Origin of the sequence: Paraburkholderia oxyphila NBRC 105797, from assembly GCF_000685075.1 — a bacterium.
Lineage (GTDB): Bacteria > Pseudomonadota > Gammaproteobacteria > Burkholderiales > Burkholderiaceae > Paraburkholderia > Paraburkholderia oxyphila.
This window is the reverse complement of record NZ_BAYD01000050.1, coordinates 1-55,414: the sequence shown is the minus strand read 5'-3', so window position 1 is coordinate 55,414 and position 55,414 is coordinate 1. Positions and strand designations below refer to the sequence as shown.

Annotated in this window: 58 protein-coding genes (1 of these 58 cut by a window edge); 18 read left to right on the top strand and 40 right to left on the bottom strand. The window is 64.2% G+C overall.

Annotated elements, in window-relative coordinates; genetic code table 11:
* The 6 genes from BO1_RS27550 to BO1_RS56525 all read left to right on the top strand — a co-directional run.
* A protein-coding gene (locus BO1_RS27550; RefSeq protein WP_028220314.1) for an aldehyde dehydrogenase family protein crosses the window boundary here: on the top strand, positions 1-1,165 show its 3' portion. It extends 305 nt beyond the left edge of the window; only the last 1,165 of its 1,470 coding nucleotides appear in the window; its start codon lies off the left edge, out of view; its stop codon occupies positions 1,163-1,165.
* A gap of 78 nt (positions 1,166-1,243) precedes the next feature.
* The gene (locus BO1_RS52950) at positions 1,244-2,491 is read left to right on the top strand and encodes an MFS transporter (RefSeq protein WP_052409611.1); all 1,248 of its coding nucleotides are present in this window, start codon (positions 1,244-1,246) and stop codon (positions 2,489-2,491) included.
* A 156-nt stretch (positions 2,492-2,647) separates the two neighbouring features.
* Positions 2,648-3,112 carry a (2Fe-2S)-binding protein gene (locus tag BO1_RS27540; RefSeq protein ID WP_028220313.1) on the top strand — a complete coding sequence of 155 codons (465 nt, stop codon included), beginning with the start codon at positions 2,648-2,650 and terminating at the stop codon, positions 3,110-3,112.
* Positions 3,109-5,337 (top strand): xanthine dehydrogenase family protein molybdopterin-binding subunit, encoded by a 2,229-nt coding sequence (locus BO1_RS27535; protein WP_028220312.1) that lies wholly within the window; start codon positions 3,109-3,111, stop codon positions 5,335-5,337. The genes BO1_RS27540 and BO1_RS27535 overlap by 4 nt, the downstream gene beginning before the upstream one ends.
* Positions 5,338-5,505: 168 nt before the next feature.
* Positions 5,506-6,573 carry a porin gene (locus BO1_RS27530; RefSeq protein WP_028220311.1) on the top strand — a complete coding sequence of 356 codons (1,068 nt, stop codon included), beginning with the start codon at positions 5,506-5,508 and terminating at the stop codon, positions 6,571-6,573.
* Between the two features lie 74 nt (positions 6,574-6,647).
* Positions 6,648-7,010 carry a BON domain-containing protein gene (locus BO1_RS56525; RefSeq protein ID WP_028220310.1) on the top strand — a complete coding sequence of 121 codons (363 nt, stop codon included), beginning with the start codon at positions 6,648-6,650 and terminating at the stop codon, positions 7,008-7,010.
* A gap of 68 nt (positions 7,011-7,078) precedes the next feature.
* Here the strand turns inward: BO1_RS56525 and catA are convergent, their stop codons facing one another.
* The 7 genes from catA to BO1_RS61345 all read right to left on the bottom strand — a co-directional run bounded on the left by catA (position 7,079) and on the right by BO1_RS61345 (position 12,825).
* Positions 7,079-7,981 (bottom strand): catechol 1,2-dioxygenase, encoded by a 903-nt coding sequence (gene catA, locus BO1_RS27520; RefSeq protein ID WP_028220309.1) that lies wholly within the window; start codon positions 7,979-7,981, stop codon positions 7,079-7,081.
* 36 nt (positions 7,982-8,017) lie between these two features.
* The gene (locus BO1_RS27515) at positions 8,018-9,091 is read right to left on the bottom strand and encodes an NADH:ubiquinone reductase (Na(+)-transporting) subunit F (protein ID WP_028220308.1); all 1,074 of its coding nucleotides are present in this window, start codon (positions 9,089-9,091) and stop codon (positions 8,018-8,020) included.
* A 30-nt stretch (positions 9,092-9,121) separates the two neighbouring features.
* Positions 9,122-9,484 carry a phenol hydroxylase subunit P4 gene (locus BO1_RS27510; RefSeq protein ID WP_028220307.1) on the bottom strand — a complete coding sequence of 121 codons (363 nt, stop codon included), beginning with the start codon at positions 9,482-9,484 and terminating at the stop codon, positions 9,122-9,124.
* Between the two features lie 58 nt (positions 9,485-9,542).
* Positions 9,543-11,123, bottom strand: coding sequence for an aromatic/alkene/methane monooxygenase hydroxylase/oxygenase subunit alpha (locus BO1_RS27505; protein ID WP_245643912.1), 1,581 nt, complete (start codon positions 11,121-11,123; stop codon positions 9,543-9,545).
* Positions 11,124-11,173: 50 nt separating this feature from the next.
* Positions 11,174-11,446, bottom strand: coding sequence for an MmoB/DmpM family protein (locus BO1_RS27500; RefSeq protein ID WP_028220305.1), 273 nt, complete (start codon positions 11,444-11,446; stop codon positions 11,174-11,176).
* The gene (locus tag BO1_RS52940) at positions 11,439-12,497 is read right to left on the bottom strand and encodes an aromatic/alkene monooxygenase hydroxylase subunit beta (RefSeq protein ID WP_043286716.1); all 1,059 of its coding nucleotides are present in this window, start codon (positions 12,495-12,497) and stop codon (positions 11,439-11,441) included. Before BO1_RS52940 ends, BO1_RS27500 begins: the two co-directional genes overlap by 8 nt.
* 61 nt (positions 12,498-12,558) lie before the next feature.
* Positions 12,559-12,825: a phenol hydroxylase subunit gene (locus BO1_RS61345; protein ID WP_028220304.1), complete on the bottom strand. Its 267-nt coding sequence runs from the start codon at positions 12,823-12,825 to the stop codon at positions 12,559-12,561.
* Positions 12,826-13,424: 599 nt separating this feature from the next.
* On the opposite strand from BO1_RS61345, the gene BO1_RS27485 reads away from it, so the two are divergent.
* Positions 13,425-13,697 carry a hypothetical protein gene (locus BO1_RS27485; protein ID WP_028220303.1) on the top strand — a complete coding sequence of 91 codons (273 nt, stop codon included), beginning with the start codon at positions 13,425-13,427 and terminating at the stop codon, positions 13,695-13,697.
* A 47-nt stretch (positions 13,698-13,744) separates the two neighbouring features.
* Here the strand turns inward: BO1_RS27485 and BO1_RS27480 are convergent, their stop codons facing one another.
* Positions 13,745-15,523 (bottom strand): sigma-54-dependent Fis family transcriptional regulator, encoded by a 1,779-nt coding sequence (locus BO1_RS27480; RefSeq protein WP_043286713.1) that lies wholly within the window; start codon positions 15,521-15,523, stop codon positions 13,745-13,747.
* Between the two features lie 311 nt (positions 15,524-15,834).
* Positions 15,835-16,659, bottom strand: coding sequence for a phosphate/phosphite/phosphonate ABC transporter substrate-binding protein (locus BO1_RS27475; protein WP_028220301.1), 825 nt, complete (start codon positions 16,657-16,659; stop codon positions 15,835-15,837).
* A 60-nt stretch (positions 16,660-16,719) separates the two neighbouring features.
* Here BO1_RS27475 and BO1_RS27470 point away from each other — a divergent pair, with 60 nt between their 5' ends.
* From BO1_RS27470 to BO1_RS27460, 3 genes are all read left to right on the top strand, one after another.
* The gene (locus tag BO1_RS27470; RefSeq protein ID WP_028220300.1) at positions 16,720-17,733 is read left to right on the top strand and encodes a fatty acid desaturase; all 1,014 of its coding nucleotides are present in this window, start codon (positions 16,720-16,722) and stop codon (positions 17,731-17,733) included.
* Between the two features lie 175 nt (positions 17,734-17,908).
* The gene (locus BO1_RS27465; protein WP_028220299.1) at positions 17,909-18,958 is read left to right on the top strand and encodes a patatin-like phospholipase family protein; all 1,050 of its coding nucleotides are present in this window, start codon (positions 17,909-17,911) and stop codon (positions 18,956-18,958) included.
* A 49-nt stretch (positions 18,959-19,007) separates the two neighbouring features.
* Positions 19,008-19,622 (top strand): HD domain-containing protein, encoded by a 615-nt coding sequence (locus tag BO1_RS27460; protein WP_028220298.1) that lies wholly within the window; start codon positions 19,008-19,010, stop codon positions 19,620-19,622.
* A 61-nt stretch (positions 19,623-19,683) separates the two neighbouring features.
* Here the strand turns inward: BO1_RS27460 and BO1_RS52935 are convergent, their stop codons facing one another.
* The 10 genes from BO1_RS52935 to BO1_RS52915 all read right to left on the bottom strand — a co-directional run bounded on the left by BO1_RS52935 (position 19,684) and on the right by BO1_RS52915 (position 29,753).
* Positions 19,684-20,436, bottom strand: coding sequence for a cytochrome c oxidase assembly protein (locus BO1_RS52935; RefSeq protein ID WP_043286709.1), 753 nt, complete (start codon positions 20,434-20,436; stop codon positions 19,684-19,686).
* Positions 20,433-21,065, bottom strand: coding sequence for an SCO family protein (locus BO1_RS52930; RefSeq protein ID WP_167338395.1), 633 nt, complete (start codon positions 21,063-21,065; stop codon positions 20,433-20,435). Before BO1_RS52930 ends, BO1_RS52935 begins: the two co-directional genes overlap by 4 nt.
* A gap of 6 nt (positions 21,066-21,071) precedes the next feature.
* Positions 21,072-22,835, bottom strand: a complete 1,764-nt coding sequence (locus BO1_RS27445; protein WP_028220297.1) for a cbb3-type cytochrome c oxidase subunit I — start codon at positions 22,833-22,835, stop codon at positions 21,072-21,074.
* On the bottom strand, positions 22,832-23,356 hold the full coding sequence (locus tag BO1_RS27440) for a cytochrome c oxidase subunit II (protein WP_028220296.1): 525 nt from the start codon (positions 23,354-23,356) through the stop codon (positions 22,832-22,834). Before BO1_RS27440 ends, BO1_RS27445 begins: the two co-directional genes overlap by 4 nt.
* Before the next feature lie 13 nt (positions 23,357-23,369).
* Complete coding sequence (locus BO1_RS59460) at positions 23,370-23,531, bottom strand: hypothetical protein (protein WP_156992419.1); 162 nt, start codon at positions 23,529-23,531, stop codon at positions 23,370-23,372.
* Positions 23,518-24,519, bottom strand: coding sequence for a c-type cytochrome (locus BO1_RS52925; RefSeq protein WP_063744718.1), 1,002 nt, complete (start codon positions 24,517-24,519; stop codon positions 23,518-23,520). Before BO1_RS52925 ends, BO1_RS59460 begins: the two co-directional genes overlap by 14 nt.
* A complete protein-coding gene (locus BO1_RS52920; protein ID WP_156992418.1) occupies positions 24,516-25,277 on the bottom strand; it encodes a c-type cytochrome in 762 nt (253 codons plus the stop codon). Before BO1_RS52920 ends, BO1_RS52925 begins: the two co-directional genes overlap by 4 nt.
* A 2-nt stretch (positions 25,278-25,279) precedes the next feature.
* The gene (locus BO1_RS27420; protein ID WP_052409608.1) at positions 25,280-26,464 is read right to left on the bottom strand and encodes an NRAMP family divalent metal transporter; all 1,185 of its coding nucleotides are present in this window, start codon (positions 26,462-26,464) and stop codon (positions 25,280-25,282) included.
* Positions 26,465-26,651: 187 nt separating this feature from the next.
* The gene (locus BO1_RS27415; protein WP_028220294.1) at positions 26,652-28,142 is read right to left on the bottom strand and encodes an arylsulfatase; all 1,491 of its coding nucleotides are present in this window, start codon (positions 28,140-28,142) and stop codon (positions 26,652-26,654) included.
* 195 nt (positions 28,143-28,337) lie between these two features.
* Complete coding sequence (locus BO1_RS52915; protein WP_245643911.1) at positions 28,338-29,753, bottom strand: anaerobic sulfatase maturase; 1,416 nt, start codon at positions 29,751-29,753, stop codon at positions 28,338-28,340.
* Positions 29,754-30,053: 300 nt separating this feature from the next.
* Here BO1_RS52915 and BO1_RS27405 point away from each other — a divergent pair, with 300 nt between their 5' ends.
* Both BO1_RS27405 and BO1_RS27400 read left to right on the top strand, forming a co-directional pair.
* Positions 30,054-30,458 carry a YidH family protein gene (locus BO1_RS27405; RefSeq protein ID WP_218002829.1) on the top strand — a complete coding sequence of 135 codons (405 nt, stop codon included), beginning with the start codon at positions 30,054-30,056 and terminating at the stop codon, positions 30,456-30,458.
* Between the two features lie 60 nt (positions 30,459-30,518).
* Positions 30,519-30,896: a hypothetical protein gene (locus BO1_RS27400; protein ID WP_028220292.1), complete on the top strand. Its 378-nt coding sequence runs from the start codon at positions 30,519-30,521 to the stop codon at positions 30,894-30,896.
* Positions 30,897-31,357: 461 nt separating this feature from the next.
* Here BO1_RS27400 and BO1_RS27395 read toward each other — a convergent pair whose 3' ends face one another.
* Both BO1_RS27395 and BO1_RS27390 read right to left on the bottom strand, forming a co-directional pair.
* Positions 31,358-32,113, bottom strand: coding sequence for an SDR family oxidoreductase (locus tag BO1_RS27395; RefSeq protein WP_028220291.1), 756 nt, complete (start codon positions 32,111-32,113; stop codon positions 31,358-31,360).
* A 53-nt stretch (positions 32,114-32,166) separates the two neighbouring features.
* Positions 32,167-32,583 carry a nuclear transport factor 2 family protein gene (locus BO1_RS27390; RefSeq protein WP_028220290.1) on the bottom strand — a complete coding sequence of 139 codons (417 nt, stop codon included), beginning with the start codon at positions 32,581-32,583 and terminating at the stop codon, positions 32,167-32,169.
* A gap of 230 nt (positions 32,584-32,813) precedes the next feature.
* On the opposite strand from BO1_RS27390, the gene BO1_RS52910 reads away from it, so the two are divergent.
* On the top strand, positions 32,814-33,500 hold the full coding sequence (locus tag BO1_RS52910; RefSeq protein WP_043286745.1) for a TetR/AcrR family transcriptional regulator: 687 nt from the start codon (positions 32,814-32,816) through the stop codon (positions 33,498-33,500).
* 134 nt (positions 33,501-33,634) lie between these two features.
* Here the strand turns inward: BO1_RS52910 and BO1_RS27380 are convergent, their stop codons facing one another.
* Positions 33,635-33,922 (bottom strand): H-NS histone family protein, encoded by a 288-nt coding sequence (locus tag BO1_RS27380; protein ID WP_028220289.1) that lies wholly within the window; start codon positions 33,920-33,922, stop codon positions 33,635-33,637.
* A gap of 105 nt (positions 33,923-34,027) precedes the next feature.
* Positions 34,028-34,231 (bottom strand): hypothetical protein, encoded by a 204-nt coding sequence (locus BO1_RS27375; protein WP_028220288.1) that lies wholly within the window; start codon positions 34,229-34,231, stop codon positions 34,028-34,030.
* 315 nt (positions 34,232-34,546) lie between these two features.
* Here BO1_RS27375 and BO1_RS27370 point away from each other — a divergent pair, with 315 nt between their 5' ends.
* The gene (locus BO1_RS27370; protein ID WP_028220287.1) at positions 34,547-36,139 is read left to right on the top strand and encodes an aspartate:alanine exchanger family transporter; all 1,593 of its coding nucleotides are present in this window, start codon (positions 34,547-34,549) and stop codon (positions 36,137-36,139) included.
* 76 nt (positions 36,140-36,215) lie between these two features.
* Positions 36,216-37,211: a 2-hydroxyacid dehydrogenase gene (locus tag BO1_RS27365; RefSeq protein ID WP_028220286.1), complete on the top strand. Its 996-nt coding sequence runs from the start codon at positions 36,216-36,218 to the stop codon at positions 37,209-37,211.
* Positions 37,212-37,504: 293 nt separating this feature from the next.
* Here the strand turns inward: BO1_RS27365 and BO1_RS27360 are convergent, their stop codons facing one another.
* Complete coding sequence (locus tag BO1_RS27360) at positions 37,505-37,915, bottom strand: host attachment protein (protein ID WP_028220285.1); 411 nt, start codon at positions 37,913-37,915, stop codon at positions 37,505-37,507.
* 326 nt (positions 37,916-38,241) lie between these two features.
* Between BO1_RS27360 and era the strand changes: the two genes are divergently transcribed.
* Positions 38,242-39,153 carry a GTPase Era gene (gene era, locus BO1_RS27355; protein WP_028220284.1) on the top strand — a complete coding sequence of 304 codons (912 nt, stop codon included), beginning with the start codon at positions 38,242-38,244 and terminating at the stop codon, positions 39,151-39,153.
* A 194-nt stretch (positions 39,154-39,347) separates the two neighbouring features.
* On the opposite strand, the gene BO1_RS27350 is transcribed toward era, so the two are convergent.
* From BO1_RS27350 to BO1_RS59455, 14 genes are all read right to left on the bottom strand, one after another.
* The gene (locus BO1_RS27350) at positions 39,348-40,988 is read right to left on the bottom strand and encodes a pilus assembly protein TadG-related protein (protein WP_156992417.1); all 1,641 of its coding nucleotides are present in this window, start codon (positions 40,986-40,988) and stop codon (positions 39,348-39,350) included.
* Positions 40,989-41,098: 110 nt separating this feature from the next.
* Positions 41,099-41,689: a TadE/TadG family type IV pilus assembly protein gene (locus tag BO1_RS27345; RefSeq protein ID WP_028220282.1), complete on the bottom strand. Its 591-nt coding sequence runs from the start codon at positions 41,687-41,689 to the stop codon at positions 41,099-41,101.
* Entirely contained in the window at positions 41,689-42,237 is a 549-nt protein-coding gene (locus tag BO1_RS56520) for a TadE/TadG family type IV pilus assembly protein (RefSeq protein WP_052409607.1), read from the bottom strand. Before BO1_RS56520 ends, BO1_RS27345 begins: the two co-directional genes overlap by 1 nt.
* 27 nt (positions 42,238-42,264) lie before the next feature.
* Entirely contained in the window at positions 42,265-43,257 is a 993-nt protein-coding gene (locus BO1_RS52900) for a tetratricopeptide repeat protein (RefSeq protein WP_084688216.1), read from the bottom strand.
* Positions 43,254-44,213: a type II secretion system F family protein gene (locus tag BO1_RS27330; protein ID WP_028220281.1), complete on the bottom strand. Its 960-nt coding sequence runs from the start codon at positions 44,211-44,213 to the stop codon at positions 43,254-43,256. The genes BO1_RS52900 and BO1_RS27330 overlap by 4 nt, the downstream gene beginning before the upstream one ends.
* Positions 44,210-45,181: a type II secretion system F family protein gene (locus tag BO1_RS27325; protein WP_028220280.1), complete on the bottom strand. Its 972-nt coding sequence runs from the start codon at positions 45,179-45,181 to the stop codon at positions 44,210-44,212. The genes BO1_RS27330 and BO1_RS27325 overlap by 4 nt, the downstream gene beginning before the upstream one ends.
* Positions 45,178-46,590, bottom strand: coding sequence for a CpaF family protein (locus BO1_RS52895; RefSeq protein WP_084688215.1), 1,413 nt, complete (start codon positions 46,588-46,590; stop codon positions 45,178-45,180). Before BO1_RS52895 ends, BO1_RS27325 begins: the two co-directional genes overlap by 4 nt.
* The gene (locus tag BO1_RS27315; protein WP_043286699.1) at positions 46,587-47,810 is read right to left on the bottom strand and encodes an AAA family ATPase; all 1,224 of its coding nucleotides are present in this window, start codon (positions 47,808-47,810) and stop codon (positions 46,587-46,589) included. The genes BO1_RS52895 and BO1_RS27315 overlap by 4 nt, the downstream gene beginning before the upstream one ends.
* A 23-nt stretch (positions 47,811-47,833) precedes the next feature.
* Positions 47,834-48,238, bottom strand: a complete 405-nt coding sequence (locus tag BO1_RS27310; RefSeq protein WP_063744716.1) for a CpaD family pilus assembly lipoprotein — start codon at positions 48,236-48,238, stop codon at positions 47,834-47,836.
* Between the two features lie 10 nt (positions 48,239-48,248).
* Positions 48,249-49,619 (bottom strand): type II and III secretion system protein family protein, encoded by a 1,371-nt coding sequence (locus tag BO1_RS27305; protein ID WP_052409613.1) that lies wholly within the window; start codon positions 49,617-49,619, stop codon positions 48,249-48,251.
* 149 nt (positions 49,620-49,768) lie between these two features.
* Entirely contained in the window at positions 49,769-50,782 is a 1,014-nt protein-coding gene (gene cpaB / locus BO1_RS52890; protein ID WP_043286696.1) for a Flp pilus assembly protein CpaB, read from the bottom strand.
* A 22-nt stretch (positions 50,783-50,804) separates the two neighbouring features.
* Entirely contained in the window at positions 50,805-51,305 is a 501-nt protein-coding gene (locus BO1_RS27295; protein WP_028220276.1) for an A24 family peptidase, read from the bottom strand.
* 119 nt (positions 51,306-51,424) lie between these two features.
* Positions 51,425-51,607 carry a Flp family type IVb pilin gene (locus tag BO1_RS27290; protein WP_028220275.1) on the bottom strand — a complete coding sequence of 61 codons (183 nt, stop codon included), beginning with the start codon at positions 51,605-51,607 and terminating at the stop codon, positions 51,425-51,427.
* A gap of 107 nt (positions 51,608-51,714) precedes the next feature.
* A complete protein-coding gene (locus BO1_RS59455) occupies positions 51,715-51,972 on the bottom strand; it encodes a hypothetical protein (protein ID WP_156992416.1) in 258 nt (85 codons plus the stop codon).
* 566 nt (positions 51,973-52,538) lie between these two features.
* Between BO1_RS59455 and BO1_RS52885 the strand changes: the two genes are divergently transcribed.
* Both BO1_RS52885 and BO1_RS27280 read left to right on the top strand, forming a co-directional pair.
* Positions 52,539-53,186 (top strand): phosphatase PAP2 family protein, encoded by a 648-nt coding sequence (locus tag BO1_RS52885; RefSeq protein WP_167338394.1) that lies wholly within the window; start codon positions 52,539-52,541, stop codon positions 53,184-53,186.
* A gap of 108 nt (positions 53,187-53,294) precedes the next feature.
* Positions 53,295-53,600: a hypothetical protein gene (locus BO1_RS27280; RefSeq protein ID WP_028220274.1), complete on the top strand. Its 306-nt coding sequence runs from the start codon at positions 53,295-53,297 to the stop codon at positions 53,598-53,600.
* Positions 53,601-53,689: 89 nt separating this feature from the next.
* Here BO1_RS27280 and gcvA read toward each other — a convergent pair whose 3' ends face one another.
* Positions 53,690-54,565 carry a transcriptional regulator GcvA gene (gene gcvA / locus BO1_RS27275; RefSeq protein WP_028220273.1) on the bottom strand — a complete coding sequence of 292 codons (876 nt, stop codon included), beginning with the start codon at positions 54,563-54,565 and terminating at the stop codon, positions 53,690-53,692.
* Positions 54,566-54,605: 40 nt separating this feature from the next.
* Entirely contained in the window at positions 54,606-55,331 is a 726-nt protein-coding gene (locus tag BO1_RS27270) for an amino acid ABC transporter ATP-binding protein (protein ID WP_028220272.1), read from the bottom strand.
* Positions 55,332-55,414: the final 83 nt, after the last annotated feature.

The window sequence follows — 55,414 nt, the reverse complement described above, 5'->3', positions numbered from 1 at the left end:
TACCGCTCCCGGGACGTTGCGGCACAACGCGGGTCTCGCGCTCGCTCAGCGGGGCGGTGCATCGGAGATCCTGCCGGGCGTCTTCGGCATCTCGACCCACGAGCCGATCGGGGTGGCTGGACTGATCATCCCGTGGAACGCGCCGTTGGCGCTATGCGTACGCGCGCTGGGGCCGGCTCTCGCGGCGGGATGCACGGTCGTCATCAAGATGCCGGCCCAGACCGCGCTCACCAACGCCTTGATCGCCGAAGCCCTGGCCTCGACGACGAGTCTCCCGCGAGGCGTGGTGAATCTGATCACGGAGAGCGGCAGCGATTGTGCGACGCTCCTCGTCGAGTCGCCGCTTGTCGACGCCATCAACTTCACGGGCAGCACCAGGACGGGCAAGCTCATCGCCGCCAGGGCCGCCGAGAGTTTGAAACGCGTGAGCCTGGAGCTGGGGGGCAAAACGCCGCTCGTGGTCTTCGAAGACGCGGACATCGAGGCGGTGGCGCCGGTGGTGGTCGCTGCCATCACGATGTTCTCGGGGCAGTTCTGCATGGCGGGCTCGCGTGTGCTGGTTCAGCGCAGCGTCGCCGATGCATGGCGTACCCGGCTCGCGGCCATGCTCGAGGCCGTCGTGCTGGGACCCGCGGACGATCCCTCCAGCCAGATGGGACCGCTGATCGACAAGGCCAACGTGGCGCGCGTGGACGCGTTCGTGCGCGATGCGGCCGGGTATGGCCGCGTGCTGGTCCGCGGCGGTCCGGTTCTCGAGGGGCCCCTGGCCGAGGGCGCGTTCTTTCGACCGGCGATGATCGAGCCGTCTCATGTCGACGTTCCGCTGGTTCAGCAGGAGATTTTTGGCCCGGTGCTGAGCTTCGAGACTTTCGCGGACGAGGACGATGCCGTGCGTCTGGCCAACGCCACGCACTATGGTCTTGCGGCGTCGGTTTTCACCCGCGATCTCGATCGTGCACAGCGCGTGGTGCGCGCCATCAAGGCAGGCACGGTATGGGTGAACGGATGGGCCACCTTGTCCGACAGCTACGAGGAAGGCGGGTTCAAGCAGAGCGGCCTGGGCCGGGCCCGCGGCTCTGCAAGCCTCGAGGAATTCCAGGAGACCAAGACCACGATCCAGGTCGCCGCGTCTCACGGGCATGGCGCACGCGCCGGCGGGCATTGACCGGTAAATAGTCTGGATGCCTGAGGGATAGCTGCCTTCGATCCGATCAAGCTTCAGTAATCAAGTAGGGAGAGACAGGTGAAACAAACGGAACACGGTTGGCCGGGCGAGACCGACAGCTTCGGGGAGAACTGGTTGATACCGGTGGGCGGCACGCTCGGGTTGATCGTCGGAAATGGGCCGATCAGCGTGTTTGCGTTTGGTGTCTTCATGGGCCCGCTGCAGATGGCGTTCTGCTGGAGCCGCGCGTCGCTGGGTTTCGCGTCGGCGCTGTGCGCGCTGCTATCGGCACTGTCTCTTCCCTTCGTTGGCTTGCTGATGGACAAGTTCGGCGTGCGGCGCATCCAGGCGCTGGCGATCTGCCTGTTCGGCCTCAATGTCGCGCTGATTGGCCGGACCTCCACGCTGCCATGGTTCATCGCGCTCACGGCGTTGACAGGCGTGACGGGCGCCGCCCAGAGTCCGATCGGCTATGTGAAGTCGATCGCCAGTTACTTCGACCGGCGCCGCGGCTTGGCCATTGGCGTCGCGATGAGCGGCATCGGCCTGGGTACGGCGCTGATCCCGCAGTATGTTCAGTGGCTCATCGGCGCCTTCGGTTGGCGTGCAGGGTATCTGGGCCTCGGAGCGGCGATCGTGGTGGTGGCGTTGCCGGCCGTGGCGTTGCTGCTGCGGGAACCGCGCGTCAGCCATCAACGCGGCTCGGGCTCGCTCGGCCCCGGGCTGGGTCTTCGCGAGGCCGTTGCGCTTCGCTCATTCTGGTGCATTGCGATTGCCGTGCTGCTGGTCTCGACGGCTGTCAACGGCGCCCTCGTTCATGTGGTCCCGTTGCTCGTCGATTCAGGCTGGACGCCGGGCTCGGCGGCGCGCGTCCTGGCGGCCGCCGGCGCCGCGGGGCTGGCCGGAAGATTGCTGGCGGGCTACCTGATGGATCGGGTGTTCGCGGCCTATGTCGCCTCGACCTTCTTCGCGCTCGCCATCGCCGGTCTCTATCTGCTCGGAAGCCATGCCAATCCGGTGCTGGGCATGGTGGCGATCGGACTCGCCGCGGGTGCGGAAGTCGACATGGTGGGCTTTTTCGTTTCGCGCTATTTCGGCCTGAAGCGCTTCGGGCAGATGTATGGCGTGTTCTTTTCCATCTTTACTGTCGGGGCCGGCCTCGGCCCGTGGCTGCTGGGGGTGACGTTTACGCGCTTCCATAGCTATGACACCGGTTTTGCCGGATGCGGCCTGGCGCTCGCCGTGGCCAGCGTTTGCATCCTGGCCGTGGGTCCCTATTCCTACGGTTTGCCCGGGGATGCCAGCGCGAGCACCGGTGCGGCATAACCCTGCAAGATCGAGGAGATCGTCATGGAGCGTTACACGTTTTGCACAGGCGGCCAGGACCACGCGTTCAGCCGTTCTGCACAAGTCATTCGGACGGATCTGATCGCCGTACCCGGCACCCTGACATTTTATGTCTCACAGACATAGGGATTCGATATGAGCGTTTCGATCACGGTAAATGGAAAACATCACGTTCTGAATGTGGCTTCAGATACGCCGCTGCTCTACGTGCTGCGTAACGACCTCCAGTTGAACGGCCCGAAGTTTGGCTGTGGCGAGGCGCAATGCGGGGCGTGCAGGGTACTGGTTGGCCACGATGCAACGTACTCCTGCGTATTTCCCGTCGGCGCAGTGGGCGCGGCTCGGGTGACAACGGTCGAAGGCCTGGGCCAGGGCAAGCCGCTGCACCTGTTGCAGGAGGCCTTTCTGGCCGAGCAGGCCGCGCAGTGCGGCTATTGCTCGAGTGGGATGTTGATCGCCGCGCAAGCCCTGCTGGAGCGCAATGCCGATCCCGACCCGGAGACGATACGGCGCGAGCTGGCCGGCCAGAAATGCCGGTGCGGGACGCACAATCGGATTGTCCGCGCGATCCAGCGCGCCGCGAAGGAGTTGCGCGCATGAATACGGTTCGTCTTTCCCGACGCGCGTTCGGCAAATTGGCTGGGGCGGTGCTCGTGACATTTTCGCTTGCGCCGCTGTCGGCGTTTGCTCAAGCGGCTTCGGACCTGCCCTTCGATCTTCGCGCCAATCGCAAGCTGGACGGCTGGATTCGCGTCGATGTCGAAGGCACGGTGACCATTTTCACGGGCAAGGCTGAGCTGGGGCAAGGCATTCTCACGGCGCTCGCCCAGATCGCTGCCGACGAACTCGACGTGGATATGGCACGCATCCACATGATATCGGCGGATACGTCCCGCAGCCCGAACGAGACTTATACGTACGGCAGCCAATCGATCGAGCAGGGCGGCGCGGCATTGCGTGCCGCTGCCGCCGAGGCGCGGGCCGTGCTGCTCGAAGCGGCTGCGCAGCGGCTCGGCGTGGCGGAGTCGGACCTACATGTCGAAAACGGTGTCATTCAGGCCGCCGACGGCCGGCGCACGACGTACGCGGACATCGTGAAGAACAATCCGGACCTGCTGACGCGCGAGGTGACGGCAGGCTTCACGCCGAAACGCCCGGCGGCGTACAAGTTCGTCGGTCAATCGGTGCCGCGCATCGACCTGCCCGCGAAGTTCACGGGCGGGGCGGCGTTCGTCCAGGACATGCGCCTGCCCAACATGCTGTTCGGCCGTATCGTGCGGCCCCCGCGCTATGGCGCGAAGCTCGTTTCGGTGAATGAAGACGCCGTCATGCGCTTGCCGGGCGTCGTCTCCGTGGTCCGCAATGGAGACTTCCTCGGTGTGATCGCCGAGCGGGAAGAGCAGGCAATCGCGGCGCGCAGTGCGTTGATCGAGGGGGCGAAATCGAGCGCCGATTTCGTCGCACTGCCGGATGTCGATCAGCTTCAAACGGCGCTGCTTCAATGGCGCAGCAGAGATAAAGTCATCAGCGAAGGCGGCCAGGATACGCCGGTGCCCGATTCCGCGCGGCACCTGGAGGCGAGCTACTCTCGCCCCTACCTGTCGCACGCGTCGATGGGCCCCTCGTGTTCCGTCGCCTTGCTCCAGAACGGACACATGACGGTCTGGTCCCACACGCAGGGCGCGTTTCCACTGCGCGGCGATCTCGCCACGGCGCTCGGCATGCCCGCGAGCGCTGTCGATGTCGTGCACGTTCCCGGCTCGGGCTGTTACGGGCATAACGGCGCCGACGATGTCGCGCTCGACGCGGCGCTGCTGGCGCGCGCAGCCGCGGGGCGTCCCGTCAAAGTCCAATGGATGCGCGACGACGAATTCGCGTGGTCGCCGATCAGCCCGGCGATGGTCATGCGCGTGAAAGCGGCCTTGTCGAGCGACGGCCGGATTACCGACTGGAACTATGACGTGTGGAGCAATTCGCACGCGCAGCGGCCGGGCCAACCCGGCGGCGTGAATCTGCTGGCTGCCTGGCATCTCGCCACGCCGTTCCAGCCGTCGCCAGCGCCGGACGTTCCGCAGCCCTATGGCAACGGCGATCGCAATGCGGTGCCGCTCTATGATTTGCCGCGCAGGAAGGTGACCAACCATCTGCTGCTGGACGCCCCTATCCGCAATAGCTCGCTGCGCTCGCTGGGCGCATTCGGCAATGTGTTTGCGATCGAGTCGTTCATGGACGAGCTGGCGCTCGCGGCAAACGCCGATCCCGTCGAATTCCGCTTGTCACACCTCAGCGATCCGCGTGCCATCGCCGTGATTCGGGAAGCGGCGAGCCGCTCCGGATGGCAGACCGGCGCGAAAGGCGACGGGCGGCGTGGACGGGGCTTCGCCTATGCACGGTACAAGAACATCGGGGCCTACGCCGCGATCGTCGTCGATGTACAGATCGAGCGCACCACGGGCGTTGTCAACGTCACGAACGTGACCGCAGCGATTGATGTGGGCCGCGTGATCAATCCCGACGGCGTGAAGAATCAGATCGAGGGGGGGATCATCCAGTCACTGAGCTGGACGCTCAAGGAACGTGTCACGTTCAGCCGGACCGAGATCACGACGCGCACGTGGCAGGACTATCCGATCCTGTCCTTTGCGGAGGTGCCGCCGATCGAAATCGGGCTGCTCGAACGGACCGAGGAAGCGTCGCTGGGCGCAGGCGAGTGCTCTATCGGTCCCACGGGCGCTGCGCTGGCCAATGCCGTGGCGAATGCGACGGGCGCCCGCATGCGCGATTTGCCTTTGTCGCCAGGAAAAATTCTGCAACGTCTGGTCTGACGCTTCGCCTGCACAGACGCGGGAGCACGCACGGGTGACGACAAGGTCATCCGGGAGGATATCGATCTTTATTAATAATAAGGTATGCGAATTAATGGCGTGATTAAAGCGATGCATAAGTAGTGATCTGTTTCTGAAATAACTATACAAAATAGATGGAGACGTGAAATGCGAATTGCAACTTTGTGCGCGGTTGGATTGGTCTCGGCGGTGGTGGCGGGCGAAGCATTGGCGCAGAGCTCAGTGACTTTGTACGGGGCGCTGGACGTAGGGCTCTTCTATGCGACGAAATCTCCGGGAGGAAAAGGTCAGGATCTGCAACTGATGGATAGTGGTCTGTCGCCTTCCCGATTCGGGATCAAGGGGGATGAGGATATAGGCGGCGGCACGCACGTTGGCTTTGCGCTCGAAGACGGTTTCAGCGTGACTTCCGGGAAGTTTTCGAATTCGAACGGCAACCTGTTTGGCCGCCGCGCGTTCGTCGAGGTTGAAAACGACGACTATGGACGTCTCCGCGCGGGCTTGCAATTCTCGCCATTTGTGATTGCCGAGATCCGGTCTGATCCACGGTCCTCGTCGCCTTATGAAACGTCCTTTACGGGAAGCATGGCTGTTCCGTATATTCAGCTGATCAAGATCAATGGGCTGTTCGATAGCAACGCCATTACCTATCTCACGCCGACCATTGCGGGTCTGGATGCGCAATTCGAATATGCACCTGGTGGCGTGGCGGGCAGTTTCGACGCCGGTCGACGCCTGTCGGCGGCGCTCAACTATAACCACTATGGCGTGTCGGCGGACCTCGCATACTACGAAGCAAGAGATCCGGTGCTCAGCGAAGTGACAACAAGAGCCTGGACGGCTGGCGTGGGCTACACGCTCGGGTCCACGACATTGCGCGCCGCATTCAGTAACTTCAGAAACCCTTCAATCGACACTGCGCTGTCTAACGTGAGTGTCTACAGCATTGGCGGGCGCGCGAACCTGAGCCCATTCTGGGTGGTCAGCGCAGGCGTGTATGCATTATTCGACCGGAATGTAACGGCCAATAAGTCCTTGCTGTTTGGCGCCGGGGTCGAGTACAACCTCTCGATTCGAACGACGCTGTACGGTCAGGTCGCGGTTGTCAACAACAAGGGGAACATGGGTACCGGTCTGTCGATCACCTCGGGCGTGAGCGGGCTGCCGGCGGGAACCGCGACCGGCGTTGGTGTCGGGATCAGGCATTACTTTTAAAAGCGCGTGAGAGCTTATTCAAGGGCGAATGTGAACCAATAGCCGTGGAGCTTTCAGGCTCCTCGAAATGGGGAATGGAAATGATTAAAAATATCACGCTTCAGTCGATTGTTTGTGCGGTCTCTCTTTGGTCCTGTTTCGCCGCGGCGCAGACGATGCCCGATCAGGGATCGTCCGAGGCGAGCGTTTCCACGCGACGCCAATATGCCCATCCAAGCGCCGATGACAAAGCCCTGGCGAAACAGATACGTAAGCAACTTGTGCATACCAAAGGGATTGACGCGTCCGAAGTGATGGTGGGCGTGAAGGATGGTGCCGTGCTCCTGCGAGGCAGACTGGAAAATGCGGAGCAAAGATCGCGAGTCGAATCCGTGGTAAGGGCGGTGCCGGGAGTCAAATCCGTGGAGAACCAGTTGACGTTGCAGCAGACGAACTAAGTCGCGAGGCGGGCCACGCGGGGTTCAGCGTCGTGCGGTCCGCCTTGCTGATGCGTTTATCTGGCTTGTCAGGCCGCTGCGCGGGCGCGTGCGACTTCGCTGGCAGGCGCTTCGGCGTGCTCGCGAGTCAGCTTGAAGTCGAAGTCGATCAGCGCGAACTGGCCGTCGATGCCCAAGGCCGTGCCGTCGCCCGCGCCCTGGCGCTGCACTTCGGGCACGAGGCCGTCGCGCGTGGCGAAAGCGAAGTCGTCCCACAGATGCGGGTCGCCGTCGATGTTGATTTGCGTGGTGAGCGTGCGATGGCCGGGCGCGCGAACGAAGAAGTGGATATGCGCGGGGCGGTGGCCGTGGCGCCCGAGCGCGTCCAGCAACTGCTGAGTCTTGCCTGCGGGCGGCACGCTGTAGCCCACGGGCACGATGCTCTGGAAGCTGTAGCTGCCGTCGGCCCCGGTGCGGATCGAGGCACGCAGATGGAACGGCGGCTGCGAGGCGTCGAAGTGCGAGTAGTTGCCGAGATGATTCGCGTGCCACACCTCGACGAGCGCACCGGCAACCGGTGCGCCATCCTCGCCCAGCACGCGGCCGCGCATGAGCAGCGTTTCGCCGGGGCTCGTGCCGTTGTCGATGCGCGCGTGCCCGGCTGCTTCTGGCGCACCCGCCACGTAGAGCGGCCCTTCGATCGTGCGCGGCGTGCCGCCTTCGAGCCCGAGCTTCGCTTCGGCTTCATCGAGCCGTACGTCGAGAAAATGCTCGAAGCCGAGGCCCGCCGCAATGAGGCCCAGCTCCGGCCCCGCCGCGGCGAGATAGTTGAGGGCGGTCCAGAATTCGTCGGGCGTCACGTCGAAATCTTCGATCGTGTAGAACAGGTCGCGGACGATGCGATCGACGATCGATTTGGTCCGTGCCTGTGGCTCGCCCGTGGTGGGCGCGCTGATTTTGGCGAGCAGGGCGTCGATGGCCTGATGATTCATGATGTCGTCTCCTGATAGTGGGGGCTGGATCTGTAATCAGATCGATTTGAAAAGCGGGCTACGCGCGGCGGCCTGCGCGCCGTCCGCATGCGTGAGGAACTTCTCGGTATAGATGTCGCGTTCGAAAAGCTGGCCCTGCATGAGCGTGCGGATGGCGGCTTCGATCATCGGAGGCGGCCCGCACAAATACGCCTTGTGGCCGCGAAAATCGCCCGAAAAATGCGTTCGCGCCGCGTCGTGCACGTAGCCGCGAAAGCCGTCCCACGGCGAATCGGCGGGCTCGTCGGACAGCGCGGGCACGTAGCGGAAGTTCCGGTGGGCCTGCTCGAGCTCGCGGAAGAGGTCGTGGTAGTAGAGCTCGGCGCGGCTGCGCGCGCCGTAGAGCAGCGTGATCGTGCGCGACTCGCCTTGCGCGAGCAGGTCGAGCAGCATCGACTTGGGGCTAGAGAGCCCCGAGCCGCCCGCGATGAGGATGATGGGCTGCGGGTCGGAGCGGCGCACGAAGAAGCGGCCGAACGGGCCGGCGAAACGCAGCGCGTCGCCGGGCTTCAGTTGCTCGTGCAGATACGTCGTGCCTTTGCCGCCCGGCACGATGCGCACGTTGAGCTCGATGCGCGCGCTTGCGCCTTGCCCGCCCGGCTCTCCCGCGAGCGAAAACGCGCGTGGCACGCTTTCCCCCGGAATCTGCACGTTCACGTACTGGCCCGCCTGGAACTCGATGCCGGCGCCTTCGAGCTCCACGAAGATGCCCTTGATGGTCGGCGTGAGATCGACCACTTCAGCAACGCGTCCCACGTGATCGCGCACCGGGAAGTGGCGCGCATCGGGATCCTCGTCGATATCGGCCTCGATGGTCACGTCGGACTGCACGCGCGCGCAGCACGCGAGGCACTTGCCCTCGTCGCGCTCGAAGTCCATCAGCGCGAACGGCGAGGCCTCGCCGTGCTCCACGTCGCCGTCCACGACCTGGACCTTGCAGGTCGCGCACAGACCGTGGCAACACGCGTGCGGCAGCCAGACGCCCGCGCGCAGGCAGGCGTCGAGCATCGTCTGATCCTCTTCGATCTCGATGGTCTGGCCGATGGGCTCGATGGTCAATTGATAGCTCATGATGCTCAGCTCCTTCTGGTGGACCGGCGGCTAGCTGCACGAGCCGCCGATGCCCGTGAGGCTCGGCGTGCGCAGACGCAGCACGGCCTTGTGGCCGAGCCCGTTTTCAGCGAGGCTCGCGTCGAAGTCGGGCGCGAAGCGCTCGCTGCCGCGATACCACTCGATCGACTCGGCACGCACCGAGGGCCAGTCGGGATGCGCGCTGTACATCGCGGGAATGACGTCGCGCGCGAGCGCGGCGAAGGGCATCGACGGCTGCACGGCGATGCAGTGCGGCGCGCAGAACATCAGGTGATCGTCCCAGCCCACATACAGCAATTGCTTGCCGTGGAAATTCTCGACGCGGTCGCGCATGGGTCCCGCGTAGTCTTCGTGCAATGCGATTACGGCCATGATCTGTCTCCTTCGATAGTCGCCGCTTTGGTGCGGCTCGATGCGGCTTTGCATGCCTTCAGGCGGCCCGTGCGGATGGCGTGGCTTCGTCCGTCGCGGTCTCGCCGCCGTGTGCGGGCTTGCCGGTCCAGCGGCGCCAGTTCGCGCAGTCTGGCGAGTCGTCGAACTCGTGGCCGTCCGCGCCCGGCGCGATGTGGTAGTAGCGCAGCACTTCGCGCATCGGGTCGAAGTCGCTGGCCGTGGGGTCCACGTCGGGTTCGAAGCAGTTGCCCTGGTGGATCTGGTGCACGGGCAGCCACGCCTGCACGTACTTCTGCGGCTCGTTGTCGAAGATGTCCTTGCAGCCGTCCGAGCAGAAGTGGAACTTGTTGCCGAGGTAGTCGCTCTCGCGGTAGCAGGTCCTGGTCGGATCGTCGGGCTCGGTGAAGGCCATCGGAATCTGGCAGATCTGGCACAGCATCGGCAGCGAGTTGTTGTAGAAGCGCCTGCCTTCCTGCTGCTCGCGGCGCCAGTGTTCGTAACGCGGCCGGTAAAGCTGGTTGAACGTGCGCGGATACTTCTGCGCGAGCCAGTCCATTTCGTCGTCGGAGGGAATCCACGTATGGATGGCCGCCGCGTGCGTGTAGTTGTAGAAGATGCCCCACGCCTGGTGCGAGAGGCGGTCCTTCTCCTTGGCCGCCACATCGTGATACTTCGGCAGGCGGATGCCGTAGCGTTCGAGGTCGTGGAACAGCGCGCCGCCGTTCTGCTCGAAGTAGGTCTCCCACGCCTCCTGCCAGGACATGATGCGCTTGGGCAGCATGTAGTCCATCATCATTGCGACGAGCGTGAGCAGGCGATAGCCGCGCCAGAACCACTTGTCGATCCACTTCTGGATGATGGGCACATTGCCGGGGTCCTGTTCGAGCAGGAACTTCACGACTTCGAGGCCGAGCGTCATGTGCCGCGATTCGTCCGATTGCGCCGAGAAGCCAAACGTGACCGTCGCCATGTCGCCATTGAACGCCGCCCCCGACATGAACGGCATGAAGAGCAGATTGGTGAGCACATATTCGAATGAGAACGAGATGGCGGTGACGAACTCGAACGGCCCGGCGCTCATGGCGTCTTCGAAATACGACTTCGGCACCGAGAGGTACCACACGCGATCGTGCATGTGCTTGAAGTCGTGAAAGCCGTTGAAGTACTTGTTGTACTGGCTGATGGTGTGCACCTGGGTCTGCGCGTGGCGCAACTCGTCGATCGCCTGCATCTGGCAGGCGATGCGCGCGCCCGCGCCGCGGAAGTTGCGGCCCGCGAGCGCGAAGCCGCGGTGCGCCGCGTATTCGAGCGGGCTCACGCCCGTCAGGAACAGCTTGAGCGCGTTGATATAGCGCGCGTCGGTGACGTTGAACTGGCCGTTGTTCTGCTGGAACGCGTCGATGATCGCGTAGAGCTTGCGCTCCTTTTCGCCCTGATACTTCCAGTAGGCGTCCATCGTGAGGCGGAACGGGTCTTCCCAGCGGTCCCAGTCGTGCACCTTGATGCCTTCGAAGCGGTCATAGGGGAAGATCGCGTCCATCGGCTGGTAGGTGGTTTCCCAGGCAAGGCCGCGCGTGAGCAGCGCATAGTTTTCCTTGATGCTGAGTTTCTTAGGCATGCTTACAGTATTGGTGGCATTGGTCATGTTCGTGCTCCTCTTTCCTTCTCTCAGTTATTCCACGCGAGGATGAATTCGTCGTCGGTTTCGTCGATGTTGCCGGAGAGCGAGATCAGGTTCAGCTGCAGCTCGCGCAGGTCGAACGCGCGGCCGATGCGCGCCTCGATGGACTCGCGCCGGATCACGAGCCGCCCCTGCGCATCGATCTTGACCATCGCGGGCATGGCGTTCACGACCGCATGCGGGTTGTCTTCGGCGATGGCCTCGATGATCGGGCGCGAATCGTCGTTGGTCTGGAAGGCGATAAAGACGGTGTCAGACATGGCCGGCCTCCGTGGCGAGGGCTTCGGCGCGGGCCGTGTCGGCCTGAGCCAGAGCGTCGATGCCGAGCTTCGTCATGCGCGCCGCGAAAGCGGCATCGACTTCGGCGAGGGCTGCATCGCCTTGCGTAGCCCCCAGTGTTTCGCGCGCTATCGGCCGCAACGCTTCGAGCGTGCGCTCGCGCCAGCGCGCGATCCATTGCGCGAGTCGCTGGGCGTTCTCGGGCGACTCCGAAGCGGCGGTCTTGAGCGTGGCGTCCACCCACCGCACCGTTTCGTCGAACCAGCCGATGGCGAACTCGTTGAGCATGCCGAGGCCGGCGCCGCACTGCGCCGAGAGATGGGCGTCCGCGTGACGGTAGACGAGCGGATAGAGCAGGCCGTCGAGCACGGCGTTTTGCGCGACGAAGGTCTCGAACCAGTCCCGCACGACCATCAGGTCCTCCACGAGCCGGCGCAGCGGCTGCCACACTGGATCGTTTAGCCAGCGTGCCTTGCCTTGCTCCAGCGAGGTGCCCTGGTTGCCGTCGAGCAGCAGGCCCACGCGCGAGAGGTATTGCGCGAGGCCGAGACGGTCCATGCTGTGATACATGGTGGCCTGGGTGATGGCCGTGCCCCAGCCGTAGGCCGTGACATAGCAGTTGTTTGTGTTCGCCGCCCACTCGACATGGCGCAGCGGCACCATCAGCGCGGCAATCGCCTGCTTCTGTTCGTCGGGCAATCCGCTCAGCAACGCGCGGCGCGTGACGAACTCGATGTTCTTTTCCATCATCTCCTGCTGGCGCGAGCGCGCGATCGTGTAGGCGCCGTAGTAGTACTGGCGCGGGTCCTTGAACGCGTACCAGTCGCTCATGCGGATTGCCGTGCGGCGCGTGTCGTAGAGCTCGAACTCGGGCTGCCAGAGCGGGCGATAGTGGAAGTTCGCCTCGGGCTGCAGATCCAGCGTGGCCTCCTGATAGCGTGACGCGGGCTTGTCGGCGCCCAGGCGCCGCGCGACGTGCGAGAACGTCTGGCGTATCGGCTGCACCGCCGTGGTCTTGATATCGATTTGCATCGTGTGCTCCTCCGTGTAGTTGGGTGTTGGGCTCAACGCCTGGTGATCACGCTTATTGCGCTCATTGCGAAATGCCAGGCAGTCCGTAGCGCCACTTGAGTTCTTCCGCATCGAGCGCGGCGCCGTCTTCGCCGCTCAGATGTTCGACTTCATGCGTACGGCAGAAGGCGCGATAGTCGGCTTCGCGCATGACGAGTTCCACGCAGATGCGCGGGTCGCCGATCGAAAAGTCGAACGCCACGAAGCCGTCCGCACGGTGCTCCCGCAAGCGCACGTAGCGCTGCGAGACATCGAACGGCCGCCCAAGCGGTGTTTGCGTTTCGCTCACGGCTTGTCTCCTTGAGTATGTGTGCGCGGCTGCGCTGCATGTTTTCGTCTGGCGGACCGCGTGTGGCTCTCTATACGCAATGAGCGGGCCAGTGCGGCGCGCGAGTGCCGCGCGGTGTCGTGCGATTCCTGAAAAACGCTTTTGCTTCAAGGCTCTGGCGTGAACAGACGCGCGAACGCCAATGCAACGCGTGAGCGAGCCGCGATTTGCGATTCGATGAAGTGATCGAAACTGGCGGAGGCGGGCGGCAATTCGGTTGATCAAACGAGCATCGGGAATAACCCGGACGCTCGAGCACGACGCAGCGCGCGCGGATGCCGCTGCACGTGACGAATTGATCCATTCGCGACGCATCGCCGAGGCAGGGTGTTGCTCATTTGAGCAATTGCGCCAGCGACGTGACGCCCGCGGGATTTCGTCTGACGTAGGCGCAAGCGCGCGCGGCGCCTTGCTGGGCGGGCGTCTGGCGCGGATCGCCCGGCGCTGGCCGCTTGCAGCCACTGCCGGGACGCGATTGGCACGGTGATTGCCTTATAGGGTGTGCCGGCGAGGTTCAGTGCAAAACATCAAGCACTGTGTCAGGCGCGAAGGAGACGAAGATGGACGGGACAAGGCAGTCGCTGCGGGCCATGGCCGACAAATGGCTGGCACTGCGGGCGGACACGCTGGTCGAGGTGACGCGCTACGCGCATGGGCGCCAGGGTGAACACGCGAATGGGCGCGGAAACAAGCGGCGCTGTGTCTATATTCGCGCCCTTGGCATGGCGAGCGAGGTGGGGCTCTTCTTCTTTCGCCATGACGACGGCGCGTGGTACATCTTCCCGCCGAGCGACGTGAGCCCCGTTGTGCGGATTTTCGGCGAGGCGGCCTGATCCCGGCGCCGCCGGGTTTCGCCCCGCACCCATGTGCATCGCCGCATTCAAACCCGCAATCCGCGGCTCTTCAACCGGTACACGAGCTGGGCGCGCGTGATCCCCAGCGTGCGGGCCGCCGCGGAGAGATTGCCGTCGGCCTGGCGCACGGCGCTCTTGAGCAGCGCGGATTCTATGTCGTCGAGCGAAGTCGGCTCCACGTCGCCGCCGAGCCCCATGAGCAGGCTGTTGACCTTGCGGCTCACGCGGTCCACCTCGGTGCCGGCCTGGCTTTCCATCTGGGCGAGCAGCGAGCCGGAAGGCGAGAGCGCACCGCTCGTATCGAGGCCGAACAGTGAGGACTCGAGGGTCTCCCCGCTAATGAACAGATGCCCGACGTCGATCGCGCCGCCCTCGGGCGCGAGGATCACGCCCCGCTCGACGATGTTCTCCATCTCGCGAATATTGCCCGGCCAGCCATAGCTGAGCAGCGCATCGATCGCGCGGCTCGTGAAGCCCGTGACGGGCCGCCCATGCAATTCGCGGTACTTGTGCAGCATGTGATTGAGCAGGACGGGCAGATCCTCGCGCCGCTCGCGCAGCGAAGGCACGCGAATCGGGAACACGTTCAGACGGAAATAGAGATCTTCGCGAAAGCGCCCGGCGCGTATCTCGTCCTTGAGATCGAGATTGGTCGCGGCCACCACGCGCACGTCGACACGGCGCGTTTGCGTGTCGCCCACGCGCTCGATCTCGCCTTCCTGCAGCGCGCGCAGCAGCTTGCCCTGGGCGGTCGGGCTCAGAATGCCGATCTCGTCGAGAAAGAGTGTGCCGCCATGCGCCCGCTCGAAGCGGCCCGGGCGGCTCTGCGTGGCGTCCGTGAAGCCGCCTTTCTCCACGCCGAAGAGCTCCGACTCGACCAGTGCCTCGGGTATCGCCGCACAGTTCACGGCCACGAAAGGCCCATCGTTGCGGCGGCTGATCCGGTGCAGTGTGCGTGCGCACACTTCCTTGCCCACGCCGCTTTCGCCGAGAAAGAGCACCGTGGCCTTGGTGTCGGCCACGCGCCGGATCATGTGGCAGACCGCGTTGAAGCCGGGCGACGCGCCCACCATGTTGCTGTCGCCGAACGCAGTGGGCGTCGGGCGCTGGCCGAGATCGGCCACGCCGCCGCGCCGCGCGCTGCCGGCGGAAAGCCCCTGGGTGAACGACTGCGCCTGCAGGAAGCGCAGGTCGTTGGCGGCTTCGTCGCCCCATTCCTCGATCGGCTTGCCGATGATGCGGCAGTGCGGCTGCCCGAGGCCCCGGCATTCGACCTCGCGGTAGAGAATCGGCCGCCCCATGAAGACGCTCGTGTAGCCGCAGGCGTAGCCGATCTGCGTCCAGCAGACCGGCTCCACGCCGATGCCGTAAATGCGCACGTGCTCTTCGTCCTCGGAGCAGTTCTTCCAGATGAATTCGCCGTGATAGAGGCCTTTTTCGACGTCGATTTCGACATGCACGGGCTCGACCGCCGTGAGCCCCTCGAGCATGTGCAACTGCGGGCCCACGGAGAACATGTCCATGATGCTGTTGTCGGGGCGCACGCGCCGCGCGAGCTCCGCGTCGCGCGCGCCCGAGTTGTAGCCCATGCGCGTGAGCAGGCCCCGCGCGGTGTCGATGCCGAGGCTTTCAATCAGCTCACGCCGCAGCGTGCCGATCGACTCCGTGTGCAGCAGCACCATGCGCTGGTCGTCGAGCCAGATGCGTCCGTCACCGGGCGAAAAACGCAGCCGCGACATCAGGTCCGCGATATCGGGGTAACGCACGCTATCCACGCGCGCGCCCTTGGGCGTGACCAGCTTCATCGGGTCGCCCTGAGCGTGTGCTCTTTTCTCTGTATCCACCATGCCGTCTCGCTCTCCCATGCCATGACGTATGCGCGCATTCCCTTTGCATAGTGCACTGCCTCGGTGGCGCCTTGTCTTTACGGATATTCCCCGATGCTGTTTTGAGCGACTCGAAATCGCGAAAATCGCGTGAAATTCGCTCATTTCGACACATCCGGCCTGGGGCGGCCTGGTTCGCCTGCCGGTTTGCCATGCCGGGGAATATCGATGTGTCAAACGCTCGTTTTGCCGGTGCGGCGTTCGTTGTTAGATTGCAGGCTGAGTCGCGCTTACGCGAGCTCCGGATAGCCGAGCGCGCGGGCCTCGTCGGCGCATTGCTGGATGGCAGCGTAATCGGCGCTCGCAAGGCGCACGAAGCCGCGCAGGCGCAGCGCCTTGGCGCGCGCCGCATCGGCGGCGCAGGCAAGGTCGAGCGCGTCGCGCAGGCGTGTTGCGTCCCCGGCGGGCAGCGCACGCGAAGCGACGAAGGGCAGGCCGGGTGCGAGCGCCGTCGCGCCGATCGTGCGCACGTCGCGCAGCAGCTCGGGCAGGGCGTCGCGCACGTAGGCGAGCGTCACGCAGTCGATCGCGGCCACGTCGGCCACGCCCGCGCCGAGCGCGCGCAAGGCGTTCAGATGCGAGCCTACCCACGCGACCGAGGAGAAGAAGCGGCCCTCTCGCGCATAGGGCGCCACGGCGTGACGCAGCGCATTCATGCCGCTGTGCGAATCGCGGCCGTTGCAGGCGGCGCGCAAGCCGCGGCAGGCGGCGAGCGTGACGGCGCCCTGCGATGCGGCGCGCGCCGAGACGACGAGCGTGCTGCGGTAATGCGCGCCTTCGCAGCCTTCAGCATCGAAGGCCGGCGTTGCAAGCAGTTGCACGGCGTCCGCGAGGCCGAGCATGCGATACGGGAAGCCGCAGGTCTGCGAGAGCAGCAGATCGGGGCGGCGCCAAAGCGCGAGCAGGTCGTCGCCGGGCGCGTTGAGCACGGCCACGTCGCGCGGGCCACCTGCCTGCGCAAAGGTTTCGAGGGCGTCCTGCATCAGGGCGCGCCAAAGCGCGCCGTGGTGCGGCGTCACGTTGTACATCGGCAGGGCGGCGATCCAGTGGCTCATCGTGCAAGTGTAGGCAAATACGGGCCGCTGCGCCGGCCAATGAATTGAATCAGGCAAACCATGGCTGAATATATCGACGCGGAGCATGCGCGGGACGTCGCCGTGCTCGAGGCGAGTCTGACCGCTCGCACCGAATGGCCGACGTGGCTGCTGATCGCCGGCGTCTATGGCGGCTGGGCCGCCACCGTGCTGCTCGTGCGCGCCCACACGCTCTCGCTGGGCGCCGCCACGCCGCTCCTCGTCGTGCTGTGCACCTTGCACATGTCGATGCAGCACGAGCTGCTGCATGGCCATCCCACGCGATTCGCAGCCCTGAATAAATGGCTGGGCTATCCGCCGCTCGCGATCTGGTTCCCCTACACGCTCTATCGCGACACCCATCTCGAACATCATCGCGACGAGGCGCTCACGCTGCCCGGGCTCGATCCCGAAAGCAACTACGTGCCCGCCGCGCGCTGGCGCCGCTGGCCGGCATGGCGCCGGGCCTTGTGGCACGCGCGCAAGCGCTTCGTCGGCAGGATGGTGGTGGGGCCGCCCATGAGCGCCGCCGCCGTGCTCGCGGCGGCATGGCGCGCGCTGCGCGAGCGCGACCGCCGCTACGCGCCGATGTGGCTGGCGCATCTGCTGTGCGTTGCCGCATTGCTCGCGGCGCTCGACCGGTGGGCGAGCGTGCCCTGGTGGTACTACCTGCTCGCCGTGAGCTGGCCCGCGCTGTCGCTCGCGACCATCCGCTCGCTCTACGAGCATCGCGCGGCGCCCGATCCGAAGGCGCGCATCGTCATCAACGAGGCGGGCTTCGTCATGCGGCTCCTGTTCCTCAACAACAACTATCACCTCGTGCACCACGACTTGCCCTCGCTCGCCTGGTATTGCCTGCCCGGCGCGTACCGGCTGCGCCGCGACGCCTATGCGGTCAAAAGCGGGCATTTCGTGATTCGCGGCGGCTACCGCGAGCTGTTGCGCCTCTACGCGTGGCGCGCCACGGATGCGCCGGTTCATCCGTACTGGCCACGCGCGAGCGCGAGTGGGGCGGCGGCCCAGCGGCCCGCCGCGCAACGGCCCGCGGCCGGGTGAGCGAAAGCGCCGCGCGAGTCGTCGGCCGATCGCGAAATGCAGCGCATAATGGCACAGGGCTTTGCTCACCGAAGCGCTGGCGGCCACCGCTTTCTTTTCAGTCCGCTTGCACGAGGCGAGGGAGCGCCTCGACGCGGGGTAGTGCGCCGATCCGCACGGGCCGAGGAGAGGGCATATGGCGACGAAGCAAACAAGAAGCCACGAGCAGGCGGCGCCCAAGCCGATCGCGCTGGCTTTGCAGGGCGGCGGGATGCACGGCGCGTTTACGTGGGGCGTGCTCGACCGGCTGCTCGAAGACGGCAGGCTCTCGATCCAGGGCGTCAGTGCGACCAGCGCCGGGGCCATGAACGGCGCCGTGCTCGCGTACGGGCTGCTCAAGGGCGGCGAGGAAGGCGCGCGGCAGGCGCTGCACGACTTCTGGCACGCGATCTCGCAGTCTGCCGAGCGCTATAACCCGCTGCGCTGGGTGCCGTGGCTCAAGGGCACGCACAGCTTCGGGCTCGACCATTCGCCGCTCTATGCGGTTGCGGACATGATGCTGCGCGTGTTCTCGCCGTACCAGTTCAATCCGCACAACCTCAATCCCTTGCGCGAAGTGCTCGAAAGCCAGGTCGACTTTGCCGCGCTGCGCAAGGCGTGCCCGATCCCGCTCTACGTGTGCGCGACCAACGTGGAGACCGGCAAGATCCGACTGTTCACGGGCGAGGATGTCTGCGCCGACGCCGTGCTCGCGTCCGCATGCGTGCCGACGCTGTTCCAGGCGGTCATGATCGACGGCGAGCACTACTGGGACGGCGGCTACATGGGCAATCCGGCCATCTACCCGCTGATCTACCATGGCACGACGCGCGATGTGGTCATCGTCCATATCAACCCGCTCGTGCGCCGCGGCGTGCCCGTCACGGCCGCCGAGATCCTCAACCGCGTCAGCGAGATCAGTTTCAATTCCTCGCTGATGCGCGAAATGCGCGCGATCGCGTTCGTCACGGAGCTGATCCAGCAAGGCAAGGTCGACCGCGACGAGATGAAGGAGATGCTGATTCACTCGATCCGCTCGGACGCCGCGATGTGCGCGCTCAGCGTGTCGAGCAAGTACAACGCCGACTGGAGCTTCCTTTGCGAACTGCGTGACAACGGGCGGCGCGAAGCCGATGCGTGGCTGATGCAGCACTACGTGAATATCGGCCAGCGTTCGAGCATCGACATCCGCAGGGAGTTTCTCTGAGCATCGCGGCGGCGGCCGGCGTGGCCGGGCCGCGCGGAAAGGAGCAGGGATGAACGGGACGCAGGCACGTTTCGTCTCGCTGTGGTCGCGCAACGGCGGCACGCGCGCCGAGGCGGTCTATGCCGATCTTGCGCAATGCTATGGCGAGCCGGTACGCCACTATCACACGTTGCGTCACGTACGCCGCTGCCTGCGCGATTTCGATCTGGCGCGCGGCGCGATTCCCCATCCCGATGTCGTGGAGCTTGCGCTGTGGTGCCACGACGTCATTTACGTGCCGGGCGCGCGGGACAACGAGCAACGCAGCGCGGACTGGTTCCGTCACTGGGCCGGCGACGGGATCGCGGCGCGCGAGCGCATTGGCGCGATCATCCTCACGACCCGCCATACCGGCGTGCCGGACGAGCTCGACGAGCGCTACGCGTGCGACATCGACCTGGCGACGCTGGGGGCGCCGCGCAGCCGGTTCCGCGAGAACGGCGCGCGCTTGCGTGCCGAGCGCCCGGATCTCGACGATCTCGCGTACGACCAGCAGGAACGGCGGATTCTGGGCGGCTGGCTTGCGCGGCCGCGCATTTACCAGACCGATTTCTTTTATGCGCGCTGCGAAGAGCGCGCGAGACAGAACCTGGCGTGGCGGCTCGGCTTGCAGGCGCCGCCGTAGCGGCGCAGCGTCTGGTGCGCTGGCTGGACGGGGCGCACGCCACGTCCCGATGCTCGCACCGTCAGCCAGCCGCCGCGCGTTGTACGGAGCCGAGTCCGGCGAGCCGCCACATGCCCACGATCTGCAGCGGCAGCCCTGCGAACAGCATGACAAAACCGGCCCAATGTTGATCGACGAGCGGCGGGACATTCCACTGGCAGATCACGTTCAGGTACGGCATATAGAGCACGTTTTGCGAGAACATCCACACGACCGCGACTGCCATCATCGGCATCGTTCCGAGGAGCACGAACAAGCCCGCCTGCCAGTCGTGGCGGATGGCGCGCAGGCAGCGGAATAGCTGGCACCAGAACAGCAATCCGCTGCAAAGCTCGGCAATGCCAAGCGGCGCGCTGAACAACGCGTTGACGAGTGCCGGTTCGAATATGCCTGGCAGGCTCACCATCACGGACAGCAGCACAAAGACGGACGCCGCCACCCACGGGTCCAGCAGCCAGCCTGCGAGGCCCCGCGCCGCGGCCGGCGCCGGCACGCCGCGCCAGCTCGCCCATGTCGAAGCCGGCACGCTGGCGAGCAGGAGCGGCGGAACCCAGAGGTTGAGCACCATGAGCGCCGCAGTGTAGCTGGCCATCGACGACAACGGATTGCGCAGGCTTGACGCGGCGGCGCCGATCAGGACGCCGGCTGCGACGCCGCTCAGCGCATGCCAGGCAGACCAGCGCCGCAGCACGGCGGCCGACACGCTGGTGACGGCGATCGTTGCGGATGCAACGAGCCAGAGCCATGGTGCGCTCGAGTTCCAGCTGCCGCTCATTCAGTCCACCCGCTCTGCTGGCGCACGACGTGCCGGATGTCACCGGCCATCGCAGCGGGGTCGCCCAGTTGCCCATATCCGTAGCGCAGCCTCAACCGGCCTTGCGGATCGACGAGGGTGACGACCGACGTGTGGTCGATATAGCGGCCGTCCTCGGCCCGCCGCCATGTGATGCCCCAGTCCGCAGCCGCCTGGGCGACTTCCGCTGGCGGGCCACTCAGGCCCACGATAGCGGGGGAAAACTGTGCGAGGTAGTCGCGCAGGCGAGCCGGGGAATCGTGCTGCGGATCGAGCGTGACGAACACGATGGCCACATGGCTTGCCGCGGCGCCGAGCCTGTCCATGACGTGCAGCAGCGCGGCAAGCGTCGAGGGGCAGACATCGGGGCACCGGGTATAGCCGAAGTAGACGAGCACGGCCTTGCCGCGCATCGCGTTCCATGAAAACGCGCCACCTTGAACGGATTGCAGTGCGAGCGGCGGCGCCGCGATCTGCGCCACCCGCGTTCCCGCATACGTGTCATGGCGCCCGAGTACCGCGTATCCATACAGCGCGAGGGCAAGCAGGATGCAGGTGAGCGCCGCTCTCGACAGCGAACGGCAAAGCGCGGAGTCGCGACTTTCGCTCACCATCCGTCACCAGACCATCCAGCCCGGTGCATGAATGACGTGGGTGGCGAGTGGCCAGAAGATCGGCAGATACGCGGCCAGCATGACGACAAAGGCGAATGCCGACCAGCGTCCAATGGGCTCGCATGCACGGGCGAGCGCCGGTGTATCGGGCATGCGGGCCTGCGGCGCCGGGCGCTCCGAAGGCGCCAGATCGAGCGCATAGCTCGGCCGGCGGCCGATCGCCTGGGCAAACGGAACCGGCGTGAGCGCCGCTTGCCGCTTGCCGGCGATCAGCGTGCCGAAGAACACGATGTAGAAGCACGCAATGGCCAGCCACAGGATGACGCCGCCCACGGCCGCCATGGTCAATGGCACCTGCGCGGAGCCATAGAGGTTCTGATAGGCCATGTGCGGCAGATCCGATACCCAGGCCCGGCGCGGCACGCCATACACGCCAGCCCACAGGAATCCGAGCGCAAACGTCATGATGCCGGCGAACCACAGCCAGATCGCGGCCAGCGCCAGCTTGCGGCTGAGCAGCGCGCGGCCCGTGAGATTGGGCAGTAGCCAGAACGTCACCGACATCAGCGTCATGGCGGTCACGGTGCCGACCGTCACGTGGAAGTGCCCGGGCACATACACGGTGTTGTGAACGGTGGCGTCCAGTTGCCAGCTTCCATTCACCATGCCCGTCGCCCCGCCCAGAATGAAGGTCAATGCGGCAAGGACCTGGCCGGCCACGCTCGGATCGCTCCATGGCAGAGCCTTGAACCAGCCGAACCATCCTTTGCCGCCGCGGCAGCGCCCGGCATATTCGAGGCTCAGGCCGAGCGAGAAGGCGGTAATCAGGCTGGGCAGCGCGACCGACATCGTCAGGACGGTCACGATGCCGCGCCACACCGGCGAGAAGCCCGGATCCTGAAACTGGTGATGGCTGCCCACCGGCAGCGAAAAGACCAGCAGCAGGATGAAGGTCAGTCTGGCCATCGGGTCCGAGACCAGCTTGCCCCCGGCCTGGCGGGGCAGCAGGCAGTACCACGAGATATAGGTTGGCATGAGCCAGAAGTAGACGATGGGGTGACCCGTGAGCCAAAAGAGGGTGCGCGTGATGAGGGGATCCACCGTGCCGACGAGGCCGAGCGCCCACGGGTCGAGGAACGCCACGAGCTCGACCACGACGCCCAGCGCGGCGAAGCTCCACATCCACATGGTGATCATGCTCATGTAGGTGACGAGCGGAGTGATTTCCCCGGGGTTGCTGCGTTTCCAGCGGGCGCGCAGGCCATGGACGATCGGCAGCGGAAAGAGGCTGCCGGCCCCGAGCAGCGTCATGCCGAGATAGAAATACGGGCTGCCCTTGAGCGGCGGATAGAACGTCCACAACACGCTCGAGGAGTTGTCGAACATGGCGAGCAGCAACAGCGCGGTGCCAAGCGCCATGATGACGAAGCCGCTCAGCCACAGCGGCATGTTCGGCTTCAGGCCGAGCTCGCGTGCGGGCAGATAGACCAGCAGGCCGCAGATCACGAAGAACGTGAAGACATAGCCGTTCAGCACGCCGTGGATCGTGAGGCCTTCATAGTAAGTTTGCAGGACCGGCCGCAGCGCGGGATAGGCGTTGATGCCGCCGTAATTGAGCGCCTGCAGCGGCCCGATCGACGCGCCAATCATCAGCGCGGAAAAGCCGACGACAAGATAGGCGAGCATGGTGTGACGCACCGCTGCGCTGCCGGCGCCTGTGCTCGCGTAGTGCCCGGAAACGGTCTGGTTTTCGGTCGAGAGGCTCATGACGCATCCTTGGGGTCGACGACGATGCTGCCGATCATCGAGTGGTGCTCGATGCCGCAGTACTCGTTGCAGATAACGTGGTAGGTGCCGGCATGACTGAAGGTGTAGGTCACCTTGCCGACGGCGCCCGGAACGGCGGTCAGGTTGATCGTCGTTCCCTGAACCTCGAAGCCGTGCAGCACGTCCGAGCTCGTCACGTAGAACGTGACTTCCGAACCCTGCTTGACGTGGATGACGCCAGGCGTCCATTGCCAGATGTGGCCCACGACATGGACCGCGTAGCTATCCGGTCCGGTCTGGACGAGCTGGCCGTCGCGAAAGGCCGGTGTGTCCATGACCGAGTCGGGGTCGCGGATCGATCCCGCGCCCTTGACGACCACGCCATAGTCGTACACGACGTAGAACATCGCGCAGACCGTCAACAGGGCCAGCATGACGAGTGCCATGAAGATCCATACACGCTCGTGCCGCTCGGCGCTGTGGTGAAACGCCTGTTCGAAGCTCGTGCTCTCTTCGCTCATTGCTATGGCCTCCTCAGCTTCTGCTCAGAAAGACCGCGGACATGGTCACCCAAACCAGCGCGAAGACCACCAGCAGGAAGCCGGCGACAACCCAGCTTCCCACCGGCCGCACCGGGCCCGCCGGACGATCGGGCGTGCCGTCCGGCGACGGGCGCGTGTGTTCAGGATTGCTCATCGTGTGTTGCTCCAGTGGCGTGGGCGGGCGTCCCGGATGTCGAGACCGGAACGGTTCCGAAGGGTGGGGTGTGATCGGGAGCGCCGAGCAGGACGCCGTTCACGGTCGTGCCGTACGCGGAATACGGGCTGTCGTGGAATTGCTTGCGCGTTTGAGCAACGTCGCCGGTGAAGCGCGGGTCTTGAGGACGGACCTGGCTGTCGATATAGGTGGCGACGTCCCAGGCTTGCTGAACCGTCAAGCTGTTCGGCATGCCGAGCGGCATATTCGCCCGGACGAACGCAGCCGCGGTGTCGATCGCAGTCAGGCCGGCGCCCCAGTTATAGGACTGCGCACCCCAGAGCGGCGGGAAGGCCGCGTGTCCGTCGGACGACTTGCCTTCTCCATTCGCACCATGACATACCGCGCAGTTCTGGCTGTACACGGCGGCGCCCCGGTTGTAGTCGGCGGCGAGGGCGGGTGCCGGGAGTGCCGGGTAGCCTCGTCCGGCAGGCGGCTCGCCGGTCGGGACGCCCTTGGCGAGAAAGTACGCGTAGCTTTCGAGCGCGACGAGCGTGCGGTCGCCCAGCGGCGGAGCCTTCCCGTTCATGCTGTACTGGAAGCAGCCCTGCAGGCGTTCGGCGAACGTGTTGACGTGCTCGTTCTTGCTCCGGTAAGCGGGATAGGCCACGTAGGCCGCCCATAACGGCGCCGAGTTGGCCTGACGGCCATCGGACAGGTGACAGTTCACACAACTGAGCTTGTTGCCCACGAAGCCGCTCGCATACTGTCCCGGGTTCGCGAATATCTTCTTGCCTTCGCGAACCATTTCGCCGAACTCGTTGTTCGGAATGGCCGAATCGGGCGGGGGTTGAAAAGCGGCGGCACTCACCGTCGTGTCCTCACCGGCTCGGCGCCACGGTTTCTCCGTAATGGCCCAGATGACCGTCGCGAGAAATGCGATCGCGAGAATCGAAACCAGAGCGAGTTGCCCACGATGCCGGGTCATTTACCGTCTCCGTTTGTCGGGTTTGAAGATGTCTGAGTGCCGGACGCAGCGGGGAGTCCGGCGAGATAGACCGACACCGCATCGATATCGGCATCCGAAAGATGCTGTGACACGGTCACCATGAATTTGCCGGCGGGGCCGCGTGCTTGCCCGGCGCGCCAGCGATAGAGCTGCGTGCTGGCATAGGCTGCCGACTGACCGGCGAGCGGCGGCGAAAACGCTGCAATGCCGCGGCCCGCGGCGCCGTGACAAAGCACGCATGCGGGCACGCCCAATCGGGGCAGTCCGTTCTCGTAGAGGTTTCGGCCGTGATCGATCTGCGCCTGCGTGGCATGGGCGGGCGTATCGGGAGCCCCCGCGGGCAGAGCGGCAAAATATCTGGATACTTCGAGTTGCTGCTGCGTAGTCAGCGCCTTTGCATACGGCGCCATGACTATGCTTTGCCGTTCACCATCGGCGAAATAGGCCAGCTGCCGCGCGAGATAATCCTGCGGCAGTCCCGAGAGCCGGGGGATGCCCATCTCGAGGTTGCCCGAGCCATCGGCGCCATGGCAAGCCGCGCAGCTCGCCGTACCCTGCTGCATGCCGGAAACGGCGATGTCGCGGCCCGACAGCGCCGGCCCCTGAGCGGCCCAGGCGGGCATGGCGTACAACATGGCGAGCGGTAGCGAACGTATCAGGCCTGCCAGTATGGTCGAAATCTTCATCGGCGGATTCCTTCTCGCTTGGTAAAAGACCGTCCTCGTTGCGACCGGCACGGCTAGATGCCCGCCACGGCTCCCGCCAGTCCCGCGATGCTCACGACGGCTACGCAGGCACACACGAGCCACAGATAGGCGCTGCGCGGCCGATGCGCATGAGGCAGCGCCACGAACGAGAGCACGACCAGCAGGCCGGCCACGAGCGGCAGCATCACCGCGTTGACGACCTGCACCCCGACGTTCAGCGAAACGAGGTTCGGTGCAAGCCAGACGATGAAAGCGCTGCTTGCTACCGCGGCTGCGTAGATGCCGTAGAACCACGGTGCGCTGGCCGGGCGCTGCTCGAGCGAGCGCTTGTAGCCCGCGACTTCGCCGAGTCCCCACGCGAGCGCCAGCGAGCAGACGATGGCGGCGACCAGTGACGCGCCCAGCACGCCGGCGCCAAACAGCAGCCGTCCGAGCCGCGAGCCGAAGGCGGCGGACAGCGCCGTGCTGATGTCGCCCACGCTCTGCACGCCTTGCGCACCGGCGTGATTGCCAAGCGTGGCGGCCGCCGCCACGAGGATGGCCGCGGTCAGCAACTGCGTGAGCACGGCGCCCACGGCCGTTTCGAGCCTGGCAGCCGGATAGTCGCGCGCGCTCAGCTGACGGTCCGCCACGGCGGCCTGCTGATAGAACACCATCCAGGGGTTGAAGGTCGCGCCAATCAGTGCCGCCGCGAGCCAGAGAAACTCCGGGTGCGTGAGCGGCAAGTCGCGTAGCTGCCGTGCGAGCGTGCTGGCATCGGGGTGAGCATGCCAGGCCACCGCGAAAAACGAGAGCTCGAGCGCGCCGATCAGCATCGCGATGCGGTCGACGCGCTTGTGCGACCCCGTGAGCACGACGCCGAGCAGAACACCCACGGCGAGGGGCAGCGTGAGGTTGCGCGAGACCCCATACATCTCGCCGACACCGGCGACGCCAGTGAACTCGGTGACGAGCGAGCCGAGCACGGCCACCAGCAGCCCGAACGCGGCGAGCCATGCCCATACGGGCCCAAGGCGCTTGCGGATCAGCTCGCCGTGCCCCTCGCCGGTAAAGATCCCCAGCCGCACGCTGAGGTCCTGAATCATGTAGAGCAGCGGAATCAGCGCGAGCAGCAGCGGCATGAGGCGCACGCCCCAGCGCGCACCGCTTTGCGCCGCCGTGACGACGTTGCCGGCATCACAGTCGGCGAGCATCACGAGGATGCCGGGTCCCCACAACGCGGTCGATCGTGCCGCGCGGACCAAAGCGCGCCACAGCGATGGCGATACGCACAGACGGCTGCGCAACCGGTGGAGCAGGGATGGGGCAATAGATTGCATCTTGACGCAACAGGTTCGATGAGCAGACACCAAGACGCGATGCCGCGCCGGAAAGGCGCGGCATCGCTGCGACTTCCCGGAAGAATCAGTGGCCTGCGCTGCCGCCAACGTCTTCCAGTTGCCGCATGACGGCATCGAGGTTGAACGACGCCGCCTTGTGGCGAGGCGGGAAGTGCTTGAACTCGTCGATTTCGCTCGCCACGACGGCCTGCATGGCGTAGATCAGATAGGCATGGGAAATCATCCAGTCATAGTACGTGTTGGAGTTTTCATCCGCACGCTCGAACGGGTCCCGGCGCAGATTGAACATCTTGGGAATGCGCAGCGGGATGAACGGCTCCGACCAGCACTGAAGCCGCGTTGCGCGCTGCTCTCGCAGGACCATCTTCCAGTCCTTCATGCGGATGCCGAGTATGTCGCCGTCGTCGCTGATGTAGAAGAAGCTCTCGCGAGGACTCTTGTCTGTCTGCCCGCTCAGGTAGGGCGCGAGGTTGTGGCCGTCAATGTGCACCTTGAACGTCTTCTCGCCGGCCTGATAGCCCTGGACCAGCTTCTCCTTGATGTCGGGCACCCCGGCCACGGCCAGTATCGTGGGCAGCCAGTCCTGGTGCGCAACGATGCCGTTGAACACCGAGCCCGCCTTGATCTTGCCGGGCCAGCGCACGAAGGCGGGCACGCGCCAGCCGCCTTCCCAGTTGGTGTTCTTCTCGGAACGGAACGGCGTGATGCCCGCGTCGGGCCAGCTGTTGTAGTGCGGACCGTTGTCGGTCGAGTACATGACGAAGGTGTTGTCGGCAATGCCCAGCTCGTCGAGTTTCGCCAGCATTTTGCCGATGTTCTCGTCGTGCGCGACCATCACGTCGTTATAGTCGCCCTGGCCGCTCTTGCCCTTGTGCTTCTCGGCGCAGTGCGTCCGGAAGTGCATGGCCGTGGTGTTGTACCACATGAAGAACGGCTTGTCCTCGCTGTGCGCCTTGTCGATGAACGCGAGCGCGTGAGCGGTGGTCTCCTCGTCGATCGTCTCCATGCGTTTTTTCGTGAGCGGACCGGTGTCCGTGACCTTCTGCCCGCCCTTGCCGTCGGCCCAGCAGTGCAGCACGCCGCGCGGCCCGAAGCGCTTCTTGAACTCGGGGTTCTTCGGGTAGTCCGGATCTTCTGGTTCCTCCTCGGCGTTCAGGTGATAAAGATTGCCGAAGAACTCGTCGAAGCCGTGCATCGTGGGCAAGAACTCGTCCTTGTCGCCGAGGTGGTTCTTGCCGAACTGCCCGGTGGCGTAACCGAGCGGCTTGAGCAACTCCGCGATGGTGGGGTCCTCGGCCATCAGGCCAATGTCGGCGCCCGGCATGCCGACCTTCGTGAGACCCGTGCGGATCGGATTCTGGCCGGTGATGAAGGCTGCGCGGCCCGCCGTGCAGCTCTGTTGCGCGTAGTAGTCGGTGAACGCCGCGCCTTCGTTAGCAATGCGATCGATATTGGGCGTGCGATAGCCCATCTGTCCACGGCTGTTGTAACTGATGTTCCACCACCCGATATCGTCACCCCACAGGATCAGGATATTCGGCAACTTGCTGGCCATGCTATTTCTCCTTCGCTTGGTGTTGCTTCATTGATCGGGAGGGTTCCCGACAGACTGGCCGATACGTGCAGATGACTTGCAAAGCGGCCCCGCTGCTACTCCAATACGTTTTGGCGTGACGCCCGTTGCTCGAAGCGCTGCTCAGGGACTGGCGCAAGCGTCGCCAGCCGGATACCGGCCCGCCTCCAGCGTGATTCAACCGGCCATGGCGGCCGCCGCGCGAACCGTGCTGCCATGGCAGAAGCGGAACTTGCGGCCGCTGCCGCACGAACAGGGGCTGTACGGGTCGCGGCGCTTGTCGTCGGCTTTCATCAGCGGCATGACGTCGGCGGGCGGCCTGCCCGCGCTGAATAGCCGGGCCATCTTCTGCATGGCGGGGCGCGTGTGGGTGAAGAACAGTTCGAGGCCCGGGCAAAGATAGTTTTGCCCGGGTTCGCCCTCGCGCGAGAGCGCAAAGCGGTCCTTGGGGCAGCCACCGTTGCATAGCGGCCTGACTTCGCAGTGCTGGCACTGTTGCGTGAGCGAATCGCGCTTGGCTTCGCCGAACTCGCGCTGTGCGGGCAGGGCCATGAGTGTGCTCATGTGCGTCTCATGAATGTTGCCGAGCTTGTAGCCGGGCTCGACAAAGTGATCGCACGAATAGAGGTCGCCGTTGTACTCGAGCGCCGGGCCCTGACCGCAGACAGGCGCGTGAATGCACAGCAGATGACGGCCGAACATGGCCTCCAGCGTCACGTCGAACAGCTGCACATAAACGCTGCCTACGTCGTGGCGCACCCATTCCTCGAAGATATCGACGAGGAACTGGCCGTACTGGCGCGGCCCGACCGAGCGTTGCGTCACGACATTGCCGGACTGCGTGTAGAGCACGCGCTGGTGCCCGGGACGCTCCCGCCAGCCTAGATTGGCGAGTTGGATCGTTTGCTCGGTGGCCCGCTCGATGATGGGGATGAACTGGATCCAGCGCGCGCCCAGTTCGTCGCGGAAAAACTGATAGACGGCGCGGCCGTGGGCCTGGTTCGCCGCATTGACGGTGCACAGAATATTGAATTCGACGTCGTGCTTGCGCAATAGCCGCCAGCCGCGCATCACGAGATCGAAGGTGCCGTTGCCCTGCCGGTCGACGCGGTAGGTGTCGTGCAGCTCGCGGGGCCCGTCGACGCTCAGGCCAACGAGGAAATCGTGCTCCTTGAAAAAGGCGCACCATTCGTCGTCGAGGAGCAGCCCATTGGTCTGAAACGTATGCTTCACGATTTGACCGGGCTTCCGGTACTTTTCCACGAGCGCGACGGCCTGGCGAAAAAAGTCCACCCGCATCAGCGTTGGTTCGCCGCCTTGCCACGCGACCGTGACCTGCGGGGTGCGATGGGATTCGAGGAGCTGGCGGATATAGGCGTCGAGCGTCGCATCGGACATCCGGTGGCGGTCGTTCGGATAGAGCGCTTCCTTGGAGAGGAAGAAGCAATACTGGCAATCGATATTGCAGGTCGAGCCACTCGGCTTGGCCAGCAGATGAAATCCCGGTGGTGCGTTATCGGCCGGGACAGCAGCGGGCATGAAACCAGCGCTGTTTTGCTCTGCGATACCGTTCGATGCTTTGGAATCCTTCAAGACAATCTCCCCACGCCTGTTCGACTAGTGAATTCTCCGCCATTGCACCGCGTGCGATGCAAGGCTATCACGATGTGCGTATTCGCAACAGTAAATACGTTCCTTAATCGATCTCTATTTCAATTAGAAAGGGAAATGTCATTCTTGACGAGGTAACGACATCTTTCGTCGAAAAATTTTTCGTAAATTCGATATTGAATTTTTCAGAAACACCGGTATCTTTTCCACGGTGCACATGACCAGAAATGCATGCACATTGAATCGCGATTCAGACACTGGATAACACATGAGGAGCATGCCGTGACGGAAAATGGCACACCCCGCTCGACGAATGAGCTGGCAGTCGACCGCACCGATCTCGCGGCCAGACGTACATTGATGGCCGCTGACCGGACACTCATGGCATGGGTGCGCACCGCGCTTTCCATGATCAGCTTCGGCTTCACGATTTACAAGGTTTTGCAGAGCTTCGAAGCGGCTGGCGGGCAGCTTTCTCACCCGCATAGCGCCCGCACAGTGGGTCTTTTTCTCATTGGCATGGGCACGGCGGCGCTCGTGCTGGGTGCGATCGAATATTGGCGCACCCTTGCGGACCTGCGCGAATACCAGGCCGGGAGCGTCTGGCGCCCGACGTTTGTCATTGCGATGATTCTTGCGGCTTCGGGAGCTTTTCTCTTCGTCAGCATCGTTGAACGGATCATGTAGCCGCGCGATATCCGTACTCGTTTGGGTGCCGCGTTGCGTATCCGTGGAAAGGAGAGGGGAGTGAGCGAATTTTTGATGCGGGTCGTTTCCAACATGCAGGATCGCGTCACTGGACCGCTTCATCTGAGGATCATTTTTCAGCCTGCGATGGCATCTTTTTTCGCCATTCGCTCGGGCCTTCGTGATGCAAAACTTCGCAGGACGCCCTATTTCGAGGCGATCGTCACGGGCGCGCGCAGTGAGGCCGAACTGATTCGCAGCGGCTGGCGAAATGTGGGCAAGATCTTCATTCTTGCAATGGTGCTCGATCTTGTATTTCAGATCTTTGCATTTCACAGGATTTACCCAGGTGGAGTCGTGCTGGTTGCGCTAATTCTTGCTCTTGTTCCCTATGTGATCGTTCGCGGGCTGGTTGCCAGAATTGCAAGGAAACGCTGAATCTCACAGTCTGTTGATCGAAAGCTTTGGGTCGAGGTGGGCCTCGTCCGGTGGCGGCGAGCAGATGCAATGCCCGATCGGACCCATTGCCACGTTGCACCTCTTAAAGCTTTGCCTGGTTCCGGCGCGAACGCCATTGGGGAATGAGGCAACGATATTGCCCGAAGGGGCAATGCCATCGTTCGCTCATGTCGAACGAATCGCGGTCTTTGCGCGGATCCAGGTCGGTGGGAGGGGGTGCCGGGGGGGAAGTAGACGTTGCAGGTGCCGCCCGGCGCCGTGGCAAGGCCTGCATACACAGGGCAGATCACGGTCGTGGAGCCGGGCAAGACGCTCGCACGGGGCGCCACGGGGCGTGCGCGGATTGCCCCGACCCGGTCCGGACCTTGCCGGCTACGCGGCTTGCGCCCGTGAATCCGCCGCGCAACGGTCCGGTGTCGGCTTTCGGGAAGCCTTTTCGCTTACCGGCCAAATATCTCCATGGCACCCGCGTTGAAGCCATTGACGAAGTCATGCTCGCCCGGACCCGGATTCGCGCGGAACGCCTTCGCTGCTTCGACCAGCACCTCGTCCGTATCCGTGCCGAGCACCGCCATCGTTTCTTCGATGAACGCGTCGAGCGGCATCGCCTGCTCGGCTTCGCGGCTGTTCATCAGGTCCGTGCGGACCCAGGGCGGCGCGATCTCCAGCACGCGCACGCTCGTGTCGCGCAGCATGAAGCGCTGCGAGAGCACGTACGAATGCACGGCCGCCTTGGTCGACGAATACACGGCCGTCAAGGCGAGCGGGACGAATGCCAGCACCGAGCTCGTGTAGGCCACGACGGCGTCCTTGCGCGTCTTGAGATGATCGATCAGCGCCGACGTCATGCGGATCGGCCCAATCAGATTCGTGTCGATGGTGGAGACCAACAGCGCGTCGTCGATATGGCCGGCCGCGTCGTCGGGCTGCATCACGCCCGCGTTGTTGATCAGCACGTTCAGATCGGGATAGGCCGCGATCAGTTGCGCCGCGACCCGCTCGATGCTGGCCGGATCGGTGATGTCGAGCTCGACGGCGGCCATGCCTGGATTGGCGGCCACCACCTCGTCGAGATGGCTGCGCCGGCGTCCGCTGATAATGACCTTGTTGCCGCGCTGGTGCAGCGCTTCGGCGAGCGCGCGGCCGATGCCTGAGGTGCCGCCCGTGATGAAGATCGTGTTGCCGCTGAGTTTCATGATCGTACTCCTGAATAAATGGTAGGGATGCGGATGGTTCAATCAAGCGGGAATCAAGCGGGGAAGCGGCCGCCGGGGAAACGGTCGCCGAACATCGGCAAGCCACTCGCCGATTCGGCTTGCGTCGCCTCGTCCTGGAGTACGTCCCAATGCTCGGCGAGCTTGCCGTTTTCGAAGCGCACGACGTCGGCGGCGATCCACGCGGCGGGCCGGCCGTGCCCCGAGAAGCGGCCATGCGCGATCACGTAATCGCCTTCGGCCAGGATCAACTGGTTCTCGTAGCGCAAGGTGGCGGGCAGCGTGCGGACCAGATCGAACAGGCCGTCGCGTCCCGGTGCGATATGCGCGCTGTGCTGAATGTAGCGCTCGGACCAGAAGCGCTGCGCGGCGGCGTAGTCGCGCTTGTTGAACAACGTATCGAAGGCCTCCAGCACGAGTGCCTTGTTCTGTTCCGCCGTGGTTTTCGTCATCTTCAATCTCTCTTGAAAGGTTCTTGCAAGGGCGCGCAGGCGCGTCAACTGGTGACTGAACCGGCTTTTGCCTGACCAGCGGGGCAAAAGCCGGCTATACTCAAGACAATGGTGATCGACATCGTCATTGCAGGCCATTGTGGTCGCCCGCTTTGATGATGTCAATGGTGATCACCATTGTATTTTTCGATGAATCTGATTGGGCCGGGGCCGGCCGAAAAGAGGGCGATATGGGTGTTTCGAGGGAACAGGCAGCAGAGAACCGGCGCGCGATCGTGGCGGCCGCGGAAAAGCTGTTTCGCGAGCGCGGCGTCGATGCAGTCGGGCTCGCTGAGCTGATGAAGGCGGCGGGCTTTACGCAGGGCGGTTTCTACAACCACTTCAAATCGAAGGACGCGCTGGTGGCCGCCGTGATGGACAAGGCGCTGGAGGAGGGCCGCGAGACGATTGCCGGCGTCATCGATCACGCGAGGCAGGCCGGCGCCGACGCGATCGAGCAGCACATACGCACGTACCTCTCCGCCGAGCATCGCGCCGATATCGAAGCGGGCTGCCCGCTGTCCGGTTTCGCGGGCGACGCACGCCGGCTCGACGATGAAGCGCGCGCCGCCTACGCGCAGGGTCTTGCAGCGTATCTCGACGGGATCGCCGCGGTGATTGAGGAGCGTGAAGGAAGCCGTGCGGGGACGCAGGCCGCGAGCGAGGCGGCAGTGCGCAGCGAAGGCAGCCGCGCAGAGGCGATCGCGCTGCTCAGCCAGTTGGTGGGCACGCTGGTGCTGTCACGCGCCGTGGTGGACGTGGCTCCGGCGCTGGCCGATGAAATACTCGATGAGGGCCGGCGACATTTGCTCGACGCGACCGGCACGCAAGTGCGCGTCGCCCAGGCGAGCCACGCGCGCGGCGGTACTTCAACCTGACTTCCGTCGTTTCCGAGCGATCACGGCACCGTGTTCTCGACGTTGCCGGGCTCCGCCCGCATGCGCGGCGGTCATCACACGCGGGCGGGCGAGCCGGCTGCAGGTCGATTCAGCTGAAGTCAGGTCAATGCAGCTCAGTCGCCGATCAGAAACCTGCTGCGATCCGGCTCGTCCTTGATCCAGTTCGGCGGCTTGCCACGCCCCGACCATTCGTTGCCCGTCACCGGGTCTCGATACTTCGGCGGCACCTTGCTGACCTTTGCCGCCGGCGCGGGGCCGCGGACTTCATCGAGCGTGATCCGGTGCAGCTTCATTTTCCGGACGATCTCGTCGAGCACGTTCATGCGTTCTTCCTTGAACGCTTCCTGAAGCTGTGCCTCGAGCTGTTCGCGCTGGGCGATCAATTCTTTGTAGCTGGACATCGTGATGGGCGGTTGACGGTAACGCCGATATTTTAACGCGCGCGGGCGCGCGTTCGTGCAGTGCCAGGATCGAATACGCAGGAATGCGTGGATGATCGAGCGTATTCAGTGCCGCGTGGCCGCGCTCGTAGTCGTGTACCAGTGAGGCTGTCCGCGTTCGATGAGGCTGCGGGGCTGCTGTTCTTTTATGGTCGATCCGGCGGGCAGGGCTGCGTTGGCGTCAAGGCAATAGGCAGCGTCAATAATGTATTGGCGATCTTCATCTTCATCGCGCATACAGAGAAAAGCTTCAACCATCGATTCATTCATTTGCCAATTGCTCCTTTGCCAATCAGGCAACGTTGCTTCAATTTCTGAGGTAACCGAATCAATCGTATTGCACAGACACAATGCAAGAAAGTGGCCGATGGTCGCTATGGCCCCAACACGGCTCGCAGCATCGCCGTGCGATGTCATTCTTTCGTGATGTTAGCAATCCTGTTGAATGGTGCACGAGTAGCGCACGGAATCGATGAATTTGATATTTTCAGATGGTATGAACGACGGCGACGCGGCCCGCCTGGCCACAACCCGGCGCGCGCAAGCAGATGAAGCGAATCAGGCTGGTCAACAGGGACTGCTGGCATGGACATGCTCAAGACGTTGCTTGAAACCCAGCCGTTGCTCACGCTCTTTGTAACGGTGGCGCTGGGCTATGTGGTTGGCGAGATCAATATCAAGGGCGTGTCGCTCGGGTCGGGCGCCGTGCTGTTCGTCGGTCTCGCGATCGGCGGATGGGCGCCGAAGTCCGCGCCGCCCGCACTGCTCGGCACGCTCGGCTTGCTGCTGTTTCTCTATGGAATCGGCATTCAATACGGCGAGCAGTTCTTCAAGGGCTTGACCAGTGCCGACGGACTGAAGGCGAATATCGCGGCGGCATTGGGTGTGATCGGCGCGGGCTTCGTTTCGGTCGCGCTGGTTCATCTGTTCGGCGTGGGGCTCGATCAGTCGCTGGGCATGTTCGCCGGCTCCGGCACCAGCACCGCCAGCCTGCAGGCGGCGATGGCCATGTTGAAAGGCGACGGGGCGACAGTTGGCTATAGCGTCTCCTATCCGTTCGGCGTGGCCGGGCCCATTCTCTTTCTGTATGCGCTCAGCGCCCTGCTCAAGCCGAAGATCGAGCGGCCACCGCAAAAGGTGATGGAGACCGCGGAGATCGCGCTGCGCAACCCGGCGCTGATCGGCCTGAAACTGTCCGATCTCATCAAGCGTCTGCCCGATGAGGTCGCCATCGCCGCCGTGCGCCGCGCTCACCACAACCAGCAGCCCGCTCACGATCTCGTGCTGGAGCCGGACGACGTGCTGCTCGCGACCGCGACCAATCCGGCCTTGCTGCGCGAAACGACGTCGATGTTCGGCGAGTTGCAGCCGGGGCGCATGACGAGCCATCGAGAGGATCTCGACTATCTGCGCGTGTTCGCGTCGAGCAAGCTCGTGGTCGGTCACGCGCTGCGCGACCTGCGTTTCCCCGACGGGGTCGACTGCTCGATCGCGCATGTGCGCCGGGGCGATGCCGACATGATGCCCAGCCAGGATCTGATTCTTGAATTCGGCGACCGGGTCGGCTTGCTGGTCAACGGTGCCCACCACAAGACGATGCGTGCGTTCTTCGGTGACTCGATCAAGGGCACCGCCGAGCTGAGCTTCATTTCGATAGGCGTGGGCGCGGCGCTCGGGTTACTGGTCGGTGCGATTCCGATCGTGATTCCCAGCGTCGGCAAAATGACGTTCGGGCTGGCCGCGCTGCTGCTGGTCGCGCTTTGCCTCGGCCGGGTGCGCCGCTTCGGGCCGTTCGTCTGGACCATGCCGCTCACCGCGAATCTGGTGTTGCGCAATTTCGGCCTGACGATTTTTCTCGCGCAGGTGGGGATTGCCTCCGGGCCGAAATTCTTCGCGACGGTGGGCGTGACGGGCGCGTCGTTTCTGCTCTATGGGGTGGTGATCGCGCTCGCGTTGCTGATCATCACGGCGGTGTTCTGCCTGTGGATTTTCCGCATGCCGTTCGACCTGGCGGTGGGGGTGATCAGCGGAGCGACCGGCAACCCGGCGATACTCGCGTTTGCCAACCGCCTCGCACCGACGGATCGTCCGGACGTCGGTTATGCGATGATCTTCCCCTCAATGACCATTGTGAAAATTCTGTTCGTGCAGATCGCCGTCGTATTGATCGGCGGATAACCGGCAACGGGCCCAGCGTGGCTCCAGCGCGGTCCCTGTGCGAACCCTGTGCGAACTTTCGACCCGGAGAGTCTTGATGGACATCGTCGTATTCAGCGCGAAGCCCTATGATCGTCAGTTTCTCGACGCGGCGAACGCGGATCATGGCCATCGGATCCGGTATCTGGATGACCCGCTCAATGCGGATACCGCGGGGCTCGCCGCGGGCCATCGCGGCGTCTGCATCTTCGTCAACGACGAGGCCAACGAGGCGGTGCTCGACGTGCTGGCGCGCGGCGGCACGCAATTGATTGCGTTGCGCTGCACCGGCTACAACAACGTCGACCTGAAGGCCGCCGCGGCGCGCGGCATCAAGGTCGTGCGCGTGGTCGACTACTCGCCCAATTCCGTCGCCGAGCATGCGGTCGCCCTGCTGATGGCCATCAATCGCAAGGTGCACCGGGCCTATAACCGCACGCGCGATTTCAATTTCGCGCTCGACGGCTTGATGGGCTTCGATCTGTGCGGCAAGACCGTCGCCGTGATCGGCACGGGCAAGATCGGCCGTGTGTTCGCGCGCATCATGGTGGGCTTCGGCTGCAATGTGATCGGCTACGACGCGTACCCGTCAGCGGAATTCGAGGCGCTGGGGGGCCGCTACGCGCCGGTGGAGGAAGTCGGCGCGAACGCGGACATCGTCTCGCTGCATTGCCCCTTGACGCCGCAGACCTACCACATCATCGGCGCCGACATGCTGGCACGCGCGAAGCGCGGCGCGCTGCTGATCAACACGAGCCGCGGCGGACTGGTGGATACGGAAGCAGCAATCGAGGCGCTCAAGAGCGGGCAACTGGGCGGTCTGGCAATCGACGTCTACGAGCAGGAGGCGGACGTTTTCTTCCGCGATTTATCCGGCACGATCGTCAACGACGATGTGCTGCAGCGGCTGATGACTTTCCCGAACGTGATCGTGACAGGGCATCAGGCGTTTTTGACGCGTGAGGCCGTATCGACGATTTGTGAAACGACTTTGCGAAGCATCACGGAGTTCGAGACAGGGCAAGCGCTGACGAATGAAATCAGCGCCGGCTGAGCGCTCACGTGGCGAGATTATCTCGAGATAAACGGCCGTTCCTCAAACGATTGAGCCACCGTCATATCGATGCGGAGAATCGCACGCAGCAACGATACGTGCTTGGCAACAGCGTGGCCGCTGCGGTTGTGACGAAGTGGCCGCGCGAACGGTTGCACGAATCTGGAAGCACGAAATGACGGGCCCCGCAGCAATGCGAGGCCCGTTGCAGTTGGAGGCGGGAAAAACCTCAGCGCAGCGAGGCTCACGGTCGCTCGCGTGCGTCACTCAATACGCGTTAGCTCAGACTTTATTTATTCAGAACGGGTCCGGCCACCCAGCAAAATTTCCTCGATATCCTTCGTGCTTAAACTCGAATAGTCTTTACTAATCTTGTCGATCACGGTTTTTTGGGTCTGTTCATTTAGATAGTCAAGCAACATACCAAGAAATTTGGGCTCTGCAATGAGTCGGATCCTGGAAAACCGTCCATGCAATCTGGAATCTTCAATATAACTCGCAATTTGGGACGCAAATTTGTCTCTCTCTTTCTCTTTGCGTTCACTCTCGGAATACGCAGCGGCCTGTTTCTCCGTGAGCATGGTCGCAGCATGATGTGCGTTTGAGATATCTTCGACTTGCTGCAACGCGAACGAGCCCTCTTCTGATGCGAAGATACGTGCGCGACCTTCCCCAGCTACCACAATCCATGTTGCGTTGCTCATTGTCGCTCCTCAAGGCGTTGTGCCGAACCCTATCTTCGGTCAATGCCGATGCTGCGTTTGCAGACCGGCATGTCGCACAGGATACATCGTTCGGCGTCAACGTATTCATCCTGCAGATCGGGTGATGCCGATTTTTTATATCGACGCATTGGCGTCAAAGAAAACAGTATGCGGTCAATTTAACGATACTAAGTATCGGTCATTTTGATAATCAACTCGACATATCGAATGCTATCTGTGGAGATTAGCTTCGCTATAATTAACTGAGCCAGTATCCGCGTTCGGCGCCGTCTTTCGAACTCGCTGTCATCACTGAGGTATGGACTATGAACGAGCCTGCCGTTGACATTTCTCTCCCGGGTTACCGTTGCGGCCTGATTGCTATCGTCGGCCGTCCGAACGTCGGCAAGTCGACGCTGATGAACGCGCTGGTTGGCCAGAAAATCAGCATCACTTCAAGCAAAGCGCAGACCACTCGTCACCGCATCACCGGCATCAATACGACGAAAGATGCACAGTTCATCTTCGTTGACACGCCAGGCTTCCAGACCCGCCACGACGCAGCGTTGAACCGGTCACTGAATCGGGCGGTCACGTCGACGCTCACTTCCGTCGATGTGATCCTGTTCGTGATCGAGGCTGGACGGTTCGGTCCGGATGACCAGAAGGTGCTGGACCTGATTCCGCGTGGCATGCCCACGCTGCTTATCGCAAACAAACTCGACCGCGTAAAGGACAAGGAGACGCTGTTCCCGTTCATGCAGGAGATGAGCAAACTGCGTGAATTTGTCGAGCTGGTGCCACTTTCCGCCACGCATCCGAAAGACATCGAACGTCTGCTGGAGACGATCAAGCCGTATCTGCCGGAAGGCAAACCCATCTACGACGAAGATGACCTGACCGACCGGAGTTCGCGCTTCCTTGCCGCTGAGATTCTGCGTGAGAAGGTATTCCGCTGGACCGGGGATGAACTGCCGTACACGAGCACGGTGCTCATTGACAAGTTCGAGGAAGAAGGGCGCCTCAAGCGCATCTTCGCGACGATCCTCGTCGAACGCGATTCGCAAAAGGGCATGGTGATCGGCAAGGATGGTTCGAAACTCAAACAGATCAATACCGACGCGCGGATCGACATGGAAAAGCTGTTTGACGGCCCCGTGTATCTGGAGACATTCGTCAAGGTAAAAAGCGGCTGGGCAGACAATGAAGCAGCACTTCGCGCCTATGGATACGAATGACGCCAGTGGGCACAGGGCGGTTTCAAGGAGCACGTGCAACACTTCGTTCAGGATGTGTTGCATGGGATAAAACTACGAACACTTGAGCGCGGTCGGCACGACGTAGGGCGCGACCAACCAGGCCGAAGTGAACACGGGCGTGCGCGCGCTTTGGCATCTCAGGCTTCAGCCTGTCCAGATCCAGACGCTTTGCGCTATTGCGTCAACACGACCGAGGTATAACCGGTTCCGCTCCCGCCGGTGGGCGTGCACTGCAAGGCCAGGATCATGTTCCCGTATTTGCAGTCCTCGCCGTAGCCGGGAAGCGCCGGGTTGCCCGCCATCGGCGCGCAATGCGTTTTCGTGCCGTAGTTCTGTTCGTTCGGCCCGACGCCGCCGCCATCGTCCCACCAGAACACGGCAGCCGGCTGCACGGCGCTCGTGCCCGATCCGCTCGCGAGCGCCGAGAGTTGTGCGCAGCTCGGCGCCGAGTACTGCGCGCCACCGGAGGTCGCATTGAAGCAGTTGTAATTGGTCGGTGGCGTTGAGCCGGGCACGAGGCCATTCACGTACGCGGAGGTCACGGCCGATCCGGTCTGCACATAGAGCAGGCAATTGCCCTGTCCCTGCTGGCTCGTGCGGTACTGGGTCTTGCAACTGTACTGGGTAACCGTCGTGGTGGGTGTCGTTACCGTCGTGGTCTGCGTGGTTGTCCTGGTCGAGCCATTCTTCTGCGTGACGGGATTGCCGTTCGACGTGACCGGACTGCCGCTCGTCGTCTGCGTATTGAGTGTCGTACACGCCGAATTCGCCGTGCCCGGCGCGTTGACGCCAAATAGCTCCGCAAGCTGGTTGGACCCTGACGGGGCCGTGCCCGTCAACGTCTGGTTGTTCGGATTTTTCGCATTGGGCGGCAATGAAATCGTCCAGTTGCTTACGCCGTTGCTCGTGGTGCTGTTGCTCGTGCTTTGGGTGGTGTTCGACGTGGCGTTGCCTCCCGAGCCGGTGGTGACCGTGGTGGTGGTGGTCGAGGCGACCGAACTGCCGGTGGTGGTGACGCTCGCCGTATACGTGTAGTTCGAGAGCTCGCTGGGCGACTGCCCGTTCATGATCAGCGACGAATAGAACGACTGCGATGCGCCGTTTGGCGCACCGTACGAGTTCGCGCCCGTTATCGTCCCCGGGCAGTTCGAATTGCCGACGTTGCCGTTCGTGTCGTTGCGCAGCATGATGCCGATCGGCTGATTCGCCGAGAAGGTCGGGACCGTCTGCGCAGGTGCCTTGCCGTATGGGGAGGTGGACGGATAGGTCGAAAAGATCCAGAAGTAATTCTGGGTGTTGAAGGCGGGCACGCTCGAATAGTCGTAGCCGGTATTGCTCGCGTTCTTCGGCACCTTGTAGTAGTAGAGCGTGTTGCCGTCGCAGGCGGTCCAGACTTGCTTCGTAAATTGGGGCGTCGCCGAGACAACCGGATCGGCCGCCGTTGCCGTCGCACTGATGGTCGCCATCGAGGGCGCGACGATCGCCATCAAGGTCGTCGGCACCGTGGCGGTCGCGCTCACCGTGATGGTGTACGCGAGCGCGCTGCCGAGCGCCGGATTGATCGTGCCGTTCGCATTGGGCGTGACCGTTGGCGCGGAAACGGAAAGGCTGACGGGCAGGATGGCGCGGTTGAAGTAGTTCGTCGCGGCGGTGACGGCCTGCGCCGATTGCGTGGGATCGACGAACACGGCGGCGCCCGCGAGCGCCGCCTCGTCTACGGCGTTTTGCAGATCGGAGCGGAACTGCACCATGCGCGCGAGATCGACCGCCACGCCCACGGCGAGCAGCAGCGGAATCAGCAGAAGCAGCAGCATGAGGCTCGACACGCCGCGCTGACGCGCACGCGATGCAGGCTTGCGCCAACCCGAACGCGATGTGAGGCGCGCACGTGGGCGCGGCAACGGGGTTTTCACGGGATCGGTCCTCACGTGCAGGGCGAGCCGCAAGCCACCACGTTGTTGCTGCGCGGCCGCGCGAACGCCGTATGTGTGAGGCTCAGCAGACCCGGCAAGAAGTATTGAAGCGGCGAATTGTAGGCGTACGTCACCGTCGCCACGATCACGCTGTCGCCGGGCGTGCCGGCCGTCGGGATCAGGTTGGTGGGCGAGGTCGCGAGCGTCTTGGCGGTCGCGCCGAGCGCCGTTGCGGTCGTGCTGCACGAGGCGTCGCTTTCCCAGTCGAGCGTGACGCCGCCCGAGCTGTAGTTCGTCACGCTCGCAATCGACACCGCGAACGTGCTGCTGCCGGTGCCCGCCGCGAAGGGCGTCATCATCAGCTTGCCCGCGGCGCAGAAGTTGCCGAGCGAGCCCGAGGTCCCGCTCGTGACGCCGGCCGCCTGCTGCGCGACCATGTCGGCGATCGATTGCGCCGCGGTGTCCACCTTGAGTTGCGCGCGCACGAGCTGGGAGAGCTCGTAGGTCGCGAACAGCAGCGAGAGCATGATGGGCAGGACGATCGCGAATTCGAGCGATGCAAGGCCGCGATCGTTCGCGAGCAGGGAGTGCAGCGCGCGCATCAGTAGGGCTCCGTCTGGAAAGCGATCGTCGATGTCAGCAAGGTCGTGCCGGTGAGCAGCGACAGGCCTGGCACCTGCCACGGGTACGGGTAGCTGATCTGCATTAGAACGTCGTAGTTTGCCGAGACGGCCGCACTCGATTGCGTCATGATCGTGCCCGTCACCGCCGCGGTCTTGAGCGAAAGGAAGCCGCTGCCGGCGGGCGTGCCCGATGGCGCCGCCGCCACGTAAATCTGGATCGTCGCCGTGCACGAGGGGAGCAACGAGACGGTCGTGAACGTGAGGTCGTTGCAGACCGCCGTGGTCAGCGCCGTCGAATAGCTGCTGCCCGAGAGCGTGCCGATGCGCAACAGGCGCGCGCCGTCGCGCGCGGCGTTGTCGAGCAGCTCCTGGGCGACGAACACGAGACCGAACTCGATGATCATGAACACGACAAGCAGAAAGAACGGCAGGATCAGCACGAATTCGAGCGTCGTCGCGCCGTGTTGGCGCCGCAGAAGTTTCGTTGCTCGGGGCCGCACGCTTTTCGTCTGGTTTTGTTCTGGCATCTTCACGTCGATCTGTTGCGTGACGGCTTACTTGTCCGACGCCTCGATGAGGCGCGACTGGCTGGCGAAGTTGCCGCCCATTGGCTCTACCGGCGGGGTTTTGGGTGTGGGCGCGGCCGGCACGACCGCGACGACGCGAGCCTGCTCCGGCGGTATGGTGGAAATCGCCGTGCCGGCAACCGGTTCGGCGGGTTGTGTGGATCGTGCCAGCGCGGCCTTGCTATTCATGGCGGCACGCACGCTCGCGTAGTAGCGCAGATTGTCCTGCACGGAGTTCTTCGGCAGGTCGGCGAGCAGGATTTTCTCCGCCGCCGCGTCGTTGCCGAGCAGGCCATAGGCGAGTGCGAGATCCTGGCGCGCTTGCGGCGGCGCATCGCCAATGCTCGCCACGTCCAGCAGCACGTTCACGCCTTCACGCGGCTGGCCGGCGAGCGTGAGCGAGAGTCCGAGGTCGATGCGCAATGCCTGGCTCTCCGGATGATGCGCGAGGGCGCTGCGATAGAGGGCCTGCGCCTCGTCGTGATGTCCGGTGAGGTCCAGAACGGTGCCGAGCCCCGCGCTGGCGGCGGGATCGTCGGGCGTGCGCGCGAGCAACTCGCGGTAGAGCTGCGAGGCTTGCTCGAAGCGCCGCTGCTTGAGGGCCACGCGCGCGAGCGCGAGCTTGGGGGCGAGCGCGTCGGGCGTGAGCGCCGCTGCGCGCTGGTAGGCGAGTCGCGCGCGCTCCATGTCGCCGGTCTGGAACAGGCAATCACCGAGACCGAGGTACGCTTCGACCGAATTGGGATCCGCCTTGAGCGCCTTTTCATAGAGCGAGCCCGCGAGCTGCACGTCGCCCGATTCGAGCGCCCCGGCGGCGATGCGCAAGTCGTCTGCACTCCCGAGCGTGCGCGTGAGCGGTTTGGGCGCGGGCATCGACGCATAGTGTGGCGCGCTCGAGCAGCCCGCGATCAGGCCGAGCGGGAACAGCAGCGTCGCGAGCAGGGTGCGCGCGCGGCGCTTCATCGTAGGGATTTCGTTCATTTTCCAAACACCGTCATCAGGCGCAACACAGCGGGGCCGGCGGCGATGATCGCCACGGTCGGCAGAATGAAAAGCATCATCGGCAGCACCATCTTCGGGGCAAGCTTCGCTGCCTTTTCTTCGAGCTCGAGCATCGCCTGCGTGCGGCTGCTCTTCGAGAGCGTCTTGAGCGCTGTCGTGATCGGCGTACCGTATTGCTGCGACTGGATCAGCGTCGAGACGAGGCTGCGCACCGAAGGCAGATCCACGCGCTCGCCGAGGTTGCGCAGCGCGACCGAGGCGTCGCCGCTCAAATGAAGCTCGGATGCGGTCATCTCGAGCTCGACCGCGAGCGGCACCGAGATCATGCGGATTTCCCTCGCCACGCGCTGGATGCCAACCGCGAGGCTATGACCCGCGTTCGTGCAGATCACGAGCAGATCGAGCGCGTCGGGCAGCACGGCCGCGATCTGGCGCTGCCGGCGGCGCGCCCGGAAGGCGAGCGCGCACTCCGGCAGGATCATGCCGACGATGAACGCCGCGAGCATGAGCACGGCGCGCAGCGCCAGAAACTGGCCGAGCAGCGGCAGCTTCGAGCCGAACAGTACGGCGCAAACGCCCGCGCCGATGCCGCTCGTGAACTTCACGCCAACCAGCGCCGAAACGGCGCGCGGACCATAGAATCCGGCGCGCCGGCAGGCGAGCGCGAGCTTGGCGCGCTGCTTCGCGTCGAACAGCGGCAGATGCTCGCCGACGAGCGCGAGCACGCGGCTTGCACGGCCCATGTGTCCTCGCAGGCTTTTCGCCGTCACTTCTTCCGTGCCTGCGCCGGCGTTGGGCGCCCACGCGGCGCGCTCGCGCGCGCGCTCGGCCACGCGGGCGCGCACACTGTTGCTCGCGCGCAGGTAGACGTAGATGCCCACGAGCAGCAGCACGAGCAGCACGAGATTTCCGGATGCAACCGACATCGGGCTCATCGGCTGGTCTCCAGTCTCGCCATGCGGCTCACGATCGTGAGGCCTATCGTCAGCAGCACAGCGGCGGCGGCGAGCATCTCATGACCGAGCTCCGTCGTGAAGAGCGTCTCGATGTACGCCGGATTCAGCATGTAAAGCGAAGCCGCGATAAAGAACGGCACCGCTGCGATGAGCTGGCTGCTCATGCGGCCTTCGGCGGTGAGCGCCCGGGTCTTCATTTGCACGTCGCGGCGCGCGCGGATGATGATCGCGAGGTTCTCGAGCGTCTCGCCGAGCTGGCCGCCGGTTTCGCGCTGCAGACGCAGGCACACGGAGAAGAAGGCGAAGTCGGGGATCTCGATGCGCGCGTTCGCGGCCTCGAGCACCTCCACGACGTCGATGCCCAGCTTGAGCGCGTCGCCCATGATGCGGAATTCGCCGCGCACCGGCTCGTCGGCCTGCTCGGCCGCATTCGCGATCGCATGCGTGACCGGCACGCCGGCGCGCACGGCGCGAAGGACCATGTCGAGTGTATCGGGGAACGCCTTGAGAAAGCGCTGGCGAAAGCGCTGGTTCAGCGTGCGGTACGCCATGACGACGCCCAGCGCCGGCAACGCCACGAAGGCGCACGGCACGAGCGCGCCGTTGACCCACGGCAGCCGCGCGAGCACGAGGCTGAACACGAAGCCCCCGAGCGCCGCGAGCGCTAGCCACGTCATCGCGTGCTTGCCGCCCACCGTGTTCAGACGCTGCCGGTAGCGCCGGTATTGCGTATCGAGCCGGCCCTCGGGCGAACCCAGGCGAAAGAGCTCGGCGGCCGTGGTGTCGTCCGGCCTTTGCGCCAGCTGGCGCGCCTGCCATTCGCGCAGGCGCGCGCGAATGCGCACCTCGGGCTGGGCGCGACGCGCGTCGCGCAGCGTCGACACGATCATGCCGATAATGAGGGCGCCGAGAAACGCGCCCGCCGTGACGATATCCGCGGGCGTCATTGGCGGATCGCTTCCATGAGGGCTTCCTCGAGCCCGTAATAGGCGGCGCGGCCGGCGCAGACCGGGCGGATCGACAGACACTCGAACACGCCCTTGACCTCGTCGTTGTAGGTCGTCGTGTCGTAGCGGAACACGAACAGATCCTGGGTGGTGATGACGTCGCCTTCCATGCCCGCGATCTCCGAGATGCGCGTCACGCGCCGCACGCCGTCGCGCATGCGTTCCACCTGCACGATCATGTGGACGGCGCTCGCGATCTGCCGGCGGATCGAGACGAGCGGCAGGTTGCCGTTGGCCATCATCACCATGCTTTCGAGCCGCGAGATCGCGTCGCGCGGGCTGTTCGCGTGAATCGTCGTCATCGAGCCGTCGTGGCCCGTGTTCATGGCCTGCAAGACGTCGAAGGCTTCCGAGCCCCGCGTTTCGCCGAGGATAATGCGATCGGGGCGCATCCGCAGCGCGTTGCGCACGAGCTCGCGCTGGCTGACCCCACCCGTGCCCTCCGAGTTGTCGGGCCGCGTTTCGAGGCTCACGACATGCGGCTGCTGCAGCTGGAGTTCGGCCGCGTCTTCGATCGTGATGACCCGTTCGCGTTCGTCGATGAAGTGAGACATCGCGTTGAGCAGCGTTGTCTTGCCCGAGCCCGTGCCGCCGGAGATCAGGATGTTCAGCCGCGAGGTGGCCGCGATCTTCAGCACGCGCGCCATCTCGTTGGACATGTTGGCCTGCTGCGCCATGCGCGCGAGCGTGATGTTGCGCCTCGAGAACTTACGGATGGCGATACAGGCGCCATGCACGGCGAGCGGCGGCAAGACCACGTTGACGCGGCTGCCGTCGGCGAGGCGCGCGTCGACCATGGGGCTGCTTTCGTCCACGCGGCGGCCGATCGCCGACGCGATGCGCTGCGCGATGTTCACGACGTGCGCGTTGTCGCGAAACTTCACGGGCGTGAGCTCGAGCCGGCCATGCCGCTCGACATAGACGTGATCGGGGCCGTTCACGAGAATGTCGGTCACGGTATCGTCGGCGAGCAACGGCTCGATCGGGCCGACGCCGAACATGTCGTTGAGCAGCTCGTCGACCATCAGTATCTGCTCGGCGAGCGTCAAGTTCATGCGCTCGCGCTCGACCAGATCGGCGACGATCTGCGCGACGCCGTCGCGCACTTCGTCGCGCGTCTTGAGCACGGCGGCCGAGACGTTCATCGATGAAAATACACTCGCGCGTATCACGCGAAACGCCTCGGAGCGGATCATGTGCTCGGTGGGCGGCAGTGCGGCTGCGGCGTCACGTGGCTTCGCCGTGGCGTCGCGCGCCGGTTCCTGCGCCGCGCCGACGTCGCTTTCGTCGGGCAGCCCTGGGTCTTGCGCGTCGAGTGCGCCGCTCAAGCGCTTGAGGCCGAAACTCATCGCATGCTCCTTCGCAGCCAGGGCGCGTACCACGGCGCGGCCACGGCGGCCTGCGTGCCCGTCAAGTTGTCGGCGAGCAGGCTGATCGCCACGCCGAACTCGCTGTCGGGCTTGACGCGCTCGCCAAGATTTTCGGCCGTCGCGACCGCCTTGCCATCGAACGGAAATTCCTGGGTAACCGGAAAGCCGATCGCCTGCGCGAAGTCGCCCGAGCTGACGCGGCCTGTCACGGGCTGGCCCGGATTGTTCAGTAGCACGAACAGTGACGGCTCGTTGCCGCACGCCTGCGCGTGGCGAATGAGGCGCGTCGCTTCGCGCGCCGAATGGACCGACCGGTCCGCGACCAGATAGATGTTCTGGGCGGCTTCGAACGCTTGCTCGGCCACGCTGCTCGCCGGGTCCGGCACGTCGAGCAGCACGTAGTGGAAGTGATGCTTGAGCATCGCCACGAGCTCGCCGAGCGCGCCCCGGCTCAGTTCGAACGTGCTGCTGTAGTCGAGCTCGGACGACAGCACGAACAGGCGCGGCCCTTGCGTGACGAAGGTGCGTTCCATGTACTGCACGTCGAGCCGGTGCACGTTTTCGAGCACGTCGGTGAGGCCGTTGTTGCTGGTGATGCCGAGCAGCGTGCACGCGGCGCCGCCGTTGAGGTTGAGGTCGACATAGGCGACGCGCCGCATCGTCACGTCGGCGAGATGGCGCGCGAGCGCCACCCCGACGCTCGTCGTGCCCACGCCGCCGCGCGTGCCGGCGAGCGCGAGCACCTTGCCCGTGCGGCGGTGCTGGAGCGGCTCCGCCTTGGCGGTGGTGTCGAACGTGCGCTGCAGCAGATCCGGCGTGAGCGGCTTGACGAGATAGTCCTGCACGCCGATCTTCAGCAGATTGCGGAACAGGCCGACGTCGTTGCGATCGCCGATCGTCACGACCTGAACCGAGGGTTCGCAGACCTGCGCGAGCCGCTCGAGGTCGGAAAGCGGCATGACCGAACCCGACACGTCGACGAGCAGCTTCGAGGGCGAGCGATCCATGGCCTTCAACTGCGCGATGGCGTCGTCGACGGTGCCCGTCGCGACGAACGCGTGCGCGATCATGCGCTCGTGCACGAAGCGGCGCACCGAGTCCTCGGTCTGCGCGTCGCTCACGAACGCGACGAACTCCGCCGCCTGCGCCGCTGCCGTGCCGCCGCCGCGAAAGCGGGACAATGTTTCAGTCACACCCATGGAAAAGGCTCCCTTGGCGCATCTTATTGGCTGATGTTGCTCGTCGCGGGCGAGCTGTCCTGCGACTCGGCGCGCGGTGGCGGCGGATTGTCGTAGCGCTGCACGGAGCGCGCGGCGGCGGTGCCGTCGGCGCCGGCGTACGGGGTCGGCTGCGCGATGTCCGCCGGGCGCGCGAGCTGCGCAGCGAGATTCGTGTAGTTCGCACAGCCAAACGGAATGGCCGGATGCGCGAGCCTGTCCGGGTCGCCCAGATGCGAGGGGAGCGCGATCGAGGCGCAGTCGGGGCCGTGCGCCTGCACGCCGTCGAACGTGACGACGCGAGCGTCGGGCAAACCGGGCGGTGGACGCTCCGACATGCAGGCGCCGAGCGTGAGGCTCAGCAGCAACCCGAGCGAAAAGCGCGTGATGCGCAGGCTCTGATTGAACATGCAAACTCCTTCAGTAGACGAAGCCCGCCGCGCCGACGAGGCGCGGGGTGTCGCCGGACAGCGGATCGATGCCAAGCGTGCGCTGGAAGCCGTATTCGATGTCGCCGCTCGGTGCAATCAGCGTATCGAGCGGCGTGCGCAGGCGGTTGCCGGCCGTTGGATTGACGAGGTACGGCGTGACGATCACGACGAGCTCCGACTTCTTGTCCTGAAACGAACGTGAGGAGAACAGCTTGCCAAGCACGGGCAGCGTGCCGATGCCAGGCAGTGCAGACAAGGTGTCGCTCGAATCGCTCGTGAGCAGGCCGCCGATCGCGAAGCTCTGGCCGCTACCGAGCTCGACCGTGGTCGAAAGGCGGCGCACGGAGAGGCCGGGAATCGTCACGCCATTGGTGGTGACGCTCGCCGTGGGGTCGAGCTGACTGACCTCGGGGTTGACCTTCAGGCTGATACGGTTGTCGGCGAGCACGGTGGGCGTGAAGTTCAGCGATACGCCGAACTGCTTGAACTGCACGCCGATCGCGCCGCTCGTGCTGCCGCTCTGCGAGACCGGAATCGGGAACTCGCCGCCCGCGAGAAAGCTCGCCGTTTCACCCGACATCGAGGTGAGGTTCGGCTCGGCGAGCATCGTGACGAGGCCTTCCTGATCGAGCGCGTCGATCAGCGCCTGGATGCTCGTCTGGCCGGCCTTGAAGCCGAGCAGGGTCGAGAAAGCGTTGCTGGACGGCAGTTGGTAGATGCCCGTGGTGGGGTCCTGGATCGTGCGGCCGGAGAGCATCCCGCCAATGAAGTTGCCCCACATGCCGCCCACGGCCGACCAGTTCACGCCGAACTGCTGCGTGACGCTGCGATCGACTTCGGCGATACGCACATGCAGGTTCACCTGCAGCGATTGCGTGACCGAGAGGCGGTTGATCAGCGCTTCCTTGTCGTGCAGATACGGCGTGAGCGTCTGGACGACGGCATCGGCATCGGCGGCGCTCGGCACCTGGCCGGAGACGAGCAGGGAGCCGGGCGCGGCCTCGACGTGCAGTGTCAACGCGGGAAAGCGCGTGGCGAGCAGGTCGTGCAGATACGCGACGTCGGTGTTCACGACGACGGTGCGTTGCAGCAGGGTCTTGTTGTTCGCGCCGAGGGCGTAGAGCGTGGTGGTGCCCGCCTTTTTGCCGAGCACGAATACGGCTTGCGGATTCGGCACATGGACGTCGGCGATATCGGGATCGGCCACGAAGACCGCGGTTGCGGGTGCGCCCAGTTGCAGCAGGACGCCTTTGCCCGAGCCGACGGCGAGCGCCGCCCCGGGCGCGGGCGCCGCGCTCGTGCTCGTTTGCACGACTACGCCGCTGGGCGCGCCGGCGGCGGTGGCGGCCGTTGCGGTCATCGCGAGCGGCAAGGCGGCGGCGACGAAGGCCAGCGTCCCGAAGGTCGAGAGGCGGTGGCCGGGGGCCTGGATGGGTTTCATAAGCAACGATCTACCGGGCATGCCCCGGACTCCAAATAGGTGCCGCGCGACGTGGCACGCACACGCGCTCAATGCAGGTTCATCGACGGTGCGGGAATGCCGGCCGGAAGCGGGGGCAGCGATGGCGGATTGGCCGATGCGATCGCGCCGCCAGCAACCGTTGCGCCGTCGTCGCCCGATTGCGTCGACGTCGACGACCCGCGATAGATCACCACGGCTGCGGGCGCCGCGGCGCGCACCGGCGTGGCCATTGCAGCGGCTGCGGCGCTGTCGCGGCGCGCGTTGTTCGGCAGCGCGCGCAACGCGCGCGAGATGTCGCCCGCCCATACCGGCTTGGAGTCAGGCAGCGAGTCCGAGGTCGCATCCGTGCCCGATGCGGCGTCGGCCGTGCGCTCGAGCGTGGCGAAGCTGCGCAGCGCGAGCGAGAGACTGCCCAGACGGGCGGCCACGGCAACCGCTTGCGCGGTGTGCGGCGAGACCTCGAGTGTGACGGTGCGCGCGCGCGTGTTGGCGTCCGTGCTGTCTTTCGCGGGCTGCAGTTCGGAGCCGACCGCGAGCACGCGTGCGTGCTGCACGACGGTCTCGCTCGACACCGATTCATCGGGCGCGTCGGTCTTCCCCTGCATGCTCTGCGTGAGAATGAGATCGACGTAGTCGCCGGGCTGGATCAAACCTGCATTGCCCGAGACGTCGTCGATCGCAACGGAAACCGCGCGCATGTCGGGACGCAGCGTGGCCGAAAGAAAGCCGGGCGCATTCGCGAGAATGACTTCGGAGGCGACGATCGGCGCGCCGGCCGTGACGGACTGGCGCAGCACCGCACCCTTGAGCTCGAGCGGATGGGGCGCGCCGTCGACGACCGTGCCTTCGGGCGTCTTCGCGTGTGGCACGGTTTTCCACGCGAGGTCGTCCTCGCGCAGCAGCAGGCCGCGCGGCAAGTCGGCGGCCGCGACGCGAATGCGGTCGACGGTCGGCTCCTGCGGTCCGGCAGGCTTCGATGCGGCGATGAAGAATCCTCGCATGATCATCGCGACGATCGCCGCCATGATGATTAGCAGCCCTATTTTAATGGTGTTTGACATGCTAGTCGCAACATCGAGCAAATTACAGGGTCATGCCGCCCGCCAGCGTACGCGCGACGACAATGGGCAACGCACCGATCGCAATGGCCACGCCGTAGGGCACGCCCCGTGCCGCGGCCCACGGCGACGCGATGCCAGCCAGCGCGCCAGCAGGCGCCCGGCGCGCGAGCCATCCTGCACCGAGCGCCACGAGCGCCACTATGAGCCCGGCAAGCGAGATCAGGATGAAGGCGGCCATCGCGAACTTCACGCCGGCCCACAGGAATACCGCAGCCGCGAACTTCACGTCGCCGCCGCCCAGCATGCCCGCTGCGAAGAGCAGCGTTCCGATCAAGAATGCGCTCAGCGCCACGCCAAAATGTGTCGCGATCGAAAGCAGCGAAACTTTCGCGAACGCGGCCATGATGAAATACATGAGCGCGACGGCACCGACGAGCTTGCCCGGCAAGCGCCGCTGCGCGACGTCGAAGCATGCGAGGCTCGCGAGCAGCGCAACGGTGAGCATGCAGGCTAGCAACGGCATTGCGACGGACCAGAGAAAGCGAGGCAATGAAGCCGGGAGTGCTGGCCGTTTCCTTTGGCGTGTGGCCAGCTCGTGCGACGACCGAACGCCGCAACGTTCGGGCGCCGCCACAGGAGCAATCAGATCTTGCCCGTGATCGTCGTCATGATGGTCGTGAACAGCGTGGCCAGGCTGTTGGTGCCAGTCGTCAACACAGCGCCAGCCGCGGCCACTGCCGACACCACGCATGCCGCCAGAATCGCGTATTCGAGCGCGCTCACGCCGCGCTCGTCGCACCACACCTTGTTAATGAGTTTGATCATTTTGGTCTCCAGGAAGAGATGCGCGCCGTCCCCCGTGACGGATTCGCGGCTCGCCATTCTATTGAAAGATTGAAAAAAAACAACCGGATTCCGTTCGGTAAACCGCTCTAGCGCCTGGTTTTTTGCATCAACGGAAAAATTAAAAAAGTAAGCTGGACTCCGTTTTCGTCAGATTGGCTCTTTGAAATTCCATCCGCAAACGTTTGTCGTTCGTTTGTTCGCACAATCGCACGACCCGGCACGATCTTGCGATAGCCGCCAATATTTTTTTCGCGCAGGGTGGCGAGTTGTAGAAGGACGACCCGTAGCATCGAACGCCGATGCCCAGACTTTGGGACGGCCGGTGAGCGCTGCCGTTCGCTCATGCGCATTTCAGAAGCCGAGGTCATCGGCTTTGAATCGAGTCGAATGGATCAACGGAAATAGATGGAAAACGCGATGTAAAACGTTTGCCTGTCGAAATACGCGTGATCGGAATTGATCGCGTCAAGCGGATTCTAATGGCGTGCATAAAGTTTCACACCGGTGGCCATATAAAAGCAGACGGGTTTACTGGAAAATCGGCCCGGCATAGGTCAAACTCGGTCGTTTCATCACCAGGCACTACATGAATTCCTTTTCCAGCCAGGGCGTCAGACGCGACACTAGCGCAACGTGCTGTCAAATCACCCCTTTGGGCTGGGCCTGGTTTGCGGTCGCCGCTGTTGTCGCATTCGACCTCGCGGGTCTGCGATGGCTGCCTCATTCTCCCGAGGTGGCAGGCGGCGTTCGTATCACAGCCGGTTTTCTTCTGCTTGCGGGCACGGTGGCCCTGTTGGCATGGCGCGTCGAGGCGAGCGGCGACACTTCGAAGTGGGGAAGGCGGCTTGCGGACCTCAGTTTCACCGTTCAGTGGATGATGGTATTCGCGGCCTTTTGCCGGGGCGCTGGCGTGTTGAGCTATCTCAGCGTGGCCGCGCATTTCCCGTTGATCGATGGGGCGCTTCTGCGCATTGACGAAACAGTCGGCTTCGACTGGATGACCTGGTACCGCTGGGTCTCACACCATCGAGCGATTGCCATCGTTTTGAGCATCGCCTACGCGGCCGGGCTGGTGCAGGCGCTGCTCGTCCCGCTAATTCTGGGCGCAACGGGCGAGCGAAGCGAGATGGTCCGTCACATCGCACGCACGATGGTGGCGACGCTGTTGGCGATTGCCATTTCCACGCCGTTTCCTGCTGCCAGTGCGTATCTGCATTTTCACGTTACCGATCCGGGAACGGCTTCATCGGTTTCGCAGTTCTTTCCGCTACGTGATGGAACGCTTCGTGTGATCGATCTCATGCAACTGCAAGGGTTGATCTCGATGCCGTCCATGCATGTGACGATGGCGATTCTCTTCGCGTGGGCGTTGCGATGCGTGCCGCGCCTTGCGGCTCCCGCCGCGGTGCTCAACGCGGTCATGATCGTTTCGACGCCGTCGCAGGGCGGCCACTATCTGACCGATCTGGCGGCTGGCGCCGTGCTCGCGTGGGTGGCAATCTGGCTCGTCCGCAGTGGCGAGCGCCGCGCGGCGCGCGGCGGGCTAGCCGGCGATTGAAGGTGTCGCTGGGCCAAGGCAGTGTGCCTTGGCTTCAGGAAGGGGACTGGCCCGCGCAGGGGAATCAAATGCGGGTTGGGGTGTTTGGGTTCAGGCTGGAACAAAAAAATGAAAACAACAGCATTCAAGTTTCGCACACGGGGAATTCAAGGCGCGGAGATACGGTACAGCGTCATTGTCATTCACAACATCAGCGTGACCTTCATTCGGACAGGATCGAAAAGGAAACCGTTTTGCCTGATGGTTCCGAGAGAACGAGACAACTGGCCGGCCCACGTTGGCGCCGAAGACCTGGCGAGAATTGCGCTTGCCCAATCGCTGCGCGATGGTTTAATCGACACTCATCCCGAAGAGGCGATTGATCTGGATATCGGTGAATGTCCCTGGGATGGCGAATTGACCGCCGAGCAGTGACTTCAGGGGGCGTTGTTCTTGCGGAACGCCGCGTTGCGCTGCTGAATCGTGAATAGCCGAGGACGCCGGCAAAGTGCACCGGTGCGCGCTCATCGCGGCGCCTGCCGCGCCATCCAGTCGCTGAACAGCTTGACCTTTTGCTGCTGCGCCACGCATTCGGGATACACGAAGTAATAGCGCGAGCCCGTTTCCACGGCCAGATCGAAGGGCATCACGAGCCGCTTCGCCGCAATATCCTCGCTCGCGAGCGTCCGGTCGCCTATGGCGATCCCGTATCCCTGCAACGCGGCGCTCGTCGCGAGATCGAGCGACTGGAACGTGGGCCCGAGGTTCGCATCGACCTGCGCCGCGCCGGCGTGGTTGAGCCACAGCCGCCAGTCGGCGTGGTCCGGCGTCGGGTGCAGCAAGGTGTGGCCTTCGAGGTCCTCGGGCTTGCCGAGCGGGCGCTGTTCGAGCAAAGCCGGTGCGCAGACCGGCGTCAGGTGCTCGTCGAAGAGCGCTATCGCGTGAACGTCGGTGCCGGCGGACGAGCCGTAGATGATGGCCGCATCGAAGGGTTCCGCCTGGAAATCGACTTCGTGATGCCACGTGGTCGTGATCTGCACTTGCAGCTCGGGATGCTCGGTCTGAAAACGCATGATGCGCGGGAGCATCCAGCGCATGACGCAGGTCGGCACTTTCAGCGCGAGCTCCGTGCGCTGACGCGTGAGGCGCACCGACGCCTCCTCGATGCGGGCAAAGCCCTCGCGCACGGCGGGCAGCAGCTGCTCGCCTTCGGCGGTGAGCACGAGCCCCTTGGGCGAGCGCTTGAACAGGGGCAGGCGGTAGTAGTCCTCCAGCGCGAGGATCTGGCGGCTGACCGCGCCCTGCGTGAGGCAGAGATGGTCGGCCGCGCGCGTGAAGCTGCTGTAGCGGGCGACCGTCTCGAAGATCTGCAGGGCGTTGAGCGGCGGAAGGCGTCTCATGGCGAATGATGGACGATAGAGGACGCGGCGGGCAACGCGCTTAGTGCAGGATTTTCGCGAGGAAATCGCGTGCCCGCTCGGAGCGGGGCGTGGCGAAGAAGGCGTCTTTCGAATCGTCCTCCACAATGACGCCCTTGTCCATGAAGATCACGCGGTGGGCCACCTTCTTCGCGAAGCCCATCTCGTGCGTCACGCACATCATCGTCATGCCGTCCTGGGCGAGCTCGACCATCACGTCGAGGACCTCGTTGATCATCTCGGGGTCGAGCGCCGAAGTCGGTTCGTCGAACAGCATCGCGATGGGGTCCATCGAGAGCGCGCGCGCGATTGCGACGCGTTGCTGCTGGCCGCCCGAGAGCTGGCCTGGGAACTTGTCCGCGTGCGCGCGCAGGCCTACGCGGTCGAGCAGCTTCAGGCCCTTGTCGGTGGCCTCGTCTTTTGTGCGGCCCAGCACCTTGGTTTGCGCGAGTGACAGGTTTTCGGCAATCGATAGATGCGGGAACAGTTCGAAGTGCTGGAAGACCATGCCTACTTTTGCGCGCAATTTCGAAAGGTTGGTTTTTTTGTCGCCGACGCTTAGACCGTTCACGTGGATATCGCCTTGCTGGAATGGCTCTAGCCCGTTGACGGTCTTGATGAGCGTGGACTTGCCCGAGCCAGACGGCCCGCAGACGACTACGACTTCGCCTTTTTGAACCTGCGTCGTGCAGCCGGTGAGTACCTGGAACGGACCGTACCACTTCGAAACGTTGTCTATCGAGATCATGTTGGATCCTGTATGTGAAACTTGTTTTCGCGGCGGGCCGCAAGCGTTGCCCCTGTGCGGGGCGGCACCTACTTTTCTTTGCC

Coding starts and splice junctions, on each gene's coding strand:
- BO1_RS27540 (WP_028220313.1), top strand. CDS start 2,648: ATGAGCGTTTCGATCACGGTAAATGGAAAACATCACGTTCTGAATGTG.
- BO1_RS27535 (WP_028220312.1), top strand. CDS start 3,109: ATGAATACGGTTCGTCTTTCCCGACGCGCGTTCGGCAAATTGGCTGGG.
- BO1_RS27530 (WP_028220311.1), top strand. CDS start 5,506: ATGCGAATTGCAACTTTGTGCGCGGTTGGATTGGTCTCGGCGGTGGTG.
- BO1_RS56525 (WP_028220310.1), top strand. CDS start 6,648: ATGGAAATGATTAAAAATATCACGCTTCAGTCGATTGTTTGTGCGGTC.
- catA (WP_028220309.1), bottom strand. CDS start 7,981: ATGAATCATCAGGCCATCGACGCCCTGCTCGCCAAAATCAGCGCGCCC.
- BO1_RS27515 (WP_028220308.1), bottom strand. CDS start 9,091: ATGAGCTATCAATTGACCATCGAGCCCATCGGCCAGACCATCGAGATC.
- BO1_RS27510 (WP_028220307.1), bottom strand. CDS start 9,484: ATGGCCGTAATCGCATTGCACGAAGACTACGCGGGACCCATGCGCGAC.
- BO1_RS27505 (WP_245643912.1), bottom strand. CDS start 11,123: ATGCCTAAGAAACTCAGCATCAAGGAAAACTATGCGCTGCTCACGCGC.
- BO1_RS27500 (WP_028220305.1), bottom strand. CDS start 11,446: ATGTCTGACACCGTCTTTATCGCCTTCCAGACCAACGACGATTCGCGC.
- BO1_RS52940 (WP_043286716.1), bottom strand. CDS start 12,497: ATGCAAATCGATATCAAGACCACGGCGGTGCAGCCGATACGCCAGACG.
- BO1_RS27485 (WP_028220303.1), top strand. CDS start 13,425: ATGGACGGGACAAGGCAGTCGCTGCGGGCCATGGCCGACAAATGGCTG.
- BO1_RS27480 (WP_043286713.1), bottom strand. CDS start 15,523: ATGAAGCTGGTCACGCCCAAGGGCGCGCGCGTGGATAGCGTGCGTTAC.
- BO1_RS27475 (WP_028220301.1), bottom strand. CDS start 16,659: ATGAGCCACTGGATCGCCGCCCTGCCGATGTACAACGTGACGCCGCAC.
- BO1_RS27470 (WP_028220300.1), top strand. CDS start 16,720: ATGGCTGAATATATCGACGCGGAGCATGCGCGGGACGTCGCCGTGCTC.
- BO1_RS27465 (WP_028220299.1), top strand. CDS start 17,909: ATGGCGACGAAGCAAACAAGAAGCCACGAGCAGGCGGCGCCCAAGCCG.
- BO1_RS27460 (WP_028220298.1), top strand. CDS start 19,008: ATGAACGGGACGCAGGCACGTTTCGTCTCGCTGTGGTCGCGCAACGGC.
- BO1_RS52935 (WP_043286709.1), bottom strand. CDS start 20,436: ATGAGCGGCAGCTGGAACTCGAGCGCACCATGGCTCTGGCTCGTTGCA.
- BO1_RS27445 (WP_028220297.1), bottom strand. CDS start 22,835: ATGAGCCTCTCGACCGAAAACCAGACCGTTTCCGGGCACTACGCGAGC.
- BO1_RS27440 (WP_028220296.1), bottom strand. CDS start 23,356: ATGAGCGAAGAGAGCACGAGCTTCGAACAGGCGTTTCACCACAGCGCC.
- BO1_RS59460 (WP_156992419.1), bottom strand. CDS start 23,531: ATGAGCAATCCTGAACACACGCGCCCGTCGCCGGACGGCACGCCCGAT.
- BO1_RS52925 (WP_063744718.1), bottom strand. CDS start 24,519: ATGACCCGGCATCGTGGGCAACTCGCTCTGGTTTCGATTCTCGCGATC.
- BO1_RS27415 (WP_028220294.1), bottom strand. CDS start 28,142: ATGGCCAGCAAGTTGCCGAATATCCTGATCCTGTGGGGTGACGATATC.
- BO1_RS27395 (WP_028220291.1), bottom strand. CDS start 32,113: ATGAAACTCAGCGGCAACACGATCTTCATCACGGGCGGCACCTCAGGC.
- BO1_RS27390 (WP_028220290.1), bottom strand. CDS start 32,583: ATGACGAAAACCACGGCGGAACAGAACAAGGCACTCGTGCTGGAGGCC.
- BO1_RS52910 (WP_043286745.1), top strand. CDS start 32,814: ATGGGTGTTTCGAGGGAACAGGCAGCAGAGAACCGGCGCGCGATCGTG.
- BO1_RS27380 (WP_028220289.1), bottom strand. CDS start 33,922: ATGTCCAGCTACAAAGAATTGATCGCCCAGCGCGAACAGCTCGAGGCA.
- BO1_RS27375 (WP_028220288.1), bottom strand. CDS start 34,231: ATGAATGAATCGATGGTTGAAGCTTTTCTCTGTATGCGCGATGAAGAT.
- BO1_RS27370 (WP_028220287.1), top strand. CDS start 34,547: ATGGACATGCTCAAGACGTTGCTTGAAACCCAGCCGTTGCTCACGCTC.
- BO1_RS27365 (WP_028220286.1), top strand. CDS start 36,216: ATGGACATCGTCGTATTCAGCGCGAAGCCCTATGATCGTCAGTTTCTC.
- BO1_RS27360 (WP_028220285.1), bottom strand. CDS start 37,915: ATGAGCAACGCAACATGGATTGTGGTAGCTGGGGAAGGTCGCGCACGT.
- era (WP_028220284.1), top strand. CDS start 38,242: ATGAACGAGCCTGCCGTTGACATTTCTCTCCCGGGTTACCGTTGCGGC.
- BO1_RS27350 (WP_156992417.1), bottom strand. CDS start 40,988: ATGCTGCTGCTTCTGCTGATTCCGCTGCTGCTCGCCGTGGGCGTGGCG.
- BO1_RS27345 (WP_028220282.1), bottom strand. CDS start 41,689: ATGCGCGCGCTGCACTCCCTGCTCGCGAACGATCGCGGCCTTGCATCG.
- BO1_RS56520 (WP_052409607.1), bottom strand. CDS start 42,237: ATGCCAGAACAAAACCAGACGAAAAGCGTGCGGCCCCGAGCAACGAAA.
- BO1_RS52900 (WP_084688216.1), bottom strand. CDS start 43,257: ATGAACGAAATCCCTACGATGAAGCGCCGCGCGCGCACCCTGCTCGCG.
- BO1_RS27330 (WP_028220281.1), bottom strand. CDS start 44,213: ATGAGCCCGATGTCGGTTGCATCCGGAAATCTCGTGCTGCTCGTGCTG.
- BO1_RS27325 (WP_028220280.1), bottom strand. CDS start 45,181: ATGACGCCCGCGGATATCGTCACGGCGGGCGCGTTTCTCGGCGCCCTC.
- BO1_RS52895 (WP_084688215.1), bottom strand. CDS start 46,590: ATGAGTTTCGGCCTCAAGCGCTTGAGCGGCGCACTCGACGCGCAAGAC.
- BO1_RS27315 (WP_043286699.1), bottom strand. CDS start 47,810: ATGGGTGTGACTGAAACATTGTCCCGCTTTCGCGGCGGCGGCACGGCA.
- BO1_RS27310 (WP_063744716.1), bottom strand. CDS start 48,238: ATGTTCAATCAGAGCCTGCGCATCACGCGCTTTTCGCTCGGGTTGCTG.
- BO1_RS27305 (WP_052409613.1), bottom strand. CDS start 49,619: ATGACCGCAACGGCCGCCACCGCCGCCGGCGCGCCCAGCGGCGTAGTC.
- cpaB (WP_043286696.1), bottom strand. CDS start 50,782: ATGTCAAACACCATTAAAATAGGGCTGCTAATCATCATGGCGGCGATC.
- BO1_RS27295 (WP_028220276.1), bottom strand. CDS start 51,305: ATGCCGTTGCTAGCCTGCATGCTCACCGTTGCGCTGCTCGCGAGCCTC.
- BO1_RS27290 (WP_028220275.1), bottom strand. CDS start 51,607: ATGATCAAACTCATTAACAAGGTGTGGTGCGACGAGCGCGGCGTGAGC.
- BO1_RS59455 (WP_156992416.1), bottom strand. CDS start 51,972: ATGAGCGAACGGCAGCGCTCACCGGCCGTCCCAAAGTCTGGGCATCGG.
- BO1_RS27280 (WP_028220274.1), top strand. CDS start 53,295: ATGAAAACAACAGCATTCAAGTTTCGCACACGGGGAATTCAAGGCGCG.
- gcvA (WP_028220273.1), bottom strand. CDS start 54,565: ATGAGACGCCTTCCGCCGCTCAACGCCCTGCAGATCTTCGAGACGGTC.
- BO1_RS27270 (WP_028220272.1), bottom strand. CDS start 55,331: ATGATCTCGATAGACAACGTTTCGAAGTGGTACGGTCCGTTCCAGGTA.